We start from the raw sequence: 56,225 nt of genomic DNA on the forward strand, positions 1-56,225 counted from the left end.
CACCGGCACCTGGACGCTGGAAGTGACCGACATGGGGCAGGCCGCGAATGCTGCATCGCGCGGCAACCTCGAATTCTTCAAGATCCGCGTTCTGGGGCACTGATGATGAAAACGACCATTCTGTTGAGCACGCTCGCCTTCGCGGCGATGACCTCCCCTGCCTGGGCACAGAGCTCGGGGCAGACCCCTCCGGCACGGAGCCTGTCCACCGTGGATGCACAGGAACTGAAAGCTTCGGCCACCGGCCGTTCGTTCGACGTGGGCGGCACGCGTTTCCAGCTGTCCCCGTCGACCACGGTGCAGCAGGCTGCGGGCGGCCAGTTCCGGATCACGCCGCAGGCAGCGGCCACCACCAGTTCGCGCAGCAAGCGTTCGCTGGATGGCGCGGCAGCAGCTGGCGCTGATGCCGGCGCCGGCAAGTTCGCCGCTGCGGTGTCCAACGATGGTGCGCCAGTGGTGGCGACCTCGCGGGTGAAGGTGTTCTTTACCGATGCGGCATCTGCACAGCGCGCGGCAAAGGCCACTGGCGGCACCGTGGTGAAGGTGTCCAAGGCTGCAGGTCTGGCCATCGTGGAATACCCGTCGGTGAACGCGGCGCTGGATGCGAGCACCCGGCTGTTGTCGACTGCGGGCGTGCGCGCGGCCGAGCCGGACGTGGTGCAGTGGGAAGAGAAGAAGTGATCTAGGGCGTTGCGTGGTGCCCCCGGCCGGTTGGCTCTCCTGGCCGGTCGGGGGATTGGCGAGCGGGAGGGCGTGCCGACCAACGGTCGGCACCCACCACAATCCAATGGCATCCACCACAATCCAATGGCACCCACCAGATTCCAATGGCATCCACCAGATTCCCAACGGTCGGCATGCACCAGGTTCCCAATGTCGGCACCCGCCAGAATCAGGATGTCGGCACCCACCAGATTCATTCATCGCGTGTCGACCAAGGTCGACACCTACCAGGGCGATGCGTCGTTCAGCGTGCGGCGACGCTCGCGCTGTGCGGCAGCTTGCACGCCGCCAACGCTTCACTGCCTGCGGCCGGATGTTCCGGCTCCAGCAGCAACCGCTGCACGTCCGAGAACAGCTGCTCCACCGGCATGCCGTAGGGCGCGAACAGGCGCAGGCGGCCCTGTCGGTCGAACACGTAGCCGCCGGCGATGTGGCTCATCGTGTAGGTGTCCGGCAGCTGTCCAGGCTCCTTCTCGTAGAACGCCTTGAAGTCACTGGCCATCGCCGAGAGCTGTGCCTCGTCACCGACCAGTGCCATCGCCTTCGGGTCGAACGCGTGCACATAGGTGTGCGCGACTTCGGGGGTATCGCGCGCCGGATCCACGCTGACGAATACCACCTGCAGCTGGTCGGCATCCTTGCCCATCAGGTGCTTGACCTGGCTCAGTTCGACCATCGTGGTCGGGCACACGTCCGGGCAGCTGGTGAAGCCGAAGAACAGGTAGGTCACCTGCCCCTGCAGGTCCTTCGGGCCACGCAGGGTGCCGGCGCTGTCAGGCATGGTCCAGTGCTGGCCCAGTTCCTCGCAGGCGATGTCCTTGGAATAGAAATCCATGCGCGACTGCGCGCTGCAGCCGGCCAGCAGGCCGAGTGCGAAGCCTGCGGCAAGCAGCGGCAGGCGCAGGGAACGAACAACGGAAGCAACACGCATCACGGGTACCACCAACACGAGGTGGGCGCGGTCTCGGTCAGGCCTGCCCTGGGGGAAGAGAGGGCTGAGGTGCCAGGGCGATCGCGCACTCCTTGCCGATCGCCCCGGCCACGGTCAGTTGATCATCATGTGGTAGTGCATGCTCCAGATGATCCAGATCGACAACGCGACCACGATGAACAGGATCACCAGGGTGAACACGAAGCTGGCGAGGTTCCAGCCACCTTCGGACTTGCGGTCCATGTGCAGGAAGTACACCAGCTGCACCAGGATCTGCGCGACCGCGAAGCCGACCAGCAGGAACAGGGTGACCGGCCGCGACAGCACCGGGTTCATCACCAGCGCGAACGGCACCACCGTCAGCAGCGCGCACAGCACGAAGCCGATCAGGTAGGACTTGGTGGAACCGTGCGCATTGCCGGCGCGCGAGGTTTCGACGTGGGCCATGTCAGAAGGCTCCGATCAGGTAGACGAAGGTGAAGACGCAGATCCACACCAGGTCCAGGAAGTGCCAGAACAGGCTCAGGCAGGACACGCGGGTGATGTTGGTCGGGGTGAGGCCGCGGCGATACACCTGGTGCATCACCACCGCCATCCAGATCAGGCCGCTGGCCACGTGCAGGCCGTGGGTGGCAACCAGGGCGAAGAACGCCGACAGGTAGGCACTGGTGCTGGGACCGGCACCTTCATGGATGAGATGCGAGAACTCGTACAGCTCCATGCCGATGAACGAGGCGCCGAGCACGAAGGTCACGCCCAGCCAGCGCAGCACCGCCGCCTTGTCCAGGCGGTGCATGGCCAGCACGGCCTGGCCATAGGTGATGCTGGACACCAGCAGGATGAAGGTCTCGGCCATCACAAACGGCAGCGAGAACAGTTCCTTGCCGGTCGGGCCGCCGGCGTAGGCGGTGCTGAGCACCGCGTACGAGGCGAACAGCGAGCCGAACAGCACCAGGTCGGACATGAGGTATACCCACATGCCGAACACCTTCATGCCGCCCTGTTCGTGGGCGTGATCGTGCTCGTGATGGTCGTCGTGGACCAGCACATCGCTGTCCAGTTGCGGACGGGTCAACAGGTTCATGCGCCTGCCTCCTGCAGCTTGGCGTGGTTGGCCGCTTCGGTACGCGCCACCTCTTCGGAGCTGACGTAGTAATCCACGTCCTCGTTGTAGGAGCGCGCGATCAGGGTGACGATCATCGCGATGAAGCTGGCACCGGCCATCCACCAGATGTGCCACACCAGGGCGAAGCACAGCATCAGGATCCAGACGTTGAGGATCAGCGGCACACCGGTGTTCTTCGGCATGTGGATCGGTGCGTACTTCTTCGGCGGCGGCGGCAGGCCACGCTTCTTCGCTTCGTGGAAGGCGTCCAGCTCATCGGCCTTGGGCACCACGGCGAAGTTGTAGAACGGCGGCGGCGACGGCGTGGCCCATTCCAGCGTGCGTGCATTCCACGGGTCGCCGGTGAGGTCGAGGTTGCGCTTGCGGTCGCGCACGCTGACGTAGATCTGCACCAGCATCAGGATGATGCCCGCGAACACGAACAGCGCACCGATGAAGGCGGCGATCAGGTACGGCGTCCACGCCGGGTTGTCGTACTGGTTCATGCGCCGGGTCATGCCCATGAAGCCCAGCATGTACAGCGGCATGAAGGCCAGGTAGAAGCCGATCACCCAGCAGGCGAAGGACCACTTGCCCAGGCGCTCGTTGAGGGTGAATCCGAACACCTTCGGGAACCAGTAGACGAAGCCGGCCAGGTAGCCGAACAGCGCACCGCCGATGATGGTGTTGTGGAAGTGCGCGACCAGGAACAGGCTGTTGTGCAGCAGGAAGTCCGCGCCCGGGATGGCCAGCAGCACGCCGGTCATGCCACCGATGGTGAAGGTGACCAGGAAGGCGATGGTCCACAGCATCGGCACGCTGAACTCCACGCGGCCGCCGTACATGGTGAACAACCAGGTGAAGATCTTCACGCCGGTGGGGATGGCGATGATCATCGTCATGATGCCGAAGAAGGCATTGACGCTGGCACCGGAGCCCATGGTGAAGAAGTGGTGCAGCCAGACGATGAAGGACAGGATGCCGATCGCCAGGGTGGCGCCGACCATCGACTTGTAGCCGAACAGCTTCTTGCGCGAGAAGGTGGCGGTCACTTCAGAGAAGATGCCGAACGCCGGCAGCACCAGGATGTACACCTCCGGGTGGCCCCAGGCCCACACCAGGTTCACGTACATCATCGGGTTGCCACCCAACGTGTTGGTGTAGAAGTTGAAGTCCAGATAGCGGTCCAGGGTGAGCGCACCCAGGGCCACGGTCAGGATCGGGAAGGCGGCGATGATGATCACGCTGGTGACCAGCACGGTCCAGGTGAACACCGGCATCTTCATCAACGTCATGCCCGGCGCACGCATGCGCAGGATGGTGATGAACAGGTTGACGCCGGTCAGCAGGGTACCGATGCCGGAGGCCTGCAACGCCCAGATGTAGTAATCGACACCGACCCCTGGACTGAACTCGATGCCCGACAACGGCGGATAGGCGACCCAGCCGGTCATCGCGAATTCGCCAACACCCAGCGAGATCATCATCAGCGCAGCGCCGACGACGAAGATCCAGAAGCTGAAGGCGTTGAGGAACGGGAACGCCATGTCGCGCGCGCCGATCTGCAGCGGCACGATGATGTTCATCAGGCCGACCACGAACGGGGTGGCCACGAAGAAGATCATGATCACGCCGTGCGCGGTGAAGATCTGGTCGTAGTGTTCCGGTGGCAGGAAGCCATCGCTGCCCGGCCCGGCCGCCGCCAGCTGGGCGCGCATCATCAATGCATCGGCGAAGCCGCGCACCAGCATGACCAGCGCGACGACCACGTACATGATGCCGATCTTCTTGTGGTCCACCGTGGTGAACCAGTCGCGCCAGAGCACGCCCCACAGCTTGAAATAGCTCACCGCGCCGAGCAGCGCGAGGCCGCCCAGCACCATGGCCGCCAACGTGACCACGACGATCGGCTCGTGCAGCGGCACGGCCTCCCACGTCAATTTACCCAACATGTTCATTACTCCTGGGAAACCTGGGCACCGCCGGCAGCGCCCGCCGGGGTTGCAGCAGCGGTGTTCTCACCAACGCCGATGAACTGGTCGATGACCTTCTTGAACAGCAGCGGTTCGACGCTGGAGAAGTGCTGCACCGGCGCGTTCTTCGACGGCGCGGCCAGCGCCTTGAACTGCTCGAAGCTGAGCGCATCCGGCGCGCTGCGCACCTCGGCCACCCAGCGATCGAAGTCTTCGGTGCTGCTGGCGGTGGCGATGAACTTCATGTTCGAGAAGCCATGGCCGCTGTAGTTGCCGGACATGCCACGGAACTGGCCGGGCTCGTTGGCGATCAGGTGCAGCTGCGTGCGCATGCCGGCCATCGCGTAGATCTGTCCACCCAGCTGCGGGATGAAGAAGGTGTTCATCGTCGAGTTGGAGGTGATGTTGAACGCCAGCGCGCGGTTGGCCGGGAAGTTGAGCTGGTTGACGGTGGCGATGCCCAGGTCCGGGTACACGAACACCCACTTCCAGTCGGTGGCGATCACGTCCACGTGCAGCGGTTCGCCGGCCACGTCCAGCGGCTTGTACGGATCGAGCTCGTGGGTGGACTTCCACACGATCACCGCCAGCACCGCGATGATCAGCAACGGCACGCCCCAGACCACCACTTCCACCTTGGTGGAGTGCGACCAGTCCGGCGTGTACTTCGCCTTGGTATTGCCGGCGCGGAAGCGCCAGGCGAACACGAAGGTCAGCACGATGGCCGGCACGACGACGATCAGCATCAGGCCGATGCAGATCAGGATCAGGTCGCGCTGTGCGATCCCGACCATGCCCTTCGAATCCAGCAGCACCCAATCGCAGCCCGTCAGGGCGATGCAGGCCAGGGCGACCAGCGCCAGGCGGATGCGGTTCCAGCAGATATTCATTGGTGGTCAACCCTGTTGAAGATGCGCGCTTGACCGGCTCGCCTGCGCGCAGCGCCCGGGCGTGGAGCGGCTACACTGTGGGTACGAGGTCGCCTACAAACAGGCGAGCCACTCCAATCAAGCCCATACAAGATACAGCATTGTATGGAATTGTCCATCTGCACGTATGGAAAAATCCGACCGATGACGCCTCCTGCTGCCGGCCGCCGCCTGAAACACCCCAACCGGACCTGGGTCCGCCCGTTCCGTGAGGGTGCAGGACCGCTGTACCTGCAGATCGCCCAGCAGGTGCGCGAGGCGGTGGACGATGGCGTGCTGCGCCCGGGCGATCGCCTGCCGCCGCAGCGCGACCTGGCCCAGCAGGTGGGGGTGGACCTGACCACGGTCACCCGCGCCTTTGCCGAACTGCGCCAGGCCGGCCTGCTGGACGCGCAGGGCGCCGGCGGCACCTTCATTGCGATGTCCGCCGGCAACCGCAGCACCTCGGTCGACCTGAGCATGAACATCCCGCCGCTGCTGGGCAGCGCGCCGTTCGCACAGGGCATGGAGGCCGGTTTCCAGCACCTGGGCCAGCAGCTGGGCCAGGGCGAGCTGATGAGCTACCACGTCGGTGCCGGCAGCCGCGACGACCGCGCTGCGGCCGTGCAATGGCTGGCGCCGGTGCTCGGCCCGGTGGGCGCCGAGCGGGTGGTGATCTGCCCCGGCGCGCAGACTGCGCTGTGCGCACTGATCCTGGCCCGCACCCAGCCGGGCGAACTGATCGCCGCCGAGCAGTTGACCTACCCGGGCCTGCTGGCCGCTGCGCGCGTGCTGCAGCGGGGCGTGGTGCCGGTGGCGATGGACGCCGAGGGCATGCTGCCCGATGCCCTGGACGAAGCCTGCCAGCAGCGCCGGCCGCGCCTGCTGTACCTGGTGCCGACCATCCAGAACCCGACCACGGCGACGATGTCGGCGCAGCGCCGGCAGGCCCTGCTGGCGGTGGCACGGCGGCACGAACTGACCGTGGTCGAGGACGATCCCTACTGGCTGCTGGCCGGCGATGCCGCCCCGCCGCTGGCCGCGCTGGCCGACGGTGGCTGCCCGGTCTACTACATCTCCACCCTGTCCAAGTGCCTGGCCCCCGGCCTGCGCACGGCCTACCTGGTGGTGCCGGGCGGCGAGCCGATGGAGCCGGTGCTCGACGCCCTGCGTGCGATCGCGCTGATGCCCACCCAGTCGATGGTGGCCGTGGCCTCGCACTGGATCCGAACCGGCCAGGCGCAGGCGATGGTGCAGCGCTTCCAGCAGGAACTGCGCGAGCGCCAGGCCATTGCTGCCCGCTACCTGCCCGCCCGCCGCCAGGCCCACCCGGCCGGCCTGCATGTGTGGCTGCCGTTGCCGCCGCGGCTGGACCAGTACCGGCTGATCCAGGCGGCACAGGAACAGGGCCTGGGCATTGCCAGCTCCGACGCCTTCAGCGTGGAGGAACCGCCACCGGGCAACGCCATCCGCCTGTCGCTGGGCGGTGCGGTGGACCAGGAGGCACTGGCCGGCGCGCTGGCCAAGCTGAACGAGATCCTGTCCGAGGCGCCCGACGCGCGGCATTCGGCGATCGTCTGAGCCATCCCGTGGGCCATACCCATACAAGATGATATCTTGTATGCAATGTATGGACGGAGGGATGTGCCGCAGATGGCCGCCGACAAACTGAAGTTCCACCTGGTGATGGCCGGCTGCGGCGGGTTCGTCGTGCTGATGCTGGCCGCCCTGGCCTGGGTCTGCCTGCAACCGCAGACCGTGGATGTGCAGGCCGCCGAGCGCCACGCCATTGAACAGTGCCTGCACCGCAGCGAGGACGCGGCGCGCAGCGAGATCCAGCGCCGCGCCCAGGCCGACTCCTGCCGCGAGATGCGCAAGCAGTACGTGCACAAGTTCGGCGCGGACGGCTCCTGATGGGCGCAGCCGCGCCGCGCCCACGCCGTTCGATGCTGCCGGTGATGATCGCCCTCGCCTGCCTGTTCATGGCCGGCGTGGCGGCGGCACTGTGGCAGTACTTCGGCTATGGCGAGCAGTCCACGTTTGCCGAACAGGCCATCGTCTTCGATGACTCGCAGCTGCGGTTGCCGGCGGAACTGGCCGGCGACACCGGCCGCATCCGCGTGGTGCATTTCTGGGACCCGGCCTGCAGCGTGTGCAACCGCGAAACCGGTGCGCACCTGAGCTACCTGATCAGCATGTATCGCCGCGCCGGCATCGACTTCTATGCCATCCGCCGCCCCGGCACCCAGGGTGAACTGCCCGAGCCGCTGCGCAGCAAGGTGATCCCCCTGCCGACCATCGACGGCATCGGGAACATTCCGGCCAGCCCGGCGGTGGCGATCTGGGACCGCCAGGGCCACCTGGCCTATGCCGGCCCTTACAGCATCGGCATGGTCTGCAATTCGGCCAACAGCTTCGTCGAACCGTTGCTGGACAAACTGGTGCGCGGGGAAACCGTGCGCCCGAAAGGACTGCTTGCCGTGGGCTGCTACTGCCCCTGGCAGGCCCAGCGCTGAGGACGCGCGATGACATCACCGACGCTGGCCGGCGCAGCCGCCACACACAACAACGGCGGTCACCTGTCCGAACCGACCGATGGTTATGGACAGGCTCCCGCCGTTGGAAGCAACGATACGCCCCGACATCCTCCGTACATGCCGCGACCCGATGTCGCAGGGCCTGGCGTTGCAGGGCTGGGCTGGGTGCAGGACGTGCACGTGCACAGCGGCCCGATCTACCTGCGCATCGTCAACACGCTGGAACGCACCATCAATCGCGGTGGCCTTGCCCCCGGGCAACGGCTGCCCTCGCAGCGCGCGTTGGCGCAGCAGCTCGGCGTGGATCTGACCACGGTGACCCGCGCCTTCGATGAAGCACGCAAGCGTGGGCTGATCGAAGCACGCGGGCCACAGGGCAGCTTCATCGCGCCGCCCAAGGCGGGCTTTGACCAGGCCGTCGATCTCAGCATGAACGTGCCACCGGTACCCGACGCCGATGCACTGGCGGAAATGCTGCGTCGAGGCGCAGCGGCGGTGCTTGCGCGCAGCAATGCGCCGAACCTGATGACCTATCACCTGGGCGGTGGCAACCCGACCGACCGCCACGCGGCGGCGCGCTGGCTGCAGCCGATGCTGGGCACGGTGGACGACGCACGCCTGCTGCTGACCGAAGGCGCGCAGGTGGCACTGGCGGCGATCCTGCTCAGCCAGGGGCGCGAGGGCGATGCGATCCTCTGCGACCGGTTGGTGTATCCGGGTCTGCTGCAGGCGGCCGCCGCACTGGGACGGCGGCTGGTCACGGTGGAGGGCGACGAACACGGCATGTGCCCGGAGGCGCTGGCCCGCCGGGCGCGGGAATATGGCGCGCGATTGGTCTACCTCAACCCCACCTGCCAGAACCCGACGGCACTGACCGTGCCCACCACGCGGCGCGAAGCGCTGGCGCGGGTGCTGGAGCGCGAAGGCCTGCTGGCGATCGAGGACGATCCGTACTGGCACCTGGCCGTCACCGCGCCCATTCCGCTGGCGACGCTGGCACCGCGACACGTGTTCCATGTGGCCACGCTTTCAAAGGTGATCAGCCCTGGCCTGCGTACCGCGTTCGTGCAATGCCCGGGCGCCGCCCATGCCGAGGCGATGGCCATCGCACTGCGTGCCACGCGGTTGATGGGTCACCCGCTGGTATCCGCGCTGGCCAGCCAGCTGCTGCTGGATGGCTCGGCGCAGGCTCTGCTGGCGCAGGTACGCGAGGAAGCGCGCGAGCGCACGCGGATGGCGCGGTATCTGCTGGCGCCCTCACTGCTGGAGCGCGCCGATGGGCTGCATGCGTGGTGCCGGGTGCCAGCGCCGTGGACCGACGCCACGCTGGTGCGTACGGCGCAGCTGCAGGGCCTGGCGATCGCGCCTTCATCGGCGTTCTGTCCGCCGGGCGCAACGTTCGCGAGCGGGGTGCGGCTGTCGTTGGGATTGGCTGCGGACCGGCGGCAACTGGAAAACGCGCTGCGGCGGATCGATCGGTTGTTGTTGTCCGATGCGTTGCCGGCGATTGACCGGTAGTGGAAGGGCATCCACGCATGGCGTGGATCTACTGGGCCTGTTCCGGTAGATGCCAACCTTGGTTGGCAATGCCCGTTCACGCCATGCGTGGATGGGTGTTGCGCCTGGTCGTGCCGGCCGCTGGCCGCCAACGGCATGCACACTACGGTCATGAGGTTGCCGGCCAGCGGCCGGCACTACCCCAGCGCGGCCAACGCCTGCACCAGCGCATCCATCTGCGCGGGGCGGGTGAACACCGATGGTGTCACCCGCACGCAGGCGCCGGAGTCCAGGCCATCGCGATGGGTGGTGAATATCCGATGTTCATCCAGCAGCCGTTTCTGCAGCGCCAGGTTGTCTTCCACCGAGGCATGGCCACGCAGGCGGAAGCTGGCCAATGCACTGGCCAACGCCGGATCCGGCGACGACAGCACCTCGATATGCGCCATCTGCCGCGCCGCCACCGTCCAACGCTCACGCAGGTAGCGCAGCCGCGCCTGCTTGTTCGCTGCGCCGATGCGCTGATGCAGCGCGATGGCCTCCGGCAGCGCCAGATAGGCGGCGAAGTTGACCGTGCCGGTGTGCACGCGACTGCCCACGCGGCCGTCGTCGGTCTCACCCATGTACGGATCCAGGTCGGCCACGCGTCCTTTGCGCACGTACATCGCGCCCACGCCCACCGGTGCGCCGATCCACTTGTGCAGGTTGATGCCAACGAAATCGGCCTTCAGGTCCGGCACCGCGTAGTCGATCTGGCCAAAGCCATGTGCGGCATCGACAATCACGTCGATGCCGCGCGCCCGCGCACGCTCGGCGAGCTCGGCCACCGGCAGCACCAGCCCATGGCGGTGGCTGACCTGGGTCAGCAGCACCAGTTTCAGGCGCGGCAGGCGCGCGAATGCCTCATCGTAGGCCTGCAGGATCTGCTCATGGGTGGGCGCCACCGGCAGTGCGATGCGCTCGACCTGCACGCCACGACGCTGCTGCAGCCAACGCATCGCGTTGATCATGCTGTCGTAGTCGATGTCGGCGTACAGCACCTGGTCGCCCGCGGCCAACCGGTTGTAGCCGCCGATCAGCGCGAGCATCGCTTCGGTGGCGCCACGGGTCAGCGCGATCTCGTCGGCGCCGACGCCAAGCATGTCGGCCACCTGCCGATGCACGGCCAGGTACTGCGCCGGGAACGCGTGGCGACCGTACCAGGCATTGCCCCGGTTCACTTCGGCGGTATGCCGCTGGTAGCTGGCCAGGGTCTGCTTGCCCATCGCGCCCCAGTAGCCGTTCTCCAGGTGGTTCACTTCATCGGTAATGTCGAAGTGGCTGGCGACGGCGGACCAGTACGACTCGTCACGGGCCAGCACATCCGGCGTCGTGGAAGGTGCAGGAATGTCCATCGGCACAGCGTAGCGCGCGGCCGTCGGAGCAGCCAGCGCGGCAAGCGCTGCACTGGCCGGCAACAGCGCACCTGCGCGCAGCAGGGAGCGGCGGCTGCGGTCCATCAGAAGCTCAGCCGGTACTGCGCGTACACGTTGGCACCATCGGTGTCGTACGGCGCGTTGCGCGAATAGATCAGGCCACGGCTGGCCTGGAACGTGGCTTCGTCCGGGTAGCGGTCGAACACGTTGTCGGCGCCCACGCGCAGGCTGTGGTGCTCGTTGATGCGATAGCCCACGGCCAGGTCGAGGAAGGTCATCGCACCGAACTGCTGGTAGATGTCGCCGGTGGCATTGCCGGTGGAGTCGGTCCACTTGCCGTAATAGCGCACGCGTGCCATCAACGACCACGCGCCGACGTCCCAGCTGCCGGTGAAGCTGCCCTTGTGCTCGGGCAGGCGGTCTTCGAACAGCACGCGCTGGGTTTCGTTGGTGGCCACCGAGGTGCTGCCGTTGTCGACGCGGGTCTGGTTGTAGTTGTAAGCCAGGGTCAGCGTCATCCGCCCTGCGCCGAGGTCGCGCAGGTAGTTGCCGACCACATCCACGCCGGTGGTGGTGGTGTCGAAATCGTTGGTGAAGTAGTTCACCGAGGTATAGCCCAGCGGGTTCGGCGTGCCGGCCGGAATGGCGAAGCTGGCCGACTGGCTGAAGCGGTCGCTGAGCGTGATCCGGTAGACATCGACCGACCCGGACAGGCCCAGGTCGGTGCGCCAGGTCAGGCCCAGCGAGGCCGTGCGCGATTCTTCCGGGGTGAGCGGCTTGGCACCCAGCAGCTGCGCCAACGGATCGCTGGGCGACAGGCGGCCGCTGGTGAAGATCTGCAGCGTGCGCGTGTCCAGGCCCTGGGTGGTGCTGGTGGTGTTGAGCTGGGCCGGCGTGGGCGCGCGGAAGCCGGTGGAGAGCGTGCCGCGCAGCGCCACGTTCGGGGTGATCGCAAAACGTGCCGACAGCTTGCCATCCACCGTGCTGCCGAAGCTGGAGAAGTCTTCATAGCGACCGGCCGCGCCGATGCTCCAGCGCTCGCCCAGCGGCACTTCCATGTCCACGTAGGCGGCCTTGCTGCGCTGGCTCCACTGCCCGGCCTGGCTGGCCGAGAAGCCCGGCGCGCCATTGGAATTGGCTTCCAGGCCCGCCGCAGCGCCACGGCCCACCGCATACGAGGCCGGGTCGCCGGCGCGCACCTGGTAGGTCTCCTGGCGGAATTCGGCACCGAAGGCGACGTTGACCGGCTTCGACAGCGCAGCCACGTCCCATTCGTAGTTGAAGTCCGCATTGGCGTTCTTCTCGGTCTGGGTCAGCCGGCCGAGGTCGAAGGAGGTCGGGCTGTCCGGGCCCAGCGAGGCGTTGATGGAGTTGTCCAGGCTGTAGTCGATGGCATTGCGGCCATACGAGGCGCTCAGGTCCCAGCGCAGCTTGGGCGTGATCTCACCCCGCAGGCCCGCGACCAGCTGCAGGTCGTTCTGGGTGTTGCCGTACTGCGGGCTGAAGCCCACCGGATACAGCGAGCGCAGGTTCCAGCCCGGGAAGATGCTGGTCGTACGGTACGCGCCGGTGGTGGTATCGGGGTTGCGCCAGTTGAAATCGCTGACGCCGTCGCTGTGGCTGTACAGGCCGAAGGCATACAGCTCCAGGGTGTCGCTGGCATTGGCCTTCAGGTTGAAGCCTACGCGGCGGCTTTCCAGCTCCGGCTGGCCCCAGCGCTGCACCGGGTTGGGCACGTCCAGTTCGGGATGCGCGGCCTGGAAGGCGATGGCGTCGGGACGCTGGCGCGTGCGTGAGGTGGCGTCGGAGTTGGACGATTCGGCGAACAGGGCGAGGCTGCCGTAGTCACCCAGCGCCCAGCCGGTGCGCGCACTGAAGTCGCGCGAGCCGCCATCGCCCTGCGCGTACTGCGAATAGCCCGCAGTGATCTCGGTGCCCGGGCTGTCCTCCAGGATGATGTTGATGACACCGGCGATGGCATCCGAACCGTACTGCGCCGACGCGCCATCGCGCAGCACTTCGATGCGCTTGATGGCGCTGGTCGGAATCTGCGCCAGGTCGGCAGCCTGTGCGCCGCGGTTGCCAAGCAACGCACTGCGATGGAAGCGGCGGCCGTTGACCAGCACCAGCGTCTGGTCCGGCGACAGGCCACGCAGCGTGGCCGGGCGCACGAACACCTGGCCATCGGCCATCGGCAGGCGCTGCACCACGAACGAAGGCACCAGCTGCGCCAGCACGTCCTTCAGGTCGGTGGAGTCGACCGACTGGATGTCCTGCTTGGTGAACACGTCCACCGGCGCCAGGGTTTCAAACTGGGTGCGGTTGGAGGCACGGGTACCGGTGACCAGCATCGCATCGAGCTGGGTGGGCGCAGCGGCGTTGCCACCGCTGCTGGTGCCTGCCGTTCCGGCATCTGCAGCGATCGCGCCTCCTGCGCTGACCAGACCAAGGGCGAGGAGGATGGAACGCGACAGCTTCGAACGATGCACGGCAGGACTCCGGGAAGGCACGACAGGGCCAGGTGGGACCTGGACAAGGCGCGCAGTCTCGGGGCGGGATGTGAAGCAGCGATGACGTGGAGACGACAGTTGCGACCGCTGGAGGTGCAGCCGCCGCCCATGCCGGGCTCTGCGCTATGCGGTGTCGTCGTCGAAGCCGAAGACGGCGGGCCGCGCCGTGCGCAGCGGGATGACCAGCGCGATCGCGAAAACGAACAGGAAAGGCGCGGAGAGGATGGCAGTGTCCTCGGTTCCGAAGGCAATCAGGTTCACCTGCAGTTGGCCGATCCACTCAAGGTCCATGAGCACCAGCACAAGGCCACCGATGGTGGGGCACGGCAGGCCGCCATGGCCTGCCATCAACAACGTGGGCGCCAGCAGTGCTGCCAGCAATGAGAACATCACACGGTACAGCCAGGGGTCGCCGCGCCAGCGCGGTGCCCGCCGCCACATGAGCACCAGCAGCGCCAGTGGCAGCAGCGCCGGCAGCAGGGCAATCGCAATGATCATCAACATGCGGCGATCTGCGCGGTCTGGCTGATAGCGGTGACTTCCGGCATGTCCCTGGCCTCGATCGTGTCCATGAAGACCGCATTGTTGCCGGTGCAACGGCCAACGCAAAGCCCTGCCGGCGCAAGAACTGCTAAGCGCCCCACCCCGTCGATCCGGTACGCTGCCCGGCATTCGAACGAGGGACAGCGCGATGAGCGCAGCCGGCAAAGCGTTGTGGTACATCGAAAGCCATGCCGACAAGCCGCTGGCGCTGGCCGACATCGCGGCAGCCGCCGGACTGTCGCCCTTCCACCTGTCACGCCTGTTCCAGGCCCGCACCGGCACCTCGGTGGTGCGCTACCTGCGTGGACGTCGCCTGACCGCCGCCGCGCAACAGCTGGCCAACGGTGCCGGCGACATCCTGCAGGTGGCGTTGGCAGCCGGCTACAGCACGCATGCCGCGTTCACCCGTGCCTTCTGCGAGCAGTTCGGGCAGACCCCGGAGCGCGTGCGCGAGCGGGGCCTGCAGGAACTGGCACTGGTGCACGCGATCCGCCTCGACGACGCGCCACAGCCCTGCACCGAGGCGCCCAGGCTGATCGACTGCACGCCCTTCCAGGTGGCCGGCATCGGCATGCGCCACAGTCGCGACAGCGGCGGTGCGATTCCCGGGCAGTGGGCGCAGCTCAACCGCGAATGGCCAACACCGGCGCCGGTCAGTTTCGGTGTGTGCTGCAACAGCGACGACGAGGGTGGCTTCGACTACATCGCAGCCTTGCCGGTGAACGCACTGCCATCGGTGCCTGCACACTGGCAGCGGGTGGATGTGCCTGCGCGCCGTTACCTGGTGGCCTGGCATGGCGGCCATATCTCCAGCATCCGCTCGACCTGGTTCTGGCTGCTGGACCAGTACCTGCCGGCAAGCAGCCTCCACCTGGCCAACGCGCCGGATCTTGAACGCTACGACACCCGCTTCGACGAGCATACCGGCCATGGCGGCGTGGAGATCTGGCTGCCGGTCGATCACCGTCCTGACTGACCCGGAGAAACCGATGATGCGCGCGACACGATGGATGTTGACCCTGCTGCTGGCTGCTCTGGCGCCGATGGCGATGGCGGCCGCTCCCACCATTGCCGGTGAACGTCATGGCGTGACAACGCTGAACAGCGCGGCGATCCGCGACGGTGCTCAGCGCGAGGTGCTGCGCTTCACCGTGTGGTACCCGGCAATGCCAGGCAGCGAAGAAACGCCGCTGACAGTCGGGCCACCGGATACGCCGCTGTTCGAGGTGGGGCGCGCGGCGAAGGACGCCCCCATTGCCGGCGGGCGCCTGCCAACCCTGTTGCTGTCGCATGGCAATGGCGGCACCGCGCGCATGATGGGGTGGCTGGGCACCGCGCTGGCGCGGGCTGGCTACCTGGTGATCGCCGTGGACCACCCCGGCAACAACGGCGCCGATGAGATGACGCTGGCCGGTAGCGTGCTGACCTGGCTGCGCGCCGACGACCTGAAGGCGGCGCTGGCGGCCGTGCAGGCCGACCCGCAGCTGGGGCCACATGTTGATGCGTCGCGGCTGGGCGTGGTGGGTTATTCCGCCGGTGGCTTCACCGCACTGCTCAGCGCCGGCGCACGGCCGGACATGACGCGGCTGCTGGCGTTCTGCCAGGCGCACCCGGACGACGGCGTGTGCAGGCCGCAGCAGGAAGCGGCCGCGCATACGATGGCGGCGCGTCTTGCTGCGGCGGCGTCACCACAACTGCAACCGTACGTGCAGCATGCGCAGGATGATCGTTCGATTGCCGGCGTGCGCGCGGTGTTCGTGCTGGCGCCCGCCATCGTGCAGGCGTTTGCACCGAAGCAGCTGAAGGCGTTGCGACAGCCGGTGATGATCGTGCTGGGTTCAGCGGATGAAGTGGCGCCGCCAGCGACCAACGGTGATGTGGCGGCGGCACTGATTCCGAAAGCAACGCTGCACGCGCTGCCCGGTGTCGGCCACTACGATTTCCTGTCTGCCTGCACGCCGCTGGCAGATGAGCGGCTGCAGGCGCTGTGCATGACTGCGGTATCGAAGGAGCAGACGCATGCGGTGGCGGTGGAAGACGCGGTGCGCTTTTTCAGGGAAGCCTTGCGCTGAAGACAGTCGAGCACGGCTCGATGCCAGGGCTGGCAACAACGATTCGTTGCACAGGTGATGACGCGGCGCAAAGGTGCGCGGGACTACACTGCCCCCAGCGCTCCACGGAGGATCGATCATGCGCCTGTTGCATCTTTCTCTGCCGGTATCCGATGTTGCCAGCGTCGCCGCGTACTTCCGCGACGTGCTGCAGCTGGAGGTGGCCGGCGACCAGGTCCGCATTGGCTGGAGCACGATCCAGTTGCAACCGGCGAATGGCCGTCCGGTAGGCGGCGTGCACCTGGCCTTCAATGTGCCGGACAACCGCTTCGCCGACGCCATGAGCTGGCTGCGTGCACGCACGCCGTTGCAATGCAATCCGGAAGGGCTGGACTACTTCGCACTGGAAAGCAGCTGGCAGTCGCAGTCGGTGTATTTCACCGGACCCGATGGCCTGATCCTGGAACTGATCGGCCGCAGGCGCTTGCCGGCCAGCGACCGCACTGGCGCCTTCCATGGCAGCGAACTGACCTGCCTGAGTGAGGTCGGCCTGCCCAGCCATGATGTCGATGCGGTGCGTGAACAATCCAACCAGTGCTTCGGCCTGCGGCCGATCAGCCCGCCGTCGCCCCAGTTCGCGCCGATGGGCGATGACGAGGGCCTGCTGATCGTGGTCGCTGCCGATCGCCGTTGGTTCCCCGAGCAGAAGGACCTGCCCAACGCGCAGGGCCTGCAGCTGCAGGTGGCCGATGTGAGCGGCAGCGGCGAGCTGCACGATGCCGCGCTGGGCTGGCGGGTGCAGGCGGCCTGAGTTACCAGCTGCCCGAGGCGCCACCGCCTCCGCTGCGGCCGCCACCACCGGACCAGTCGCTGGAACTGCTCGAGGACGCACTGGACGACGAGGTGCTGGACGAGGAGCGGTAGCCTCTGGACGCCCCCCGGCCGCCGCGGGCTTTTTCGCCGGGCAGCAGAGTGAACACCCAGATGAAGTACAGGAACAGCGTGCCCATGCTGGACACGATCGTCGCCAGCACGCGGGCGTTCTCGTCGCCGGCACGGTCGATGGCCAGCAGCGCGCCCAGCGCATAGCCACCGGTCAGCAGCACCAGCACCACTAGGCGGATGGCGAAGCTGTTGCGGTTCTTCCGCCAACGCGCACGACCGGCCTGCACCAGGAAGAACACCAGCATGGCGGCGATGCCGACTGCCAGGTTCAGCAGCGTGTGCAGCGCAAGGCTGGGCGGCAACTGGCCGCGCACCAGCATCACCGCGAAGAAGCCGGTGCTGACGGCCAGCATGCCGTACAGCACGATGCGTACGCCGCCGCTGCGACGCCAGCACCAGCCCAGCAGGGTTGCCACCGGTACGGCGGGCAGCAGCACGAAGACCAACGCCGGCAGCACGTGGCGCGGCAGCAGCAGCGACGCAGAAAGCCCCCCCGCGGCGATCACCGCCGTCACCAGCAGCGGTCTGCCCCATGCAGGCAATGTCGGCCACGTTGACCTGGGCATCGTCGCATTGGCTGCCAGTGCCTTGCGCCGCCGCTCGCGGCGGTTACCGATGAAATCGGCTTCGGTCCTGGTCGCCAGCAGACGCGGTGGCGATCGCCACAGACCGGCCAGGAAGCCCGCCAACAACGTCAGCGCGACGACCGAATCCCCCGTGCGCCAGTCCGCGGGCAACACGTTGCGTGCTGGCGTATCTTCCCAGGGCGGCAATTGCTCGCCGTCGACCAGCGCAACCAGCACGTGGGTGCCGTCCAGCACGCCCTGGTCCAGGTCTCCCTCGCGCAGCCGCGGCACGATCGCCTTGTCGATGATGCGCGCGGCGTAGGCATCGGGAATGGTGCCTTCCAGGCCATAGCCGGTCTGGATGCGTACACGCCGATCCTGCACCGCCACCAGCAGCAGCACGCCATCATCGACACCGGCGCGGCCCAGCTGCCATTGGTCGAAGACCCGCTGCGCATAGGCTTCGATGCCTTCCTCGCCAACGCTGGGCACCACCAGCACCTGCAGCTGCGCGCCCTTGCGTGCCTGCAGCTGCAATGCCTGCTCGCGCAGCGCGGCGCGGGTGCTGGCGGACAGCGCATTGGCGGTGTCCACCACCGGGTCATTCAACGCTGGGACCGGGGCTGCCGCCAGCGCCAGCAGCGGCAGCGGCAGCAGGCAGAGCAGCAGTGCAAGCCATGCCCACGGCCTGGCAACGCGCGCCTGCGGCACCGGGCTCATGGGGCTGCCGCGCTCTGCACGTGCAGAGCACGACGTGGGGCCGACCCGTTGCTCGGCAATGACGGTGGTACACATGCTTCGGAACGGCATCCGTGTATTTCCTCACCCCGGAAAGGGAAAGCCGGCCGGGTCGCCCCGGCCGGCCTCCTTTGCCACACACCTCTTGTCAGGCGGCGGTCAACGGCCCATGGCCACTCGCTGCTGCTCGTCCTGTACGTGCTGCTGCGAGGGCTCATGCTTGGCCAGCAGTGCAGCACTGGTCTCCTGCACGCTTGGCGCCGTCTGGGTCATGTCCACCGCAGTGCGGAAGCCGGGAACGGTGCCCATCACGAATGCCTTGCCATCCTGCAAGGTCACGCCCTGCAGCTTCTCCGGCGAATCGATGCCGGCGGCCTTGGCCTGGGCAGTCACATGGGCGGCCATCTCGTTGCAGATCATGCCCGGCATGTGGCCGCGGATCGCGTTGTGCAGCGGCGTATCCGGATGCGCCTTGTCGCCCAGTTGCGGCCCTTTCGGCGCCGCCTCGGCATGGCTGCGGCCTTCGGCCAGCTTGCCCAGCGTGGCCGGACCGGCCACGCCGTCGGCGGAGAGCCCATGCTGCTTCTGGTAGGCAGTCAGCGCATCGCGGGTATTGGCACCAAAGTTGCCATCCTCGCTCAGCCGGTTGCCGTGGCTGTCGCGCACGCCCAAGCGGTTGAGCTCCTTCTGCATGGCAGTCACTTCCTCGCCCTTGGCGCCCTGGCGCAGTACACCGCCGTGGTCGCCATCGTGCGCATGGCCACCCTTGCCGGTTTCCTTCAGCTTGCCCTGGTCCCAGAAATCCTGCGGGCTGACCAGCTTGCCGTGCGGATCCTTCAACTGGTAATGCACGTGCTGGGCATACTGCCCTGCACCACCGGGGCCACGCCCACCCATGGTGCCGATCGGTTCGCCGGCCTTGATCGGCTGGCCCTCCTTCACCTGGGTCGACTGCAGGTGCAGGATCTCGTGCGAGTTGCCCTGCGCATCTCTGATCTTCACCGTGCCGTAGTCGCCACCGACAAAGGTCACCGTGCCGGAAATCGGCGCATTGACGGTCGGATGCTGCAGGTTGCGGCCGTGCTGGCCACCGACGTAGTTGAAGTCGGTGCCGCCGTGCGGCTTGTGCGCACGGTGTTCGCCGAACTCACCGGTAACGTGCGGCTTGACCCCGTTCTGCGGGGGCAGCATCACCTGCATCGTCTGCTCGAAGTTGCGGGTCTGGCCTTCAGCATGTGCCGCTGCCGGCTTGGCCTGCGCCTGTGCAGCGGCGCCCACGGCGGCTGCGGTCTGGCCACCATGGGACTGGCCGTGGGTCTGCGCCAGGCGCTGCTCCACGAACTGCTCGTACCTGTCCACGTATGGCATCACCTTCTTTTCGGAAAGGTTGAGGCCGCCGTAGTCGCGGGTCGGACCATCGTGATGGTACTTGTAGATGTACTCCTCGCCCTGGCCGCGCTTGTGTGCCAGGTTGCGGTTGTCAATGTAGTGGTCAACCAATGCATCGGACTGGGCGCCGACGTCGAAGCGGTTACGGTTGTTGAGGTGGTAGTGATTGCCGGTCTTGTCGATGAACTGGCCCAGGCCCGAGGCCGAGGTGGTGCCTGCGGCAGCATCGGGGTTGAATCCCGATTCCACGCGGGCGATGGCCAGTACGTGTGCGGTTTCGCGCGGGGTCAGTCCCTTCTCGCGCGCCGACTCGATGAGCGTGTCGATCACCCGTGACTGCACCTCCGGGGTTGCATCGCCCCAGCGGCGGGAGTTCCCGTGCAGGCGCCCGTCGCTCTGGTCGATCGGCTCGCGGTAGTGGCTCCACGATTTGATGCGGTCACTGCTGTAGGCCGCCCCGCGGGGCTGGACCATGTCCTGGTAGATGTCTGCCATGTCTGTGCTATCCATTCTATGAAAAAGGGAATTTCCTTAAGGGGTACTGCTCCTGGTACTTCCGGTGTTGCGGTACTGCGCTCGCAGCGCACATGCGACGTCCTGCCGCTGCGCTCAGTCTTCGATGTAGTTCACCTCCGGGTGCTTGATGCCGAGCGTGTCGATCAGCTTCTCGTACTCGTCGTTGTTGGGCTCCTGCTCATCGCCTTCCGTGCCACGCAGCGGCGGCGTGCTGTGGGTCAGCTGGCGGCCACTGGCGTCGTACAGGTAGTACCACTCGCAGAAGCTGCAGCCGAACGGCAGTTCACCGTACTGCACGACGAAATACGGCGTGCCGCTCCGGTCCTGCACGCAGGCCAGGCCGACGGCGGTGTAGCCGTCCATTTCCTTGGGTACGGCAATGGCCTGGCGTGTGCCGTCCTTTTCGATTTCCAGCGTGGTCAGCCGGGAAGCGTCCGTGTCTTGGGTGGGCAGGGCCGCCAGGTGCAGGCGGGTGCCTTGGCAATCGATATGCATGCCGGTCTCATCGCGCGTAGGGGAGGTGGGAAGGGATGCGGCCGCGGCGGCAGGTGCGGCCGGTGTCGTTGCCGGGTTCGAAGAAGCAGGGGTCGCCGCCGGCGCGGATGCCTCCGGGCCGCTGCAGGCAGCGAGCATCAGGGCCAGCACGGGGGCAACGGGAAACAGGCGCATGCGATGCTCCTTGGGGTGAACCACGCGACCCCCGCAGGCGGTCGCGCGGAGGATCAGATCGATTCGTCCTCACGCTTGACCAGCTGCCAGCACGGCTTCTGGGCAAAGGTGTAGGTCTGCTGGTCGCTGGTATCGGGAGTGCGCATCTGCACCTGCACCTGTCCGTCAGGCAGACGGGTGACCTGCATCTGGCGACCCTGCCGCTGCAGCGTGGCCGGATCCGGCATCACCGGCCATTCGACCTTGGCCAGTGGCACTTTCTCCTCCACCTTGCGCGGCTCCGGCTCGGCTTCGGCATCGATGTGGCTGTCCAGCAGCGGATCGGCCGTGGACGTTTCCTGCAACGCGATCTCGTTGCCGAAGTGCTTGAGGAACTCGTCGAAGACCGGATGGGGGCAGTTGCCAGCGGCCTCTGCCGCGGTCGTGGCGCCCGGTGCGACGGGCGTCGTGGCTGCAGCCGTGCTGGTCGGAGCGGGTGCGGCGGCATCGGCGGGGGCAGCCTGCGGGGCGGGCTTGCAGCCCGACAGCGCAAGCCCCAACGCAAGGGCAAGCAGGGCAACGGGGCGAAGCTGGTTCACGGGATCCTCCTGATTCCGGGCGGTCGCGCGCGGTTCCGGCGCGAAAGGGAGGCAAGGATAGCCATGCCTTTGTCAATTCAGTTTCAACACACGCTGTCAGGAATATCCCGACACTCAGAAATGAGATGGATATCACATTACTATTGAAGCCATCGTCGTCGCGGCTGCCGCTAGACTACCCCGCCCCCCCGCTTTGACCCTGGCCCGATGCGCGTATTCCTGCTTGTCTTATCCCTGCTGGTACCTGCGCTGTGGCCCTGCTCGGTGGCCGCGTTGGAGGTCCAGGAAGGCGTCGTGCTGTTCGTCACCGCCGGCCATGGCGGCCTGAGTGCGGCCATCGACGATGCGACCGGAAAACAAGGCGCGCCGAGTTTCGACCATGTCGCGCTGGTGGCTTCCGCACCGCAGGGCTGGGAGGTGCTGCACGCCGATGAAAAGGGCTCGCGCCGGCAGACGCTGGAACAGTTCCGCGAGGACGCGAAAGGCAAGCAGCGGCAGATCGTGGTCTATCGCCTGCGTGCGCCGCCGGACAATGCCATCGCCGATGCCGTGGCCACCGCGCGCACGATGCTGGGCAAACCGTACAACACTGCCTACGTGTTGAACGACGACAGTTACTACTGCTCGGATTTCATCGAGCGCGCGTTCCGTGCGCACCATGTGTTCGCGCTGCAGCCGATGAACTTCCGCAATCCGCAGACCGGTGAGATCTCCCGGCACTGGGTTGATCTGTATCGCGGCATGGGCATGGAGGTGCCGCAGGGCCTGCCCGGTACCAACCCCAACGACATGGCTGCAGCACCGGTGCTGCAGCGGATCGGCGTGCTGGAATAAGCGAAGCCCCGCGCGGGGCGGGGCTTCGTCGGTGATGGATGGCGGCTGCCAGGATCACTCTTCCTCGTCCTGCCCGCCCTGCTGCTGGTTCTGGTTGCGCTTCTGCTGTTCCTGCTGCTGTTGCTGTTGCTGCTGCTGGTCGCGGCCGCGCCCCTGCTGCTGATCCTGCTGGTTCTGCTGGCCCTGCTGCTTCTGGTTCGGGTTCTGGTTCTGCTGTGCCATGTCCGATCTCCAAATGCCACGCGCGGAATGCGGTGGACGGGGCCATCGTCGGCAGCGATGGGTTAACCATGCGTTGTGAGCGGGCTACACCCATGTGTACGTGCGTGAATGAACCGGCGCCAGCCCTTGCGGCACAAGCGACTGAAGGATTCATGCGGGTTTGGCATGTCGTCATGCTGCAGCCGGAAACGAACGCATTCAGCGTGCCTGCCCGCCGCGGCGCGCGCAGCGGCGGCCTACGCCCATGGTCCCATTTGCAGCATGCAGGGCCGCCGCCTATCGTCGGAATGACGTCACCCCGGAGATGCGCATGGCCCGCGACACTGCAGCACGCCCCACCTACGAACAGGCACTGGCCGATTTCAGCATCGAGCGCGGACAGCGACGGTTGCACGGTGACCTGCAGACCGGCATCAACGCCTGCGTGGAGTGCTGCGACCGCCACTGCGGCCGCAATGCGCTGGCGCTGCGCTGGGTGGACGCCCACGGTGCCCTGCATCGGTACACCTTCGAGGACCTGCGCGATGCCTCTGCGCGTGTTGCCCAGGTGCTGGCCGCGCAGGGCATCGGCAAGGGCGATGTGGTGGCCGGCCTGCTGCCGCGTACACCGGACCTGCTGGCGACGATCCTCGGCACCTGGCGGGTGGGTGCGATCTACCAGCCGCTGTTCACTGCGTTCGGCCCCAAGGCCATCGAAACACGGTTGAAAACCGGGCGCACCGCATTGGTGGTGACCGACAGCGCAAACCGCAGCAAGCTGGACGAGGTCAATGGCTGCCCGCCGGTCGCCACCCTCCTGGCACCGGAGCAGACACTACGTGCCGGCGACATCGACTGGACCGCACGCACGGCCGATGCCACACCTGATTTCGCGCCGGTGATGCTGCGCGGCGATGCGCTGATGGCACTGCTGTCCACCTCCGGCACCACTGGCAGCCCCAAGGGCGTGCCGGTGCCGCTGCGCGCATTGCTGGCCTTTGCCAGTTACATGCAGTTGGCCGTGGACCTGCGCCCAGAGGACGTGTTCTGGAACATCGCCGATCCCGGCTGGGCCTATGGCCTGTATTACGCCGTGATCGGCCCGCTGCTGCAGGGCCAGGCCACCACCTTCAGCGAAGCCGGTTTCAGCGTGCAGGGGCTGAACGACATCGTCGCGCGGCTGGGTGTCACCAATCTTGCCGGCTCGCCCACAGCGTACCGGCAGATCATCGCCGCCGGGCCCGAGGCCAGTGCGGCCATCAACGGCAAGCTGCGGGTGGTGAGCAGCGCCGGCGAACCGCTGAACCCGGAGATCGCCCGTTGGTTCGCCGCCCATCTGGGCACCACGGTGCTCGACCACTACGGCCAGACCGAGACCGGCATGGTGGTCAACAACCACCACGCACTGGACCACGCCGTGCGGCCGGGATCATCGGGCTTTGCGATGCCCGGTTACCGCGTGGCGGTACTGGACGATGCCGGCAACGAACTGCCGCCGCGCACGCCCGGCATCCTCGCCGTGGACCTGCAGCAGTCGCCGATCATGTGGTTCACCGGCTACTACGGTGCCGACACACCGGCGCTGGGCGATCGCTACTACCTCACCGGTGATTCGGTGGAATGCGAGGACGACGGCTCGATCAGTTTCATCGGCCGCTCGGACGACCTGATCACCTCGTCGGGCTATCGCATCGGTCCATTCGATGTGGAGAGCGTGCTGATGGAACACCCTGCGGTGGCGGAAACGGCGGTGATCGGCGTACCCGATCCAGAGCGCACCGAAATCGTCAAAGCGTTCGTGATCCTGCGCGCTGGGTTCAGCGGCAGCGACACGCTGGCCCAGGAACTGCAGCAGCATGTGCGACGCCGGCTGTCCGCCCATGCGTACCCTCGCCAGGTGGCGTTCGTGGCGGAACTACCGAAGACGCCCAGCGGCAAGCTGCAGCGCTTCCTGCTGCGCAAGGCCGAGATCGAAAAACTGGCGCCGGCTGGCTGAGGGTCTCCGGGGTCAGAGCCCGTCCTTCGAAAGGGATCTGACCCCGGGGTCGGATCCTCTCCAGCGGAGAGGCTCTGGCCCCACATGACCCCGTGCTTGCGCTACGGCATCACCGGCGGCACGTAGGCCAGGGTCATGCCCAGCAGCCACAGCAACCCCAGCACCAGCGGGATGTGCACCAGCAGCTGGATGAACGTGAAGCCGACGATGTCGCGGGCCTTCAGGCCGAGCACGCCCAGCAGTGGCAGCATCCAGAACGGATTGATCAGGTTCGGCAGCGCTTCGGCCGCGTTGTAGACCTGCACCGCCCAGCCCAGGTGCGCCTTCAGCTCGTTCGCGGCCTGCATCACGTACGGCGCTTCGATGATCCACTTGCCGCCACCGGACGGTACGAAGAAGCCCAGCACCGCCGAGTACACGCCCATCACCAACGCAAACGTATCGGTGCTGGCCACGTGCACGAACAGGCTCGACAGCCGGTGCGCCAGCGTCTGACCGTCGCCACCGGCAGCGTGGGTGAGGATCATCGCGATGCCGCCGTACAGCGGGAACTGGATCAGCACACCGGTGGTGCTCGGTACCGCCTTGGCCACCGCGTTGAGGAAGCTGCGCGGGCGCCAGTGCAGCAGCAGGCCCAGCGAGATGAACATGAAGTTGTAGGTGTTGAGGTTGGCGATCGCGCTGACCAATGGCTTGTTGGCGAACTCGTTGAACAGCCAGCCGAAGGCCAGCAGCGAAAGCAGCACGGTCAACAACGGGCTGTACTCCAGCCATTCGCCCGGGCGGGTGCGGCGCTGCAGCGGCTCCGGTTCGGCCTGCGCCGCGCCGGGGAAATCTTCGGCGGTACGCGCACTGCCGGCGGCCGGCGCGGTCAGCCAGGCGATCAGCAGCGAAACCACGATCAACACCGAGGTCAACGCGATCGACTGCCACAGGAAGATGGTTTCGGTGAACGGCAGCACGCCGGTGATCTCCACCAACCCCGGCGGCATGCTGGCCGGGTTGGCCTGCAGCTGTGCCGCCGACGAACTCAGGCCCATCGCCCACACCGCGCCCAGGCCCAGGTAGGCCGAGGCACCGGCAGCCCGATAGTCCATGCGCAGCGCGGTGCGGCGGGCCAGCGCGCGCACCAGCAGGCCGCCGAACACCAGCGAGAAGCCCCAGCTGAGCAGCGAGGCCAGCATGCTGACCAGGCCGACGTACACCACGGCACCACGACCGGTGCGTGGCACCCGGGCCAGGTAGTCGATGAAGCGCGCGACCACCGGTGCGGTGGCTACCGCATAACCACCGATGACCACGAAGGCCATCTGCATGGTGAAGGGAATCAGGCTCCAGAAGCCGTCGCCGAAGGCGCTGGCGGTAGCCTGCGGGGTGGCGCCGAAGCCCATCGCCGCCAGCGCGACGATGACCACCCCGAGCACCGCGAATACATACGCATCGGGGAACCACTTTTCCGCCCAGGCGGCCGAGCGCAGCGCGGCGCGCGCCATCCAGCCGTCCTGTACTGCTGCCGTCGAGGCCATTGCCTACCCTCCCAGGTTCGATGGCCTGATTCTGGGCGGTGGGGTGCGGGCTGTCAGCCACCTATTGGTCGTAGGTGGCCGCCCGCCGGGCATGGCCCGGCGCTACCAGTTCGGCCGAGGATTCTGATCCGTGCACATGGGCGCCGGGTAGCGCCGGGCCATGCCCGGCGGTCTTCTCAACGCAGCGCCAGATCCACGGCGATACCGGCAAACAGCGCGGCACCCACCCAGTTGTTGTGCAGGAAGGCCTTGAAGCACGGCCCACGCTCGCGGTTGCGGCAGATCCAGAACTCGTACACCACCAGCAGCGTGGCCACCGCTACGCCGGCCAGGTAGTACCCACCCAGCCCGCCGCGCACGCCCACCAGCGCCATCGTGGCCAGGAACAGCGCGTACAGCACGCCCTGGATGACCAGGTCCAGATCGCCGAACAGGATCGCAGTGGAGTGCGAACCCATCTTCAGGTCGTCTTCGCGGTCGACCATGGCGTACCAGGTGTCGTAGGCGGTGGACCACAGGATGTTGCCGGCATACAGCAGCCAACCCAGCATCGGCACCTCGCCCTGCACGGCGGCGAAGGCCATCGGGATGCCCCAGCCGAACGACATGCCCAGGTAGACCTGCGGCAGATGGGTGTAGCGCTTCAGGTAGGGATAGCTGGCCGCGAGGAACACGCCGATGAAGCTGAGGGCGATGGTCAGGCCGTTCAGGGTCAGCACCAAGCCGAAAGCCACCAGCATCAGCACCGCGAACAGCGCCAGCGCCGCCCGGCCGCTGATCGCACCGGTGGCCAGCGGCCGCGCTTTGGTGCGTTCCACATGCGGGTCGAGCCAGCGGTCGGCGTAGTCGTTGATGACGCAACCGGCCGAACGGGTCAGCCAGACGCCGGCGGTGAACACGAACAGGGTCCACAGCGGCGGCAGGCCGCCCGCAGCCAGCCACAATGCCCACCAGGTGGGCCACAGCAGCAGCAGCGTGCCGATCGGGCGATCGGCGCGCATCAGACTCCAGTAATGACGCCAGCGCGGCGTCGGCGCCGGATGCGGCGCGGAAAGGGGGGTATCAGCCATGACACTAGGATACTCCTGTGCCTTCGGACCGACTTTGCCGGCGGGGGGAGATTTGTGCGGCGAAACTGGATAGAATGCCCATCCCGCACCGCCTCATTGCGTTGCGATGCCCGCCCCGGCCCTGGCCGACGGCGCGGCGGTTCCACCACGCGCTCGTAGCTCAGCCGGATAGAGTAGTGGCTTCCGAAGCCATTGGTCGGGGGTTCGAATCCCTCCGGGCGCGCCATCTTTCTCTGCTCGTACCCGTCACTCCAGGCCTCTCGCTTGCGCTTCCACGTCAACGCGGCTCAGGAGCGAACGGCATCGAGCGATGTGCGCAACCTTGAAGATCGCGCACGAGGATGGAAAGCTCCTGCCCTTTCTGCACGGCACCGGGCAGGAAGGCGCCCTTGCCGTCGTACAGGAAGGTTTCAATCTCACCACGTGCAACCACCAGGTCCGCCGCCGGCGGCTTGAGCTCTTCCAGAACAACACTGAAGGGACGCCAGGCCAGACCGTGTTCGTCGCGGATATCGGTCGATACCGCGTGTGCATGCGCCTGCCGATCCACGCTGGCCAGTGGCAGCCGTAGTGCCTGCGATCCCTCCGTAGTGATCTGGAACCTGCCAAGGACCACGGCATCCACGGTTTCACTGCCGACGTAGGTGATCGTGGCCTCGGGACACTGCACGGCATCGGCCGGGTGCGATGCACACGCGGCCAGGCTTGCGGTCAGGAGGAGAATGATCGGTCGGATCATGGGCTGGCACCTGGCACATCGCTACCCTGCCCAGAGTTTGCAGCGGCGCGCGTAGTGGTGGCGCCCGGCCTGCGCGCATAGCTGTAATCGGGATCGCGCCAGGCGCGCACGATCGGACTTCGTGCGTGCCTGATCACGCCGGGGAACCAAGACAACACCAACACCACGGCCCAGATCGCAGCCAGCCAGAACCATCGGCCCGAGGCATACGCCGAGATCATGGGCAATGCAGCCAGCAGTACGACGATCCGCGTATAAAGCAGGTAGAGCGTATGCAGTCCCAAACGGGGATCCGAGCGCAGCACCACGCCACATCCCCTGCATGCCGTCTTCGCCTGCCGTCTCGATGCGGAAAGCAGCGGGAATCGCTGCCCGGCAGCGCCGCAAAGTGGACAGGTGAAGGTCAGCAGGCGCATCAGGCAGCTCCTCTCTGTCGATTGACATCAACTGTCCGGCACGAAGCCGAGCCTAACATGGGCTTGGCAGGGGGGCGCCACATACAGCAACGCCGGGCAATACCCGGCGTCTCCGTCACAGCGTGGAAGGGTGTAGACCTCAGTACTTTCCGTCAAACGCAAAAATCGGCTTGCGCTTCTGCCACAGGCCCGCAGTGAAATCCGGGAACTCCAGCGTCTGGAAACTGTTGGCGATCGACTGCTCGCTCAACGGGGTAATCGCACTCCACGTCACTGCGTCGTAGATGTCGATCGGCATCGGCGCCTTGGCCTTCAGCGCTTCCACGAACGCATGGATCACGAACCAGTCCATGCCGCCATGGCCGGCGCTGGCAGCGGTATCGGCATTCTGCTTCCACAGCGGATGTTCGTACTGGTCCTGGTACTTCTTGAACTCTTCCCACTGGTGCGGCGGGCTGCGGCCTTCGATGTGGATCGAATGGTTCACGTCCATCCACAGGCCCTTGGTGCCCTGCACGCGGAAGCCCATCGAATACGGTCGCGGCAGCGAGGTGTCGTGCTGCAGCAGGATGGTCTCGCCGTTCTCGCAGGCCAGCGTGGTGGTGACGATGTCGCCGAGCTTGAACTTCACCTTGGTGCTCGGATGGGTGGTACCACCACTCTTGGCTACGGTGTATTCGTGCAGGCCACGCGCCTTGGTGGCGAATGCGTTGATGTGGGTGAAACGGTTGCCGCGGTTGATGCCGGTATACATCGCGCACGGGCCGATGCCGTGGCTGGGGTAGAGCTCACCATTGCGCTCCACCGAGTGTTCGGTGCGCCAGCGTGCTTCGCTCCAGCCCTTGGGGCCGAATTCCACGCCACTGTCGTAGGGCTGGTTCGGGTCGCCGGAGTTGAACTTCACCCCGCGCAGGTCGTGCTGGTAACCGGCCTGCAGGTGCACCAGTTCGCCGAACAGACCCTGCCGCACCATCTGCAGGGCCGCCATCACGTCACGGCGGTAACAGACGTTTTCCAGCAGCATGTACGGGGTGCCGGTGCTCAGCTGGGTCTTCAGCACATCCCAGTGATCCTGCAGGGTGATGCCGGCCACCACTTCGCAGCCCACGGCCACGCCGGCCTGCATCGCGGCAATCGCCATCGGTGCGTGGTACTCCCACGGCGTGGCGATGATCACGCCATCGATGCCCTTCTGCTCCAGCAGGCGCTTCCAGGCGTTGATGTCGCGGTCCTGGCCGTAGGTCTTCGGCGCGGGCTTGCCCGCCTTGCTGACCATGTCCACGGCGCGGCCGAGCATGATCGGCTCGATATCGCACAGGGCAACGACCTCCACGTCGTCGCGGCGCACCAGTTCCTTCAGCAGCACCAGGCCACGCATGCCGGTACCGATCACGGCCAGGCGTACCTTGCGGCCACGTGCCCATGCCGGGGTCTGCGGCAGCAGGCTGCTGGCGGCGACAGCGGCGCTGGCCGCGATGAATTCCCTACGCTTCATGGCAAACACTCTCCTCTTGAAGGCGCGCCAGCCTGGGCCGGCGCGCCGGGTCACGCAAACGGAATTACTTGAACCGGTAGCCGATGGTCACACTGTAACCACGACCGAAGATGGTGGCGTAGTCACTGGAGTCACCCAGGAAGCTGTTGGGATCGTAGAACGGCAGGCGGTTGAACAGGTTCTTGACGGTGAAGCTCAGGTTCCACGCGTCATCCGGGCGCCAGGTGACGCTCATGTTGGCGGTCCACCACGACGGTGCACCATCGCACTTGCTCTTTTCCAGGGCCAGGTAACCGCCGGTGCAGGTTTCCTTGTTGTTGCTTTCTTCGTCGATCTGGTCGGTGGCCCACTTGGTGCCGCCCACGTAGTTGACGAACATGCTGGTGGTGACCTGCTTGTAGGTCCAGTCGGCATTGAGCGTCGCACGCAGGCGCGGGTTGTTGTAATAGCCCACCACGTCGCCGTAGTACCAGCCGTTCTGTTCATCCATGTAGAAGCGGTTGCGGTTGGCGATGGTGGCGGCCAGGCCGATGTTCAGCCCGCCCCACTCACCCAGCGAGAAGCGGCTGCGCGCATCGATGTCGAAGCCATCGATCAGGGTCTTGCCGCGGTTCTTGTACTGGCCCACCACGCTGGCCACGTTGCCGGCCGAGTAGCCCGGCAGCGTTCCCGGGCAGCTCACACCGCTTGCCGGGTCGGCGCACATCGCCGCCAGCTGCGCCAGGTTGGCGCGGTCGCTGTCGGTGATCGGCGAGCGCGACGAGGAGATGATGTCTTCAGCGCGGCGGTAGTCCGGAGCAACGATTTCGTTGTCGCGGTAGATGAACCAATAGTCGGCCGACACCGACAGCCAGCTGGCCGGCTCGTAGACGAAGCCCAGCGTGGCGATCTTCGCCTTCTCCGGCTTCAGGTCCTGGTTCGGTTGTGTCATGCGCGCCACGGTGCGGCTGCAGTCTACGTTGAGCAGGCTCTTGCCCAGGTCGACATCACCGCCGCGCTGCGATTTCAGCAGCAGGTTGGCGATGGCGTTGGTCTCGGCGCAGCGCAGTTCATCACGGTAGCCGCCCAGCTGCGCGTACACGCCGCCGTTGCCGGACTCGGCCAGGCTGGGTGCGCGGAAGCCGGTGGAATAGGTACCGCGCAGCATCAGCTGGTCGAACGCCTGGTACTTGAAGCCGATCTTCGGCGCGACGTTGGCGCTGAAGTTCGGGTACTTGTCCACGCGCACGGCCGCGTCCAGCTCCAGCTTCTCGGTAATCGGCGCCACCGTTTCAGCAAACAGCGCATAGGTGTTGCGCGCGCCGTCGAACCACGAGCCACCCTGCTGGGTGATCAGGCCGGCGGCCGCGTCGGCGTTGCCGGGGGTGTAGAAGGTTTCACGGCTGGCGTTGAAACCGAACGCGGCGCGCATGTCACCGGCCGGCAGCTGGAACAGCGGGCCTTCGATCTTGCCGTCCAGGGTATGCAGGCGCGTCCACGACTGGATGTCGAAGGTCGGGAAGGCGCCGCGGATCAGTGCGGCGTTGGCCTCGCTGATCTCACCGAACTTGTACGCCGGATGATCGGAGATGATCACACGGCCCGTGCCCGGGTCGATGCTGTAAGGACCGAAGGCCTTCTCGAAGCCCTTCACGTTGACGTTGATCGTCTGGTAGGTGGTCGAGTGCGTGCCGGCGGTGGCGAACGCGGTTTCCCAGTTCCAGTCACCGACGTTGCCACGCGCGCCGGTCAGCACGCGGTAGCTCTTGTCGGTGTTGCGCTGGCCGAAGTAGTTGGCGCCGGCATCCTGCAGCAGGTACTGCAGGCCGACCACGCCACCCATCATGGCCTTCAGCTCGGGGCTGGCGTGGTTGTACTCGTTGTTCGGGCCCAGGAACGGATACAGGAACTGGTTGACGTTGTTTCCGGTATCGCGCGAGAACCAGCTGGTCGGGTTGCCGGTGGTGGTGCCGTAGCTGCGCGGGGTACCGCCGTTGGCACGCAGGTCGATATCGGTATAGGTGGCCTCGGCGAAGATCTCGGTGCTGTCGCCCACCAGGAAGGTGCCGTTGAGGTAGGCGGTGTTGCGCTCGGATTTGGCGCCCGCGTCGATCTCGTTGTTCATCCAGGTTTCCCAGACGCAACGCGGGCCGGCCGCTTCACTGGTCAGCACGTTCTTGCAGCCCGGCGCGGCTTCCTGCACGCGGCGGCCGGTCACCGGATCGAACGCGAAATAGCTGCCCGGGTTGAACTCGCCCGGCTTGCTGCCCACGCCCAGGCGCAGGTTGTTCAGGTAGTTGGGGTTGTTGACGTAGTACTGGTCCGGGCGCTTGTCATAGAAGTCGGCCAGCGGAATCGCGTCGCGGCGGTACATGTTCACCGCGCCGTAGATGTTGAAGCGGTTCTCGGTGAGGTCACCGAAGCCGGCGGTGATGCTGGCCTGGCGCTCGCCGTAGGAATCGATGCGCGAGGAGGTGTCGTTGGTGAAGCTGATCTCCGCGCCCTGGAAGTTGCGCTTGGTGATCACGTTGATCACGCCGGCCACCGCGTCGGTGCCGTACACGGCCGAGGCGCCGTCGGTCAGCACTTCCATGCGTTCGATGGCGGCGGCGGGAATCGCATCGATGTTGACGAACTGGGTCTGGAAGCCCGCCGGCGCACCGTAGTACGACAGGCGACGGCCATTCAACAGCACCAGCGTGCCCTGTGCGCCGAGGCCGCGCAGGTTGGCCTGCGAAGCGCCGTCGGAGCCGGTGAACAGCGAGCGCGAATCCTGCTGCGCTGGCCGGGCGGCCGGCAGGTTGTCGAGCACCTGCAGCAGCGTGCGCGCACCCATGTTCTGGATGTCCTGCTTGCTGATCACCTGCACCGGCGAGGCGGTTTCAACGTCGGTGCGGCGGATGTTGGAACCGGTGACCTCGATGCGGGCCAGGTCGGTGGCCTTGTCCTTGCTCTCCTGGGCGAAGGCAGGAACGGCGACCGACAGCAGCACGCCGGCGATGGCCAGCGACAGCGGTGCGATCGAACGACAGGGGGGGCGGTGGCGGGCGGGCAACATCGGGGTTCTCTCCTGGCAGGGGTGCGGCGCGAATGGTGGATCGGCGGGCAAAACGCTCCCGGGCCACGGCTCCCACCGTCGTGGTGAAGCCGTAGTCGGAATGGGCGGGGGAGGAGCGGTGTTACGTGGCGGTCATGGGGCGACGATGCTGGCGGAGTCGCCCTCCTGGCCGATCAGCACGGCGTTGGCCCAGTTGGCACAGACCTGGGCGGGTTGGCTGCCCTGCGCACCCAGCGTGCGCAGGCTCAGGGTGGAAAGGCCACGGATGTCCAGCTCCGGCTTGACCACGCCGGGTGCCTTCACCAGGCCGCTGTCATACAGCAGGCGGTTGTCGCCCCAGACCTGGAACTGCAGGCCACCGGCCGTGCGGCAGGCGTCGTCAATGCCGAGGTCGGCACGCAGCAGGCGCCATCCCCCCTGCAGGCGCAGGTCGATGCGGCTGTTGGCGGACACGCCCAGGCCGCGGCGGAACTGCAGGCCGTTCATGCGCATGCCGGCGTCGCCGGTGAACGCCTTGTCGGCGTGCACCTGGCTGGCCAGCGCGGCCGGCACCGGCAGCTCGGAGAGATAGCGCTGCCGGGCCGGTCGCTCCGGTTCCTGGTGTTCGAGGATGTGGAAGGTGGACAGCGCAATCGGGCCGACGTCGCGCGGTTGCAGCGCGTCGAAGGCACGCGCACTGCCCTGTGCAGCGGTCACCATCGGATCGGTGCTGGAGGCACCGTCACCTTCGGGGTTCTGCACGCTCAACACGCGGAAGCGCAGCAGGCGGCCGGCGTGGGCCGGGAAGTCGATGCGCTGCGTGCCTTCCTTCAGCTGCAGGTGGCCGCGGGCAATCGGTTCACCCCACTCGCCGTTGCTGTCGCCCAGGTACACCTCGTAGTCGCGCACCTGGCCGTGCTTCCAGTTCTTGTCGTTGCGCGGCGCGATGTCGATGCCATCGATCATCTTCCGTTCGCCGAAACCGATCACCCACTCATGGGCACCGGTGCGCACGGCCTGGTTGCGCACGCTGCGGAACCAGGTGGCCGGATCATCATCGAAGGCATTTTCCAGCGCATGGCCGGGTTCTTCGGCCGGGCGGTTGGCCACCAGCAGGCTGTCGGCCGGCAGTTCGCGGCCCAGCACCGGTGCAGCCGGATAGGCATCGTCGGCGGCCGCTGCGGCGACGGCGAAGTCCAGCTGCAGCTGCAGCGGCTGGCGGATGTCCTGCGCCGCGGTGCGTACATGCAGGGTGCCGCGACGCTCCTTGGCATCGAAGTACCAACCCTCGCTGGCGCTGTTGAATGCGGTCGCGTCGGCCAGCGCCGGCAGCGCGCGGCCAGCGGCCTGCACCGCACGCGGCGCCTGCCGGCTGAGCACGCGCAGGCCATAGCGGCGCTGTGCCAGCTGGCCGTTGTACTGGCCCTGTACCGCATCGATCTGCACCTGTACCGGGCCACTGCCCTGTGCCGGCGCCTGCACACTGATCCGCTGCGTGCTCGATTCGCCCTGCTGGTAGCGGCGGGTGTTGCCGTCATCTTCGTACAGCGTGTACTGCGAATCACCCTGCGGGTACAGGTCGAAGGTCACTTCATCGAGCGGTTTCTCGCCGTCGAACAGCATCGACGGGTACATCGGCAGGATCGCACCGGCACGCACGAACACCGGCAGCGTGGCCAGGTCCACCTGGCGGTCCAGCTGGCGGCCATCGGCGGCGGCCTGCACGCGGCGGCCATCCCAGTAGTCGATCCAGCCGCCGGCGGGCAGGTGGATGTCGCGGCGCCAACCACGGCTGGCGGCCTGGCTGCGGTACACCGGTGCAACCAGCAGGTCGCGGCCGAGCAGGAACTGGTACTTGTAGGTTTCATCCTGCGCGTGCGGATCGCGCGGGTTGTCCCACATCAGGCCACGCACCGGCGGTGCACCGGTCTGCGCAGCCTCATGCACCAGCCCATACATGTACGGGGTCAGGCGCATCTTCAACTTCAGGTAATCGCGGTTGATGCTGCGGTAGGGCTCGTCGTACCACCACGGGTGCTTGCGCGCATTCGACGACCAGCCGCTCATGCCCATCAGCACCGGGGTGAACGCCTTCCACTGCAGGTCGCGGGTGAAGGTCTCGGCGCTGCCGCCGAAGATCGCGTCCACATCGCCGCTGGCGTAGGCCATGCCGGACAGGCCCGAACCCACCAGGGTCGGCACATGCCAGCGGATGTAGTCCCAGCTGCTGCTCTGGTCGCCGGTCCAGGCCACGGCATAGCGCTGGATGCCGGCCCAGCCCATCACCGTCCACAGGAACGGGCGCGAATCGGAATTGTCGAGGATGCCGTTGAACGCCTGGCGGTTGGCATCCATCGCGAACTGGTAGCCCTTGCCGGTCCAGGCCACGTCCAGCTTCTGCACGCGGCTGCCGGCCTTGCCCACTTCCCAGGCGATCTTGTCGACGCCGTTTTCGGTCCACAGGCCGGTGCGGAAACCGTACCCGGCCAAGCCCTTCACCGTCTCCGGCAACTGCTTGTAGCCGCAGCCATAGCCATCGTTGGGCAGGATCCAGCCGCCGGGCATGTCATTGGCGCGGTACTGCTTGGCCACGCTGTCGATCACATCGGGGGTGGTGCCGGTCGGGCCGTCGCTCCAGCCCTCGGGCACGGTGCCGGGCTTCTTGCTGTTGTCGCCGTCGTTGTAGCAATCGGCATCGCCGTAGGACAGCGCCCAGCGCGCGACCATGTTCGGGCGGCCGGTCAGCTGGGTGTAGCGCTCGATCAGCTTCGGCAGGTCGGCGCCAACGAAGTAGTACGCATCGAAGCGGTCTTCGCGATGCAGCAGGGTGGCCTGGTCGCTCTGCCGCAGGTCGTAGCTGCCATCGCTCCACGTATTGCGCAGCATGCCCCAGCCACGGCTGCTCAGCAGCATCGGTGCCGGGCTCGGGCGATCCCCCTCTTCCCAGCCGCCGGAGTACGAGACGTCCAGTTCGCGGCCCTTGAACTGGTAGCGGCCGTTCTGCTGGCCACCGCCGTAATAGCCTTCATCGGCCTGCGAGGACAGCACCTGCACGCTCTGCGCGGCATCCAGGTCCAGCGGCTGCAGTTCCTGCCACAGCGCGGTGGGCTGGCCGTTGTCCAGGCGCTCCAGGCGCAGGCGCAACGGCTGCCGCTGCACATGCAGCACGAGTGCAGCGGTACGCACGCGGATCTCCTGCGCGTCTTCTTCCAGCTGTGCCTGCACGTTGGCCTTGGGCTGTGGCAGCACGATCGGCGCGGCCTTGTCGCCGGCACCGGTCAGCTTGCCGTTGCGGCCGGCCTGTACGCGGATGATGTCGGTGGCCGGCAGTTCAATACGGATGCGCGTGCCGTTGTCGGTCTGCAGGTCCCAGCCATTTACACCGTCGGTGCTGGCACTGGCGCTGACCGAGCGCAGGTTGCCGACCGGTGCGGCCTGGGCCGACAGGGACGCCGACAGCAGTGCCGGCAACAGGGCCAGCAGCAGTGGCGAACGACGAACGCAGATTTCCACACGGACTCCCAACCCGTTCACCGGGCGTTTCGAAAGCGGTTGGGCCGACTCTAGGGCAGCGATTCGAAAGATGTCAACAAATTGAAAGGAAAAAGGAAGATATATTTACATGAAACGAAAGTTGTTGCGGCGCAATACTTTGTGTAATCGCTTGCAGGTGCCTGTTAAGCATTGTGCGATACGGCATCCGGCGGTTTCTTTCGTTTCCAGAGTGATGCCACGCGAGGAAAGTCATTACCGCGATATCTTTCTTTTTACTTTCGGTATTTGACATTTCGAAAGAAAACGCAGATGGTGCGCTGGCCCAACTGGAACCTCCGAATGGACGTCACCCTGCTTTCCGATGTGTCCGCCTGGCAGCGCCGCGGCGGAGCCGATACCGCTACCGAAATCGCCCAGCAGCCGGCGCTGTGGGAAGCCCTTGCACAGGATCTGTCGCGTGCCCGCGACCGCCTGCAGGCCTTCCTCGGCGACAGCCTCAACGACCCGAACCAGCGCGTGCTGTTCACCGGCGCCGGCAGTTCCGGCTTCATCGCTGAAATGGTGGCCGATGCCATCAACGCGCAGTGGCCGGCCGAGGTGCGCGTGGTGCATACCACCAGCCTGCTCACCCATCCTGCGCTGTACCTGCAGCGCGATCGTCCGACCCTGCTGGTGTCGTTCGGCCGCAGCGGCTCCAGCCCCGAAAGCGTTGCCGCCGTCGACCGCGTGCGCAGTGACGTGGACGATGCGCGCTTCCTGGACATCACCTGCAATGCCGAGGGCGAACTGGCCCGCCGTGGCGCCGGCCGTGCCGACACCTGCACCCTGCTGATGCCGTCGGCCAGCTGCGACCGTGCATTCGCCATGACCAGCAGCCTGACCTGCATGCTGCTGGCGGCATTGACCGTGTTCGACCGTTCGCCGTGGGATGCGCGCATCGCACGCCTGCAGCAGATTGCCGGTCTGGCCCGCGAAGGCCAGGCGCAATGGGATGCAGCTGTGGCCGCGCTGGCGCAGCGCCCGTTCAACCGGGTCATCTACCTTGGCAGCGGCCCGCTGGAAGCCCTGGCGCGCGAGGCTGCGCTGAAGGTGCTGGAGCTCACCGCCGGCCGCGTGCTGGCGCTGGCCAACACCCCGCTCGGCTTCCGCCATGGACCGAAGTCCACGCTGGACGGCAGCACCCTGGTGGTCGTGCTGCGCAGCGTGCAGCCGCTGGCGCGCCGCTATGAGCAGGACCTGCTGGAAGAGCTGCGACGCGATGGCGTGGCCGGCCAGGTACTGTCGATCGGCCCGCATTCGGATATCGGCGCCGACGATGACTACACCCTCACCGTGCCTGCCCTGGATGACCCGTGGCTGGCCCCAGTGTGGCTGGGCTTTGCGCAGCTGTACGCGCTGCAGCGTTCGGCCGCACTTGGCCTGACCCCCGACAATCCGTTCCCGGACGGCACCGTCAACCGCGTGGTCAAGGGTGTCACCATCCACCATGGCTGAGCTGATCGCCAACGCCTGCTACGGCATCGACATCGGCGGCACCAAGATCGAGCTGGTGGTGTGCGATGCGGCGATGCAGGTCACCTGGCGCCGCCGCGTGGCTACCCCGCAGGGCGACTACGACGGCTTCCTGCAGGCGGTGGTGACATTGGTTGCTGAAGCCGATGCTGCGCTGGGTCGCAGCGATGCGGCCATCGGCATCGCCCTGCCCGGCGTGCGTGATCGTCGCAACGGCCGCCAGCTCAGCGCCAATGTGCCTGCGCTGACCGGTCAATGCGTGGCGGCTGATCTGCAGGCACGCCTGCAGCGCCCGCTGCATTTCGGCAACGACCTGCAGTGTTTTGCGCTCTCTGAAGCGCACGGTGGCGCCGCCGATGGCTACCCCAGCATGTTCGGCGCCATCCTCGGCACCGGTGCCGGTGGCGGCTTCTGCCTGCAGGGGCGCCTGCTGTCCGGCTTCAACGGCCTGGCCGGCGAATGGGGCCACTGGAGCGTGCCGGGTCACCTGCTGCAGCGCCATGGCCTGCCGCTCATCGATTGCGCCTGTGGCCTGCAAGGCTGCGTGGAGCGCTACGTATCCGGGAGTGGCCTGGCGATGATCGAGCGCCACCTCGGTGGCAGCGCTGCCGATGCCAGCGTGGTGGTCGCCCTGGCCGAGGCCGGCGATGCGCGTGCACGGCAGGCACTGGACATCCATCGCGACCTGCTCGGCCACAGCCTGGCCGCCCTGGTGCTGGCGCTGGACCCGCACGTGATCGTGCTCGGTGGCGGCCTGTCCCAGTACGCACCGCTGTACCAGCAGTTGCCGGCAGCCATCGCCGCGCATCTGTTCAACGGCGTGCAGGTGCCGCCCATCGTGCCGCCGCGCTTCGGCGATGCCGGTGGTGCACGCGGTGCCGCCCTGCTGGCCTGCCAACCCTCGTTTTCCTGATGTCCGGAGCTTGACCATGTCCCCGTTGCAGACCCTGCTTGCCTCCCACCGCGCCGGCCACAACGTCGGCCTGTACAGCGTCTGCTGCAGCAACGAACAGGTGCTGCGCGCGGCCATGCACGTGGCGTTGGCGCACGATACCGTGCTGCTGATCGAAGCCACCTCCAACCAGGTCGATCAGTTCGGCGGCTACACCGGCATGACCCCGCCGCAGTACCGCGACTACGTCGGCACCCTGGCCGATGAGGAAGGCTTCCCGCGCGAGCGCTTGATCCTCGGCGGTGACCACCTTGGCCCGAACGCGTGGCAGAAGCGCCCGGCCGCCGAAGCGATGACCCATGCGCGCGTGCTGATCGAGGCCTACGTCGCCGCGGGTTTCCACAAGATCCACCTGGACTGCAGCATGTCCTGCGCCGATGACCCGGTGCCGCTGCCCGATGCCATCGTTGCTGCACGTTCGGCCGAGTTGGCCGAGATCGCCGAGCGCACCGCCGCCGAGCACGGCCTGCCGCCGCCGGTCTATGTCATCGGTACCGAAGTGCCGATTCCCGGTGGCGAAGCCTCGCTGGCCGGTGGCCTGCAGGTGACCACCCCGGCCGCCGCTGCGCAGACCCTGGCCATCCACCGGCAGGCCTTCGATACCCCGCTGCTGCGCGATGCATGGCAGCGTGTGCTGGCCATGGTGGTGCAGCCGGGCGTGGACTTCGACCACAGCAGCGTGCACGAGTACGATGCGGCCGCCGCCAGCGAGCTGGCCGACTTCCTCGAACAGCAGCCGCGCATCGTGTTCGAAGCGCATTCGACCGACTACCAGCGCGAAAGCGGCCTGCATGCCCTGGTGCGCGACCATTTCGCCATCCTCAAGGTCGGCCCCGCGGCCACCTTCGCCTACCGCGAAGCGTTGTTCGCACTCGCTGCCATCGAAGCCGAGCTGCTGCCGGCCGCGCAGTGCTCGCGCCTGCCGCAGGTGCTGGACGAGGTGATGGTGGCGCAGCCGAAGTCCTGGCAGTCCTATTACCAGGGCGACGAAGCGACCCTGCGCCTGCTGCGCAGCTATTCCTTCAGTGACCGCTGCCGCTACTACTGGGGCGAGCCGGCGCTGGTGCAGGCCGTGCAGACCCTGTTCGCCAACCTGGAACAGCACGCGCCGCCGCTGGTGCTGCTCAGCCAGTACCTGCCGGAGCAGTACCGCGCCGTGCGCGAGGGCACCCTGGCCAATACGCCTACCGCCCTGGTGCAGCATCGCATCGGCCTGTGCCTGGGCGAATACGCCCGCGCCTGCAGCGCCAACCAGGCTGGAACCCGCAAGCACAACGCAAGTCCGGCTGCCGCCGATCTTGCGAACGGCTAATCTCTACCTTTCCCTGCGAAACTGAGAATGGCCATGCGCAACACCCGCTCCCGTCGGCAACAGATCCTGCAGCTGCTGATCGAGCACGGCTCGGTGCAGGTGGCCGATCTGGTCGAGCGCTTCGGCGTGTCGGCGGTGACCATCCGTGCCGACCTGACCCACTTCGAATCGCAGGGGCTGGCCACGCGTACCCACGGCGGTGCCACCCTGGTGCGTACACCGCCGCAGGAACAGGACATCCACGAAAAGGATGCGCTGAACCTGCCGCTGAAGGATTCCATCGGTACGGCGGCCGCGCGCCTGGTGCAGGCCGGTGACAACATCATCATCGACTCCGGCTCCACCACGATGACCCTGGCCCGCCACCTGCGCGAACACCGCGATGTGACGGTGATGACCAACGGCCTGAACATCGCCTGGGAACTGGCCAACGCCGCCGGCATCACCGTGCTGCTGACCGGCGGACTGCTGCGCCAGCAATCGCTGTCGCTGCAGGGCAGCCAGGCTGAAGCCAGCCTCAACTCCTACAGCTTCGACACGCTGTTCCTGGGCGTGGATGGCCTGGACCTGCAGTTCGGCCTGACCACCCACGACGAAGCCGAAGCCCGCCTCAACCACCGCATGGTCGAACGCGCGCGGCGCATCGTGGTGCTCACTGACGCCTCCAAATTCGGACGCGTCAGCCTGCACCGCATCGCCCGCCTCGATCAGATCCACGCCATCATCACCGACGCCGGCATCGACGACGCGACCCGCGAGGGGCTGCAGCGGCTGGGCATCGAAGTGATCATCGCCGAGCCCCCCGCATGACCGACACCCGCTCCCTGCACGGCCGCATCCTCACCCCGTTGGGCTGGCGTCGCGGCCAGGTCCAGTTCGATTCACACGTGCGCCAGCTGCAGGTAGAGGACCACAGCGGCGGCGATGACCCGCAGCTGCCGGTGATCCTGCCCGGCTTCATCGACCTGCACGTGCATGGCGCAGCCGGCGTCGACCTGATGCAGGGCGGCGATGTGGCCCGCACCATCGCCCGCACCCATGCGCGCTTTGGTACCACCACGCTGCTGGCGACCACCATGACCGCTGGCCTGGACGAGATCGAATACGCGCTGCAGGGCGTTGCGGCAACGATGGCAGCGCCCGATGCCGATGCCGCCTGCATCGCCGGTGTGCACCTGGAAGGCCCCTTCATCAGCCCGCAGCGGCTGGGCGCACAACCCAATCGTACGATCGAGGCGACGATGGCGCTGGTGCGGCAGCTGCACGCGCTGGCACCGATCCGGGTGATGACGCTGGCGCCGGAGATCGGCGAGCACACCGCACTGATCCCCGCGCTGTCCGCACTCGGCATCCGCGTGCAGCTCGGCCACAGTGCCGGCACCTACGAGGAAGGCGTGGCCGCATTGCAGGCCGGCGCTTCCGGTTTCACCCATCTGTTCAACGGCATGACCGGCGTCGACCACTACCGGCCGGGCATCGCCGCCGCTGCCCTGGCGCATGCGCAGTACGCCGAGATCATTCCCGACCTGCAGCACATCCATCCCGGCGTGATCCGTCTGGCCGCACGCGCGATTCCGCGCCTGTATGCGGTAACCGACGCGACGGCCGCCACCGGCATGCCCGATGGCGAGTACGCACTGGGCGAGCAGCGCGTGCACAAGTGCGGCGGCTGCGTGCGCCTGGCCACCGGCTCGCTGGCCGGCAGCGCGCTGACCATGGACCAGGCGCTGCGCAACCTGGTGCAGGTGGGTCTGGATCTGGCTGACGCATCGCAGCGCGTGTCCACCTTCCCGGCCGATTACCTGGGCTTGAGCGATCGCGGCCGCATTGCGCCCGACGCCCGCGCCGACCTGGTGGTGCTGGATGCGGAACTGCGCCTGCAGCAGGTCGTGGTGGGCGGTCGATTGATCGATCTGGACTGACACACGCCATGCGGCCCGGATGCCGCACTCAAGGCGCGCAAGCGCATTGCATCAGCCACGCACCATCCCGTCAGTCCAGGAACGAGCCGATGACCGCAGCCACTGCACCTGCCGTACCCGCTTCCACCGCCCCGCGCTGGCCCGTACGTTACCTGCTCTTCATCGGCGGCCTCGGTGGCCTGCTGTACGGCATCGACATCGGCATCATCGCTGGCGCCCTGCCCTATCTTGAAGCCACCGCCAGCCACGCCTGGCAGCTCAGCAGCCAGCAGCTCGGTTTCGTCGTCGCCGCGGTGCTGCTGGGCAGCGTGCTGTCCTCGCTGTTCGCCGGCATGATCGCCGACCTCATCGGCCGCCGTGGCGCGATGCTGCTGGCCGGCGTGCTGTTCACTGCCAGCATCCCGATCATGGCGCTGGCGTCGGGTTACACCCCGCTGCTGCTGGGGCGCCTGCTGCAGGGTGTCAGCGGCGGCCTGATCGGCGTGGTCATTCCCCTGTACCTGGCCGAAGTGCTCAGCCCGGAACGACGCGGCCGCGGCGCGGCGATGTTCCAGCTGCTGCTGACCGTCGGCCTGGTGCTGGCCGCGTTGATCGGCCTGTACCACGCCCATGCCGTGGACGCCGCCGCAGAGTCGGTGCGCTCGCTGCCGGTCGCGCAGCAGGCGCAGGAGCTGTTCACGGTGAAGGACCACGCCTGGCGCACCATCTTCTGGACCTGCCTGGCACCGGGCCTGCTGTTCTGCGCCGGCATCTTCTGGCTGTCCGAATCACCGCGCTGGCTGGTGCGTCGTGGCCGCATCGATGATGCGCGCCGCAGCCTGCAGCGCGTGCTGCCCGCTGCCGACGTCGAGCCCACCCTGGCGCAGATCCAGGCTCCGGAATCGAGCAGCAGCAGCGGCAAGCGTGACCCGCTGCTCAGCCGCCGCTACGTGGTGCCGTTCGTGTTGGCCTGCGTGGTGCTGGCCTGCACCCAGGCCACCGGCATCAACTCGGTGCTGGCCTATGCGGTCAACATCCTCAACCAGGCAGGCCTGTCCGGCTCGGTGGCCAACGGCGCCGACGTGGCGATCAAACTGCTCAACGCAGTGATGACCGTCGCCGCGCTGCTGCTGGTCGACCGCAAGGGTCGCAAGTTCCTGCTGATGCTGGGCAGCGGTGGCATCTGCGTGGCCCTGCTGGCCGCAGCAACGCTGTTCTTCCAAGCCGAACGGGGCCGCGCCGACGTGCAGCCGCACCTGCAGGCCGCAGTGAGTGGCGATGGCCTGCAACTGGTACTGGATGACGCGCAGTGGCAGCGGTTTGCCGGTGGCATCGACCGCGAAGGCCGGCCGCTGCAGCTGACCGTGTCCTACGCCTATGGCGACTTCACCAACGTGCGCGCGCTGCGCAGCGACAACCTGACCGACCGCGAGCTGCGCATCGAGCGCGCCGGCACCGTGCAGTCGGACAGCGTCATCGGCGCGTTCTTCCGCACGTTGCACCTCAATCCGTTCGCCGACCCGGCCAGTGCCGCGCAGGCACCGCTGCGCATCGAGCAAGCCCGTATCGGCCCGATTCCGCCGCCCGCGCATGGCTGGGCCGTCGCTGCCTGCATCCTGGTATTCGTGGCGTTCTTCGCAGTTGGCCCAGGCGTGTGCGTGTGGCTGGCGCTGTCCGAGCTGATGCCCAACCGCATCCGCTCCAACGGCATGAGCATCGCGCTGCTGATCAACCAGTTCGTGTCCACCACCATTGCCGCCATCTTCCTGCCGACGGTGGGGCACTACGGCTACGCCAGCATGTTCCTGTTCTGGGCGGGCTGCACGTTCGTGTTCTTCCTGGTGGCCGCATTCTGGCTGCCGGAAACCAAGGGGCGCTCGCTGGAAGAGATCGAAGCCGGGTTTGCAGGAAAGCAGCGCTGATTCAGCGCTGCTGTGGCGGCGCAGGGCCGCCGTGCACGATGTAGCGCGCCATGTCGTGCACTTCGGCCACGCTCATGTTGGTACCGGCCACCTGCATGGACTCGCCAAAAGGGCCCGCTATGGTGGCCACGGACAGCACGTGGTCATCGACGGTAAGCGCCACCTGCTTGCCCACCAGGGCCTCGGTCGCGTGCAGCAACCGGCCGGCGGACTCCTTGCGGAACGTCAGTTCCAGTACGGGCTGGTGCGCGGCGTCCAACGCCGCTCGCACGTCGACGATATCGGCACTGGTGAGCATCGGCGGCGCTTTCACGGCGATGCTGCGCCCTTGCCACTGCAGGGTAGCGCGGCCATCGGGATCGACCTCACGCATCTGCACCTGCACCCCCTCCCGCGGCGGATGCCGGGTCTCCGCCGGAAGCACCCGGTTGCAGCCCGCCAGCAGCAACACCGCGAGGCCGCCGCCGAGCAGCGCCCATCTGTTCCAGGCCCGCATCAGCGCAGCTTCCTCAGCTTGAACGCCACCAGCACCTGCAGCACGCCGTACAGCAGGCTGCCGATGCCGATCCACAACGTGGTTACCGCTACGCCGGCATACGGATTGGCCGCGAACAGCAGGCCCAGCACGATGGCCAGCACACCGCTGAGAATCAGCAACCACTCACCCTGGATCTGCCTGCGCACGCGGATGGCGAAGACGATGCGATAGATGCCTGCCACCAGCAGCCATGCCGCCAGGAACAGCACCAGCACGCTGGCGGTGGCCAGTGGATTGATCACCGCCAGGATGCCGAAGCCCAGCGAGGCGACCACGTACAGCAGCAGCCAGCCACGCGAGGCGCCACTACCACCGGTAATCAACGCCAACAGGCTGATGACGCCTTCCACGATCGCCATCACACCCAGCGTCCACGCCAGCGCGATGGCCGCTGACATCGGCCAGCCGATCGCGATGATGCCGAAGCCCAGCGCGACCAGACCGTACAGCAGCAGGATCCACCAGCTGCGTCCAACGGCCGACAACAAGGGAGACAGAGGGGAATTCATGACCACTCCTTCGATCCGGGTTCGTGGACATCCTAGACCTACGGAATGAAAGGTGCGATCACGGCACCCGCGCACAGACCCATGCCCGCACATCTTCAGCCCCCACCAGCCGCAGCGTCTCGGCGACTTCCAGCACGGTGCTGCCGGTGGTCATCACGTCATCGACGATGGTCAGCCGCGCGGGGACGGCACCGCGCACATCGAAAGCGTCGAACAGGTTGTCGCGGCGCTGCTCGGCGCTGCGTTCGGACTGCGGCGCGGTATGACGGCGACGGTACAGCCCGCGCCACCTCGGCGTCCGCAGCAGCCGACACAGCTCGGCTGCCTGATCATAGCCGCGCTGGCGCAGGCGTTTGGGATGCAGCGGCACCGGTACCAGCGGTGGGCACGACCATGGCGGCGGGTTGCGCAGCATCAACTGCGCAAGCAGGCGTCCGGCAGCCAGGTCCTGGTGGAATTTGTAGCGGACCAGCAGTTGATCGATCGGCGGCACGTACAACAGGCTGGCGTGGGTAGCGGTCTGCGGCGGTGGCTCGTCACGGCAGGTGCCGCAGATGGGCAGGGCTTCGTCCGGTAGCGGCAGCGCGCAGCGAAGGCAGGCGCGACCCGCCCACGGTAGATCGGCGAGACAGGCGACGCAGAGGTCGAGGGTGTCATGGCCGCGCTCGCTGCAGACCAGGCAGCGCAGGGGCAGCAACAGGCGAAAGGCCGCCTGTAATGGTTCACCAAGGGCAGAAGGCAGTGGGAAGCGCATGCCGCAGCATCGCCCTGCAAGCGCAGGCTGCCCATCGGTGAAGGGGCTGCCTGCATGTCAGTACAGGGAGCGTTGGCCGATGGGGGCTGCACCTTGCCAGGCCGTAGACCTGCATCGCACCTGCTACCGCGCGCTTCCATCCACGTACGGCCGGAACTGCAGAACCACTACTGGCCGATCCTGCGCCAGCTATCATCGGGATGGGCGCGGTTGCCCTGGATGGACCTCTACTGCATGGACGGACTGACGCTGGTCAAAGCAACTGCGCAGGACGCAGATGTGGTCTTCAGATTGATGCAGCTGTACTACTTCGAAGCCTCTGCCTGGAGTGGTGAGGAGATCCTTGCCGATGGTCTCTACGACTGCACACTTGCCGATGTCCGGGCCCGCCTGCAGGAAGAGCCGGAGTGGACCCGTCTGCTCTGGCTCGATGTCCAGCTGTGTGGATTCGTCCAGGTGGATGAAGTCGACTTCCAGGGGCGGCGCCTGCCAGAGTTGGCCGATCTGTTCATCCTTCCAAGGCATCGGGGCAAAGGCATCGCGTCCGCAGTGGTCGCAGAGCTTGTGCGGCCAACGGCGGGAGAATGGCTGCTGGCCACATTCCGCAAGGATCATGTGGCGCACGCATTCTGGGAACGGAATCTTGCAAGGATGGGCATGGCGTGCAGCATCCCAGCCGAGTCAGAAGGAACAGACTTCCGCTTGTTCCTGATCAGGGCGATATGACGATGGGGAGCCCCCCAGCTCCCCGGTCAGCACTCGCCCGCGCCAGGATGGCCAATAGGACGGTGCAACCACGCAAGGGCTTGCCCTGCTCCTGGCGGCGGCAGCCCAAGGCTGGACGTGGCTGGCTTGGGCTCACCGGGGGTCAGCCGCACGCAGCGGATCGACCACCGTGAATTCCCCTCAAAACTCGATCCCGTTGGCTGCACGCTGGCAGGCAGGCAGTCCCAGCGCGATACGCGTTCGCCCGACCGTGGCCGCGATATCCTGTTCAAAGCCAGCCCCTGACTCCAGGCAATGCAGCAGCCCGACAACCCTCTGCTTCAGCTCAACGGCCCATGGCACGTCATTTGGATCGGCGATCACTTCTGCAAACAGCAACCCACTGCGTTCGACCTCACCCGCCAACCCCGCCAACACCGCCGAGTGGTACGTGTTCCATAGCGTGGGCGATGCATTGGCAGTAGTCCACGCCAGCGCGTGGGCGATCGAGGGGAAGCGATCGCGCAGCGCAACGACTTCCTGCGCTGCACGCCTGGCCAGCAGCGTGGCCTCCGCCGAGAACTGCTCCTCGTCGATGAATTCGTGGAAGGTTCCCACTCTGTGTCCGGCGTCGAATGAAAGGAAGTCCTTCTCATGCCAGAGCCAGCACGCTCCAACATTCAGATAGCTTCCCTTCCGTCCCGAAGAGGGCTGGAATTCAACCACGCCGATCCACCATACCTGGTCGTCAATCCAGATTCTGGAGCGTCCCTTCTGCACGCAGCCCAGAGGGCGCAGCACCGTTCTGGCTGCAGCATTGATCATTCGAGAGTGCTGAGCGGTCGACATCGAAGGCATCCTTGCGCTTGCGAACGTTCGCGGAATCGTACTGGAAGGAACGTCGGCCAGCACCATTGAATCGGCGAAGAACCCGCCCACTCGTCCCTTCAACATTGCTGGTCGTCCGCTTCATACGAAAGCGCAGAGACGTCGGTGAAACCAGAAAGGGGGCCGGCTGCGGGCACCGCGCACAGGAGTGCGGTGGTGTGCGCAGCGTGACACTTCCGCAAACGACACTGGAAGCGGGTGAATCAATGATCCTGCCGATTCACTCCATCATGCGCTCTCGCCAACGGCGCTTCTCCACGGTCCGGATGTTGGGCTGCGCGCGCAGTACATCCAGATGTCGAGAAAGATGAAGCAATTCATCGTCGCAACCATCACCAGTGAACTCCCGCACCTGTATCAGATTTCCGTAGTTCTTGGCGTACTTGCTGGGAGTGTCGTCAATGCCGATCATCTGCTCCAGCGCAAAGCCTAGACGTTTCAGTTTGGCCAGGCGCTTCTGGCTGGTGTAGCCACCGGTCTCCCAATCACGCGCAGTACTGCAACGCTGGGACGACCACAGGAACTCCAGCGTGCGCCCTGGCATCAACCATGCCACCAGTGGCTCGGCATACAGACTGCCGGAAGATGTCCACACCCCTACGCTGAAGTGCGCGAATGCGAAATCCAGGAAGTCGTCAACGTAGGGCCGCTTGTAGACGTGATAGCCCACCACTTGAGTGTCAGCAGGACGGTGCAACTGACGCGCACTGGCATGAACCAGCGTTTCATCGAGATCGAGCACCAGGAGCTTTCGGTCAGTTGTGGGCATGCTTCCGGTCTGGTCTCGTTCCACGCTCAGCGGCATCGATAAAGTAAAAGTACTCGACAAGGTAGCGGCTGGGTCCGCCGCCTTTCAACAACATACCCCACAGCGTCAGCAGCATGCTGGACGCCCTGGGCCTACCCACACTGGTGGCGAGATGCCTGGTGGCAGCCCGGCTGGGGGACTGGTTGCCTAGGCTGAGATACCCGTCCGCTGCTTGACAGGCTGCCGGGATGTCCGGACCCTTCGCGGCATGACAATCGACGTCGAACACCTGAGCCTGCGCGAACTGAACGCCCTTGTGACTGCTGCCGAGCAGCGAAGGGCGCTGGTTGCCAGCCGCCGCCCCGTGGCCGTTGTCCGTCGCAAGCTGATCGCCTTCGCCGCGCAGTGCGGCTACACGATTGAAGAGCTGATCGGGGCCGCGCCCGCCGAGGCCGCTGCACCGGTCCGCAAACCTGCCACACGGCGCAAGGCGGGCAAGGTGGCGGCCAAGTACCGCGACCCGGACAACAAGCGCAATACGTGGTCGGGCCGCGGCCGGATGCCGCGCTGGCTTGCCGAGAAGACCAAGCATGGCCGCAGCCCTGCCGATTTCCTGATTCCCGGGCTGGGCCGGTCCGACGTTCGAAAGTCCAGCGCGATCGGGCAGAGAACCGTCTTCAAGCAGAGCTGATCCGGCGCACTTCGCTGTAGCGCATGCGCGACAGGTCGCCGGCAGCCTGCAGCGCGCCACGCTCGACCAGCTTGCGCACACGCCCTGCGTAGAACACATCTGGAATTCCCGGCGGACGTTCGGGATCCAACGACATCGCCGTGCCCACGATATAGGCGACTTTGCGGAACTGACCGTCACAGTGGGAAAGCAGCTGCTGATCGATCCGCGCGACGTCCTCCTCGGTCAGCGCTGCGATGCGGTGCCGCTGTTCGTTGGTGAGGTGCGCATCGCAGTCCGGCGCGTCGTCAGTGTCAGCCAGCCGGCCATTTACAGCCAGCAGGCGGACCAGCACGAAGAAGCCAAAGTCTGCCAACTCCGCTTCGGACAGGCCTACCGGGTCGGCAAGCATGCCTGGTGGATAGTCCTTGAACGTAACGAACGTGCGGTGCTGCCACATACCGGCGGTGTCCGATTTCCGCAGGTCATCCATTACCACGCGCAAGCCTCCATCGGGCAGATCAGCCAGGCTGCACAGCACAGCGTTGCGAAGGGTTGCGGCGTTCTTGTGCGTGTCCATGCCGATTCTCACGTTCCATGCGTAGCGGCGAACTTAGCACCGCTGCAACTGACCCGGGCGACGACTTCCTGTAAACCACTATTTTATATTAATAGTTGACAGCGTTCCCAACCCCACCCAGACTGCGCCCTCGCTCCAGCCCTTCCAAGGTCCCGCCATGGCAACCGCCATCCGCCACGACTGGCACCACGACGAACTGCAGGCGCTGTTCAACCTGCCTTTCCCGGAACTGCTGTTCCGCGCCGCCGCCGTCCACCGCGAGCACTTCGATCCGGCCCAGGTGCAGGTCTCCACGCTGTTGTCGGTGAAGACCGGTGGCTGCCCGGAAGACTGCGCGTACTGCCCGCAGGCGCAGCGCTACAGCACCGGGGTCAACGCACAGAAGCTGATGGACACCGATGCGGTGCTGGCCAAGGCCCGCCAAGCCAAAGCGGCCGGTGCCTCGCGTTTCTGCATGGGTGCAGCGTGGCGTTCGCCGAAGGACCGCGACATCCCCAAGGTGGCGGCAATGATCGCCGGGGTGAAAGCGCTGGGCCTGGAAACCTGCGCCACGCTGGGCATGCTCAGTGGCGAGCAGGCGCGCGCGTTGAAGGACGCCGGCCTGGACTACTACAACCACAACCTCGATACCGCGCCGGACTACTACGAGTCGATCATCCACACCCGGCAGTACCAGGATCGCCTGGATACGCTGGGCCATGTGCGCGATGCGGGGTTGAAGACCTGCTGCGGCGGCATCGTTGGCATGGGTGAAACACGCGCGCAGCGGGTCGGCCTGCTGCTGGCGCTGGCCACCTTGCCGGCGCATCCCGATTCGGTGCCGATCAACAAGCTGGTGCAGGTGGCCGGCACGCCGCTGCATGGCAGTGCCGAGCTGGACCCGTTCGAGTTCGTGCGCATGATCGCCGTGGCCCGCATCGCCATGCCGCATTCGATGGTGCGGCTGTCGGCCGGCCGCGAGGCGATGAGTGATGAGCTGCAGGCGCTGTGCTTCCTGGCCGGCGCCAACTCCATCTTCCATGGCGACAAGCTGCTGACCACCGGCAACCCGGAGAGCGAGCGCGACATGGCCCTGTTCGCACGCTTGGGCCTGCAGCCGATGGCGGTGCAGGTGGACGCCGACGGTCATGACCATGGCGGCACCGTGCATGCCGATATCAGCGCCGATGGCCCCGGCTGCGGCTGCGCCCACGCGGCCTGAGCCGGCGGCCAAGCAGGCGTCGCGGCAACGCGCTACCCTAGCCGCCCCGTCGCCGCATCCAGCCGCCATGGCACGCCCCGACCTGACCGCCCGCCTCCAAGCCCAGCGCGCGTTGCGCGATGCACAAGGCCGTCGCCGCCCGCGGCGCACGGTCACCCGTCGCGATGGTGTGCGCCTGGAAGTCGATGGGCGCTGGCTGACCGGCTTCTGCAGCAACGATTACCTGGGCCTGGCCCAGCAGTTCAGCGTGGTCAACGCACTGCAGGATGCCGCTGCGCGCGAAGGCGCCGGTGCCGGTGCCTCGCATCTGGTCTGCGGCCACCACGCGCTGCACGACGCATTGGAACGCGAAGTGGCCGAGTGGCTCGGTTATCCGCGTGCCTTGCTGTTCGGCAGTGGCTTCACCGCCAACCTGGCCGTGCAGCAGGCGCTGCTGGGCGAAGAGAACGATGTCTGCGTGCAGGACAAGCTCAACCACGCCAGTCTGCTCGATGCCACCCGGCTGGCCGGCGCGCGCCTGCGCCGCTACCCGCACCTGGACGCGGAAGGTGCGATGCGCCAACTCAAGCATGCGCCCGATGGCGCAGCGATGCTGGCTACCGACGGTGTCTTCAGCATGGATGGCGATGTCGCGCCGCTGCGTGCGCTGTCGCTGGTCGCGCGCCTGCAGCAGGCGCTGTTCTACGTGGACGATGCGCATGGCGTGGGCGTGCTCGGCGATGGTCGTGGCGCGGTCGCCACCGCCGGCCTGGGCGTGGACGATGTGCCGCTGCAGCTGGTCACCCTGGGCAAGGCGCTCGGCGGTTCCGGCGCGCTGGTGCTCGGCCGCGAAGACCTGATCGAGCACCTGGCCGAAACCGCACGCCCCTACATCTACACCACCGCCATGGCGCCGGCGCTGGCGGCATCCGCATTGGAAGCGGTGCGCCTGGCCCGCCGCGATCATTGGCGGCGGGCGAAGCTGGCCGATCTGATTGCCCTGTTCCGCAGCGAAGCGCGACGTCATGGGCTGGATCTGATGGCATCGGAAACGCCGATCCAGCCGCTGTTGTGTGGCGACGACCACACTGCCATGGCGATGTCGCAGGCGCTGGAGCAGGCCGGCTGGCTGGTCGGCGCGATCCGCCCACCGACCGTGCCGGAAGGCAAGGCGCGCCTGCGCGTCACCTTGTCCGCGCTGCACACCACTGAGCAGGTACGCGGCCTGGTCGAAGCCATCGCCGTTGCACGCGACCGCGTGGCCTTTGCCGCGCGTGAAGTGCTGCCGCCGTCGTTGCCGGCGCTGGCCTGAGTGATCGTGTAGTTCCCCATGCATATTGAAGTGACCGGCCATGGGCCGGACCTGGTACTGATCCACGGCTGGGCCCTGCAGGGCGGCGTGTTTGCGCCGCTGGTGCAGCGCTTGGCCGATCGATTCACGCTGCATCTGGTCGACCTGCCCGGCCATGGCCACAGCCGCGACGACAGCACCCCGCTGCGCCTGCCGTTCGTGGTCAATGCCATTGCCGCGGCCACGCCGCCAGCGGTGTGGTGCGGTTGGTCACTGGGCGGTCTGTTCGCGCTGCACGCGGCGGCCACGCTGCCGAAGGTGCGCGGTCTGGCGATGATCGCCGCCACGCCGCGCTTCGTGCGCGGTGATGACTGGCCGCATGCGGTGGAGCCATCGGTATTCGAGCAGTTCGGTCGTGACCTTGCGCAGGACTTCAGTGGCACCCTGGAACGTTTCCTGGCACTGGATGTGATGGGTTCGGCGCATGCCCGCGAGGAACTGCGCACCCTGCGGCAGCGCCTGGTCGAACGCGGAGCGCCCACCGAACGCGCACTGCACGAGGGCCTGCAGCTGCTGGAGAACACCGATCTGCGCGGTGCCCTGCCCGCACTGGGCAAGCCCAGCCTGTGGATTGCCGGCCAGCGTGACCGTCTGGTCTCGCCGGCGGCGATGCAGGCCGCTGCCGCGCTGGCGCCCGGGGGGCAGTCGTTGACCGTGGGTCATGGCGGCCACGCCCCCTTCCTCGGCCACGCCGATGACGTTGCAGCCGCCCTGCAACACTTCGTTGCCGGCCTGTCACCGGCCGATGGCGGACAATGAGCCTTCCTAAGCTTGTGCAGGACTGACGCATGGATCTGGGCATTTCCGGCCGCTGGGCACTGGTCTGCGGCGCCAGCAAGGGGCTTGGCCTTGGCTGCGCGCGCGCATTGGTGCGCGAAGGCGTGAACGTGGTCATCGTCGCCCGCGGTGACGCTGCGCTGCAGGCCACGGCTGAAGAACTGCGTACGCTGCCCGGTGCCGCTGAAGTGCGGGCGATCGCCGCCGACGTCACCACAGAGGCGGGCCGCGCCCAAGCGCTGGCCGCCTGCCCGCAGGTCGACATCCTGGTGACCAACGCCGGCGGTCCGCCGCCGGGCGACTTCCGCACGTTCGAGCGCGACGACTGGATCGCCGCGCTGGACGCCAACATGCTGGCGCCGATCGCGCTGATCCGCGCCACCGTGGACGCGATGATCGAGCGCGGCTTCGGCCGCATCGTCAACATCACCTCGTCATCGGTGAAGGCACCCATCGACGCGCTGGCGCTGTCCAACGGCGCGCGCAGCGGCCTGACCGGCTTCGTCGCCGGGCTGGCGCGGCGCACCGTCGTCCACAACGTCACGATCAACAATCTGCTGCCCGGCCAGTTCGATACCGACCGCCTGCGCGCCAACTTCGCCCACGCCGCCGGCCAGGACGGGGACGTGCAGGCGGTGGCCGAACGCCGCCGCCAGCAGATCCCCGCCGGCCGTTTCGGCACGCCGGACGAATTCGGCGCCGCCTGCGCCTTCCTGTGCAGTGCACAGGCCGGTTACCTCACCGGGCAGAACCTGCTGATCGACGGCGGCGCCTACCCCGGTACGTTCTAAGAGACTTCTGCAATGCCGTCCCACTTCGATGCCCGCCATGTCCGCCGCGCCTTCGCCCGCGCCGCCACCAGCTACGACGCTGCCGCCGCCCTGCAGCGCGAGGTGCAGTCGCGGCTGCTGGAATCGCTGGACTACCTGGAGGCACGCAAGCCGGAGGTGGTGCTGGATATCGGTGCCGGCACCGGCCATGCCAGTGCGCTGATGAAGAAGCGCTGGCCGAAGGCGCAGGTGATCGCGCTGGACGTGGCGCTGCCGATGCTCAACCAGGCCAAGCGCCAGGCCGGCTGGTGGAAGCCGTTCCAGCGCCTGGCCGCCGATGCCACGGCGCTGCCGTTGGCCGACAACAGCGTCGATGTGATCTTCAGCAACCTGTGCCTGCAGTGGGTGGACGACCTGCCGGCGGTGTTCGCCGGTTTCCGCCGCGTGCTCAAGCCCGGTGGGTTGCTGGTGTGTTCGACGTTCGGGCCGGAAACGCTGGTCGAGCTCAACGAGGCCTTCGCCGCCGCCGACGACCGCCCGCACGTGAGCCGCTTCGCGCAGATCGCCCAGTTCGGCGATGCGCTGATGATGGCCGGCTTCCGTGATCCGGTTCTGGACCGCGACCTGTTCACCCTGACCTACGACGACCTGCCCTCGTTGATGCGCGAGCTGCGCGCGATGGGCGCGACCAACGCACGGGTCGATCGCCGCCATACGTTGACCGGCCGGGGGCGGTTCGCGGCGGCAGCGGCGGCGTACGAACCGATGCGCCGTGCCGATGGCAAGCTGCCCAGCAGCTGGGAAGTGATCTACGCCCATGCCTGGGCGCCGGATCCGGGCGCGCCGATCCGCGAAGGTGGGCATGACATTGCTTCCGTGCCGGTGTCGGCGATCCCGATCCGGCGCAAGCAGACCTGATTCGAAGGCGCCGCCGGGCATGGCCCGGCGCTACCAGCCGACCTTGATCGGCGCTGTGCTTCCCGTGCCGACCAAGGTCGGCAACTACCAAAAGCAGGTCCCGGCCAGGCGCGCGTTATGGGTAGCGCCGGGCCATGCCCGGCGAGCGCAGCGGCAGCCGCTCAGGTATTGGCCGGTGAACTCAACGGCGGCCGTACCAGGTCGCGGTGGAAGAAGTAGATCTCCTGCACCAGGAAGCGCCAGCTGGTATGGAAGCTGCGGAAGCGCGTGCTGGGCGTGGACGAGGCCAACGCCTGGATGCCCAGCGCCTTGCTCAGGCGCAGCGCGCGCGCCATGTGCAGCGGGTCGCTGACGATGATCACCGAATGCAGCTTGCGCTGGTCCATCAGCCGCTTGGCCTCGACCAGGTTCTGCACGGTATTGCGCGAGGCGGTCTCGATGAGGATCGCCTCATCGGGAATGCCGTGCTTGAGCGCATAGCGCCGGGCCACCTGCGATTCCGAGAAGCGCGCACCGGTGCCGCCGTAGCCTCCGGTAAAGATCAGCAGTGGCGCGTAGCCGGCGTCGTACAGATCCAGGCCGTGGCGGATGCGCTCTTCAAACACCGGCGAGGGCTTGGCATCGTAGGCCGCCGCACCCAGCACGATGATCGCGTCCGCCTTGGCCGCCTGGTCGCGTTCGCCGACCCAGACGATCCAGGCGGTCACGCCCAGCAGCCAGATCACCAGCAGTACGAACAACCGCCACACCCAACCGAGCAGGCCGGTACGTTCGCGATGGCGGCCGCGGCTCATGGCGCTCCCCAACGCAGGGCAGGCAGATCGACATTGCCGCCGGACAGGACCAGTCCAACGCGCAGGCCGGCGAAGCGCGCAGGCTGCGCAAGCACCGCTGCCAGCACGATCGCCGAGGACGGCTCGACCACCTGCTTGAGCACGTCCCACAGCAGGCGCATCGCCGCCACGGTGGCGGCATCGTCAACCACGATGACTTCGGCGCCCGCGGCCTGCAGCAGCGCGAAGTTGGGTGCGCCGATCAGTGTGCGCAGTCCGTCGCAGATCGTGTCCGGGGTAAATGCCTCCTGGCGCTTGCCGGTCGCCAGCGAACGGGCGGTGTCGTCGGCACCGGCCGGCTCGGCCAGCACCAGCCGCGTGCCCGGGCTGGCGTGCCGCAGGGCCAACGCAGTGCCACTGGCCAGGCCACCACCGCCCACCGGCACCACCAGCACGTCGAACGGCCCCTCGCTGTGCAGCAGCTCCAGCGCGGCCGTGCCCTGCCCGGCGATCACCGCGGGGTTGGTGTACGGATGGACCAGAGTGGCGCCGGTATCGGCCTGCACCTTGGCGCAGGTGGCCTCGCGGTCGGCAATGGTGGCCGGGCAGCGCCAGAGGGTGGCGCCATGCCGGGCGATATTGGCCAGCTTGGCGGCCACGGCCCCTTCCGGCACCACCACATGGCAGGGAATGCCCCGTGTGCGGGCAGCCAGCGCCAAAGCGGCACCGTGATTGCCGGAGGAATGGGTCACCACACCGGCACCGGCGTGTTCGGCGTCGAGCGACCACACCGCATTGCACGCACCGCGGAACTTGAACGCGCCGCCGCGCTGCAGGTGCTCGGCCTTGAACGCCAGTTGCGCACCGGCCAACGCATCCAGCGTGCGCGAGCGCAGCACCGGGGTCACGCTGGCATGGGGCGCGATCCGCGCGGCGGCGGCGAGGACGTCATCAGCGCGGGGCAACAGTGAATCGCTCATGACGCAAGATTAACGTATGGCCCCGCGCTGGCGAGGGCGCCATCGGTCATGCCAGCGTGCATGCCTACACCGCCATTCATCCTGGCCGGCGGAATTAAGGGCT

At 66.8% G+C, this 56,225-nt stretch carries 52 protein-coding genes and 1 tRNA gene (1 of these 53 only partly in view); 25 read left to right on the top strand and 28 right to left on the bottom strand.

What is annotated here, in order from left to right; genetic code table 11:
- On the top strand, positions 1 to 103 hold the end of the coding sequence (locus tag J2X70_RS00280) for a S8 family serine peptidase (protein WP_025877415.1). The gene continues 1,664 nt to the left of window position 1, outside the view; 103 of the gene's 1,767 nt are visible here — the last part of the coding sequence; its start codon lies beyond the left edge, outside the window; its stop codon occupies positions 101 to 103.
- Positions 103 to 681 carry a hypothetical protein gene (locus J2X70_RS00285; protein WP_025877417.1) on the top strand — a complete coding sequence of 193 codons (579 nt, stop codon included), beginning with the start codon at positions 103 to 105 and terminating at the stop codon, positions 679 to 681. The genes J2X70_RS00280 and J2X70_RS00285 overlap by 1 nt, the downstream gene beginning before the upstream one ends.
- 286 nt (positions 682 to 967) lie before the next feature.
- Here the strand turns inward: J2X70_RS00285 and J2X70_RS00290 are convergent, their stop codons facing one another.
- The 5 genes from J2X70_RS00290 to cyoA form a co-directional block, all read right to left on the bottom strand.
- Positions 968 to 1,654: an SCO family protein gene (locus J2X70_RS00290; protein WP_309908322.1), complete on the bottom strand. Its 687-nt coding sequence runs from the start codon at positions 1,652 to 1,654 to the stop codon at positions 968 to 970.
- Positions 1,655 to 1,768: 114 nt separating this feature from the next.
- Entirely contained in the window at positions 1,769 to 2,101 is a 333-nt protein-coding gene (gene cyoD, locus J2X70_RS00295; protein ID WP_025877422.1) for a cytochrome o ubiquinol oxidase subunit IV, read from the bottom strand.
- Between the two features lies 1 nt (position 2,102).
- Entirely contained in the window at positions 2,103 to 2,738 is a 636-nt protein-coding gene (cyoC, locus tag J2X70_RS00300) for a cytochrome o ubiquinol oxidase subunit III (RefSeq protein ID WP_080278337.1), read from the bottom strand.
- On the bottom strand, positions 2,735 to 4,711 hold the full coding sequence (gene cyoB / locus J2X70_RS00305) for a cytochrome o ubiquinol oxidase subunit I (protein ID WP_309908323.1): 1,977 nt from the start codon (positions 4,709 to 4,711) through the stop codon (positions 2,735 to 2,737). The genes cyoC and cyoB overlap by 4 nt, the downstream gene beginning before the upstream one ends.
- Before the next feature lie 5 nt (positions 4,712 to 4,716).
- A complete protein-coding gene (gene cyoA / locus J2X70_RS00310) occupies positions 4,717 to 5,622 on the bottom strand; it encodes a ubiquinol oxidase subunit II (RefSeq protein ID WP_105164805.1) in 906 nt (301 codons plus the stop codon).
- Positions 5,623 to 5,805: 183 nt separating this feature from the next.
- Here cyoA and J2X70_RS00315 point away from each other — a divergent pair, with 183 nt between their 5' ends.
- The 4 genes from J2X70_RS00315 (at position 5,806) to J2X70_RS00330 (ending at position 9,695) form a co-directional block, all read left to right on the top strand.
- The gene (locus tag J2X70_RS00315) at positions 5,806 to 7,221 is read left to right on the top strand and encodes a PLP-dependent aminotransferase family protein (protein ID WP_025877430.1); all 1,416 of its coding nucleotides are present in this window, start codon (positions 5,806 to 5,808) and stop codon (positions 7,219 to 7,221) included.
- A 72-nt stretch (positions 7,222 to 7,293) separates the two neighbouring features.
- The gene (locus J2X70_RS00320) at positions 7,294 to 7,554 is read left to right on the top strand and encodes a hypothetical protein (protein WP_032976966.1); all 261 of its coding nucleotides are present in this window, start codon (positions 7,294 to 7,296) and stop codon (positions 7,552 to 7,554) included.
- Complete coding sequence (locus J2X70_RS00325) at positions 7,554 to 8,156, top strand: DUF6436 domain-containing protein (protein ID WP_033832450.1); 603 nt, start codon at positions 7,554 to 7,556, stop codon at positions 8,154 to 8,156. Before J2X70_RS00320 ends, J2X70_RS00325 begins: the two co-directional genes overlap by 1 nt.
- 9 nt (positions 8,157 to 8,165) lie before the next feature.
- A complete protein-coding gene (locus J2X70_RS00330) occupies positions 8,166 to 9,695 on the top strand; it encodes a PLP-dependent aminotransferase family protein (protein ID WP_309908324.1) in 1,530 nt (509 codons plus the stop codon).
- 176 nt (positions 9,696 to 9,871) lie between these two features.
- Here the strand turns inward: J2X70_RS00330 and J2X70_RS00335 are convergent, their stop codons facing one another.
- The 3 genes from J2X70_RS00335 to J2X70_RS00345 form a co-directional block, all read right to left on the bottom strand.
- Positions 9,872 to 11,173, bottom strand: coding sequence for an aminotransferase class V-fold PLP-dependent enzyme (locus J2X70_RS00335; protein WP_309908325.1), 1,302 nt, complete (start codon positions 11,171 to 11,173; stop codon positions 9,872 to 9,874).
- On the bottom strand, positions 11,173 to 13,578 hold the full coding sequence (locus J2X70_RS00340) for a TonB-dependent receptor (protein ID WP_309908326.1): 2,406 nt from the start codon (positions 13,576 to 13,578) through the stop codon (positions 11,173 to 11,175). The genes J2X70_RS00335 and J2X70_RS00340 overlap by 1 nt, the downstream gene beginning before the upstream one ends.
- Before the next feature lie 144 nt (positions 13,579 to 13,722).
- Complete coding sequence (locus J2X70_RS00345) at positions 13,723 to 14,097, bottom strand: hypothetical protein (RefSeq protein ID WP_309908327.1); 375 nt, start codon at positions 14,095 to 14,097, stop codon at positions 13,723 to 13,725.
- A 193-nt stretch (positions 14,098 to 14,290) separates the two neighbouring features.
- On the opposite strand from J2X70_RS00345, the gene J2X70_RS00350 reads away from it, so the two are divergent.
- From J2X70_RS00350 to J2X70_RS00360, 3 genes are all read left to right on the top strand, one after another.
- Entirely contained in the window at positions 14,291 to 15,118 is an 828-nt protein-coding gene (locus tag J2X70_RS00350; protein WP_309908328.1) for an AraC family transcriptional regulator, read from the top strand.
- Between the two features lie 16 nt (positions 15,119 to 15,134).
- Entirely contained in the window at positions 15,135 to 16,214 is a 1,080-nt protein-coding gene (locus tag J2X70_RS00355) for an alpha/beta fold hydrolase (RefSeq protein ID WP_309908329.1), read from the top strand.
- A 118-nt stretch (positions 16,215 to 16,332) separates the two neighbouring features.
- Positions 16,333 to 17,004, top strand: a complete 672-nt coding sequence (locus J2X70_RS00360; protein WP_309908330.1) for a VOC family protein — start codon at positions 16,333 to 16,335, stop codon at positions 17,002 to 17,004.
- 1 nt (position 17,005) lies between these two features.
- Here J2X70_RS00360 and J2X70_RS00365 read toward each other — a convergent pair whose 3' ends face one another.
- The 4 genes from J2X70_RS00365 to J2X70_RS00380 all read right to left on the bottom strand — a co-directional run bounded on the left by J2X70_RS00365 (position 17,006) and on the right by J2X70_RS00380 (position 21,594).
- Positions 17,006 to 18,424, bottom strand: coding sequence for a TPM domain-containing protein (locus J2X70_RS00365; RefSeq protein WP_309909044.1), 1,419 nt, complete (start codon positions 18,422 to 18,424; stop codon positions 17,006 to 17,008).
- A 177-nt stretch (positions 18,425 to 18,601) separates the two neighbouring features.
- Entirely contained in the window at positions 18,602 to 20,326 is a 1,725-nt protein-coding gene (locus tag J2X70_RS00370; protein ID WP_059065464.1) for a peptidoglycan-binding protein, read from the bottom strand.
- A gap of 114 nt (positions 20,327 to 20,440) precedes the next feature.
- Positions 20,441 to 21,016: a hypothetical protein gene (locus tag J2X70_RS00375; RefSeq protein ID WP_223483019.1), complete on the bottom strand. Its 576-nt coding sequence runs from the start codon at positions 21,014 to 21,016 to the stop codon at positions 20,441 to 20,443.
- 53 nt (positions 21,017 to 21,069) lie between these two features.
- Positions 21,070 to 21,594 carry a hypothetical protein gene (locus J2X70_RS00380; protein ID WP_059065466.1) on the bottom strand — a complete coding sequence of 175 codons (525 nt, stop codon included), beginning with the start codon at positions 21,592 to 21,594 and terminating at the stop codon, positions 21,070 to 21,072.
- A gap of 207 nt (positions 21,595 to 21,801) precedes the next feature.
- Between J2X70_RS00380 and J2X70_RS00385 the strand changes: the two genes are divergently transcribed.
- The gene (locus J2X70_RS00385) at positions 21,802 to 22,428 is read left to right on the top strand and encodes a YiiX/YebB-like N1pC/P60 family cysteine hydrolase (RefSeq protein ID WP_309908331.1); all 627 of its coding nucleotides are present in this window, start codon (positions 21,802 to 21,804) and stop codon (positions 22,426 to 22,428) included.
- Positions 22,429 to 22,482: 54 nt separating this feature from the next.
- Here the strand turns inward: J2X70_RS00385 and J2X70_RS00390 are convergent, their stop codons facing one another.
- Positions 22,483 to 22,650 carry a hypothetical protein gene (locus J2X70_RS00390; protein ID WP_309908332.1) on the bottom strand — a complete coding sequence of 56 codons (168 nt, stop codon included), beginning with the start codon at positions 22,648 to 22,650 and terminating at the stop codon, positions 22,483 to 22,485.
- Positions 22,651 to 22,960: 310 nt separating this feature from the next.
- Here J2X70_RS00390 and J2X70_RS00395 point away from each other — a divergent pair, with 310 nt between their 5' ends.
- Positions 22,961 to 24,625, top strand: coding sequence for an AMP-binding protein (locus tag J2X70_RS00395; protein WP_309908333.1), 1,665 nt, complete (start codon positions 22,961 to 22,963; stop codon positions 24,623 to 24,625).
- A 101-nt stretch (positions 24,626 to 24,726) separates the two neighbouring features.
- Here the strand turns inward: J2X70_RS00395 and J2X70_RS00400 are convergent, their stop codons facing one another.
- Both J2X70_RS00400 and ubiA read right to left on the bottom strand, forming a co-directional pair.
- Positions 24,727 to 26,151, bottom strand: a complete 1,425-nt coding sequence (locus J2X70_RS00400) for a TIGR00366 family protein (protein ID WP_309908334.1) — start codon at positions 26,149 to 26,151, stop codon at positions 24,727 to 24,729.
- Positions 26,152 to 26,327: 176 nt separating this feature from the next.
- Complete coding sequence (gene ubiA / locus J2X70_RS00405) at positions 26,328 to 27,221, bottom strand: 4-hydroxybenzoate octaprenyltransferase (protein WP_080149621.1); 894 nt, start codon at positions 27,219 to 27,221, stop codon at positions 26,328 to 26,330.
- 149 nt (positions 27,222 to 27,370) lie between these two features.
- Here ubiA and J2X70_RS00410 point away from each other — a divergent pair.
- Positions 27,371 to 27,447, top strand: a tRNA-Arg gene (locus tag J2X70_RS00410).
- A gap of 51 nt (positions 27,448 to 27,498) precedes the next feature.
- Here the strand turns inward: J2X70_RS00410 and J2X70_RS00415 are convergent.
- The 5 genes from J2X70_RS00415 to J2X70_RS00435 all read right to left on the bottom strand — a co-directional run bounded on the left by J2X70_RS00415 (position 27,499) and on the right by J2X70_RS00435 (position 36,400).
- Positions 27,499 to 27,960, bottom strand: coding sequence for an AfaD non-fimbrial adhesin (locus tag J2X70_RS00415; RefSeq protein ID WP_025877459.1), 462 nt, complete (start codon positions 27,958 to 27,960; stop codon positions 27,499 to 27,501).
- The gene (locus J2X70_RS00420; RefSeq protein WP_309908335.1) at positions 27,957 to 28,376 is read right to left on the bottom strand and encodes a hypothetical protein; all 420 of its coding nucleotides are present in this window, start codon (positions 28,374 to 28,376) and stop codon (positions 27,957 to 27,959) included. The genes J2X70_RS00415 and J2X70_RS00420 overlap by 4 nt, the downstream gene beginning before the upstream one ends.
- A gap of 139 nt (positions 28,377 to 28,515) precedes the next feature.
- Positions 28,516 to 29,871, bottom strand: a complete 1,356-nt coding sequence (locus J2X70_RS00425; protein ID WP_301865753.1) for a Gfo/Idh/MocA family oxidoreductase — start codon at positions 29,869 to 29,871, stop codon at positions 28,516 to 28,518.
- A 64-nt stretch (positions 29,872 to 29,935) separates the two neighbouring features.
- On the bottom strand, positions 29,936 to 32,908 hold the full coding sequence (locus tag J2X70_RS00430; protein WP_309908336.1) for a TonB-dependent receptor: 2,973 nt from the start codon (positions 32,906 to 32,908) through the stop codon (positions 29,936 to 29,938).
- Between the two features lie 132 nt (positions 32,909 to 33,040).
- Positions 33,041 to 36,400: a TIM-barrel domain-containing protein gene (locus tag J2X70_RS00435; RefSeq protein WP_059065491.1), complete on the bottom strand. Its 3,360-nt coding sequence runs from the start codon at positions 36,398 to 36,400 to the stop codon at positions 33,041 to 33,043.
- Between the two features lie 321 nt (positions 36,401 to 36,721).
- Between J2X70_RS00435 and J2X70_RS00440 the strand changes: the two genes are divergently transcribed.
- The 6 genes from J2X70_RS00440 to J2X70_RS00465 all read left to right on the top strand — a co-directional run bounded on the left by J2X70_RS00440 (position 36,722) and on the right by J2X70_RS00465 (position 43,981).
- Positions 36,722 to 37,876 (top strand): SIS domain-containing protein, encoded by a 1,155-nt coding sequence (locus tag J2X70_RS00440; RefSeq protein ID WP_025877469.1) that lies wholly within the window; start codon positions 36,722 to 36,724, stop codon positions 37,874 to 37,876.
- A complete protein-coding gene (locus tag J2X70_RS00445) occupies positions 37,869 to 38,807 on the top strand; it encodes an ROK family protein (protein WP_309908337.1) in 939 nt (312 codons plus the stop codon). Before J2X70_RS00440 ends, J2X70_RS00445 begins: the two co-directional genes overlap by 8 nt.
- Before the next feature lie 16 nt (positions 38,808 to 38,823).
- Complete coding sequence (locus J2X70_RS00450) at positions 38,824 to 40,158, top strand: D-tagatose-bisphosphate aldolase, class II, non-catalytic subunit (protein ID WP_301909438.1); 1,335 nt, start codon at positions 38,824 to 38,826, stop codon at positions 40,156 to 40,158.
- A gap of 33 nt (positions 40,159 to 40,191) precedes the next feature.
- Positions 40,192 to 40,968 (top strand): DeoR family transcriptional regulator, encoded by a 777-nt coding sequence (locus tag J2X70_RS00455; RefSeq protein WP_032976943.1) that lies wholly within the window; start codon positions 40,192 to 40,194, stop codon positions 40,966 to 40,968.
- Complete coding sequence (locus tag J2X70_RS00460; protein ID WP_309908338.1) at positions 40,965 to 42,080, top strand: amidohydrolase family protein; 1,116 nt, start codon at positions 40,965 to 40,967, stop codon at positions 42,078 to 42,080. The genes J2X70_RS00455 and J2X70_RS00460 overlap by 4 nt, the downstream gene beginning before the upstream one ends.
- Before the next feature lie 89 nt (positions 42,081 to 42,169).
- Positions 42,170 to 43,981: an MFS transporter gene (locus J2X70_RS00465; protein WP_301865759.1), complete on the top strand. Its 1,812-nt coding sequence runs from the start codon at positions 42,170 to 42,172 to the stop codon at positions 43,979 to 43,981.
- A 1-nt stretch (position 43,982) separates the two neighbouring features.
- On the opposite strand, the gene J2X70_RS00470 is transcribed toward J2X70_RS00465, so the two are convergent.
- Genes J2X70_RS00470 through J2X70_RS00480 form a run of 3 tightly spaced genes read right to left on the bottom strand, consistent with a single transcriptional unit; the run spans position 43,983 to position 45,782 of the window.
- Complete coding sequence (locus tag J2X70_RS00470) at positions 43,983 to 44,477, bottom strand: hypothetical protein (protein ID WP_025877482.1); 495 nt, start codon at positions 44,475 to 44,477, stop codon at positions 43,983 to 43,985.
- Positions 44,477 to 45,028, bottom strand: a complete 552-nt coding sequence (locus J2X70_RS00475; protein WP_025877483.1) for an HdeD family acid-resistance protein — start codon at positions 45,026 to 45,028, stop codon at positions 44,477 to 44,479. The genes J2X70_RS00470 and J2X70_RS00475 overlap by 1 nt, the downstream gene beginning before the upstream one ends.
- Positions 45,029 to 45,086: 58 nt before the next feature.
- A complete protein-coding gene (locus J2X70_RS00480; protein ID WP_309908339.1) occupies positions 45,087 to 45,782 on the bottom strand; it encodes a ComF family protein in 696 nt (231 codons plus the stop codon).
- A 234-nt stretch (positions 45,783 to 46,016) separates the two neighbouring features.
- On the opposite strand from J2X70_RS00480, the gene J2X70_RS00485 reads away from it, so the two are divergent.
- Positions 46,017 to 46,508, top strand: coding sequence for a GNAT family N-acetyltransferase (locus J2X70_RS00485; protein WP_309908341.1), 492 nt, complete (start codon positions 46,017 to 46,019; stop codon positions 46,506 to 46,508).
- Between the two features lie 180 nt (positions 46,509 to 46,688).
- Here J2X70_RS00485 and J2X70_RS00490 read toward each other — a convergent pair whose 3' ends face one another.
- Both J2X70_RS00490 and J2X70_RS00495 read right to left on the bottom strand, forming a co-directional pair.
- Entirely contained in the window at positions 46,689 to 47,336 is a 648-nt protein-coding gene (locus J2X70_RS00490) for a hypothetical protein (RefSeq protein ID WP_309908343.1), read from the bottom strand.
- A gap of 259 nt (positions 47,337 to 47,595) precedes the next feature.
- A complete protein-coding gene (locus J2X70_RS00495; RefSeq protein WP_309908345.1) occupies positions 47,596 to 48,117 on the bottom strand; it encodes an HAD family hydrolase in 522 nt (173 codons plus the stop codon).
- A 274-nt stretch (positions 48,118 to 48,391) separates the two neighbouring features.
- Here J2X70_RS00495 and J2X70_RS00500 point away from each other — a divergent pair, with 274 nt between their 5' ends.
- Positions 48,392 to 48,814 (top strand): H-NS histone family protein, encoded by a 423-nt coding sequence (locus J2X70_RS00500; protein WP_032976866.1) that lies wholly within the window; start codon positions 48,392 to 48,394, stop codon positions 48,812 to 48,814.
- Here J2X70_RS00500 and J2X70_RS00505 read toward each other — a convergent pair.
- Positions 48,801 to 49,373, bottom strand: coding sequence for a DUF3658 domain-containing protein (locus J2X70_RS00505; RefSeq protein ID WP_279208217.1), 573 nt, complete (start codon positions 49,371 to 49,373; stop codon positions 48,801 to 48,803). The genes J2X70_RS00500 and J2X70_RS00505 overlap by 14 nt on opposite strands.
- 157 nt (positions 49,374 to 49,530) lie before the next feature.
- Here J2X70_RS00505 and bioB point away from each other — a divergent pair, with 157 nt between their 5' ends.
- The 5 genes from bioB to bioC all read left to right on the top strand — a co-directional run bounded on the left by bioB (position 49,531) and on the right by bioC (position 54,369).
- A complete protein-coding gene (gene bioB, locus J2X70_RS00510; RefSeq protein ID WP_309908348.1) occupies positions 49,531 to 50,574 on the top strand; it encodes a biotin synthase BioB in 1,044 nt (347 codons plus the stop codon).
- Positions 50,575 to 50,641: 67 nt separating this feature from the next.
- On the top strand, positions 50,642 to 51,865 hold the full coding sequence (bioF, locus tag J2X70_RS00515) for an 8-amino-7-oxononanoate synthase (protein WP_059065509.1): 1,224 nt from the start codon (positions 50,642 to 50,644) through the stop codon (positions 51,863 to 51,865).
- 18 nt (positions 51,866 to 51,883) lie between these two features.
- Positions 51,884 to 52,663, top strand: coding sequence for a pimeloyl-ACP methyl ester esterase BioH (bioH, locus tag J2X70_RS00520; protein ID WP_059065511.1), 780 nt, complete (start codon positions 51,884 to 51,886; stop codon positions 52,661 to 52,663).
- Between the two features lie 29 nt (positions 52,664 to 52,692).
- Positions 52,693 to 53,472: an SDR family oxidoreductase gene (locus tag J2X70_RS00525; RefSeq protein WP_059065512.1), complete on the top strand. Its 780-nt coding sequence runs from the start codon at positions 52,693 to 52,695 to the stop codon at positions 53,470 to 53,472.
- 12 nt (positions 53,473 to 53,484) lie between these two features.
- Complete coding sequence (gene bioC / locus J2X70_RS00530; protein ID WP_059065515.1) at positions 53,485 to 54,369, top strand: malonyl-ACP O-methyltransferase BioC; 885 nt, start codon at positions 53,485 to 53,487, stop codon at positions 54,367 to 54,369.
- A 161-nt stretch (positions 54,370 to 54,530) separates the two neighbouring features.
- On the opposite strand, the gene J2X70_RS00535 is transcribed toward bioC, so the two are convergent.
- Both J2X70_RS00535 and J2X70_RS00540 read right to left on the bottom strand, forming a co-directional pair.
- Positions 54,531 to 55,163 (bottom strand): YdcF family protein, encoded by a 633-nt coding sequence (locus J2X70_RS00535; protein ID WP_025877503.1) that lies wholly within the window; start codon positions 55,161 to 55,163, stop codon positions 54,531 to 54,533.
- A complete protein-coding gene (locus tag J2X70_RS00540) occupies positions 55,160 to 56,122 on the bottom strand; it encodes a pyridoxal-phosphate dependent enzyme (RefSeq protein WP_059065517.1) in 963 nt (320 codons plus the stop codon). Before J2X70_RS00540 ends, J2X70_RS00535 begins: the two co-directional genes overlap by 4 nt.
- Positions 56,123 to 56,225 lie beyond the last annotated feature (103 nt).

Source organism: Stenotrophomonas sp. 1337 (genome assembly GCF_031455455.1).
GTDB lineage: Bacteria > Pseudomonadota > Gammaproteobacteria > Xanthomonadales > Xanthomonadaceae > Stenotrophomonas > Stenotrophomonas indicatrix.

Coding starts and splice junctions, on each gene's coding strand:
- J2X70_RS00385 (WP_309908331.1), top strand. CDS start 21,802: ATGCGCGTATTCCTGCTTGTCTTATCCCTGCTGGTACCTGCGCTGTGG.
- J2X70_RS00460 (WP_309908338.1), top strand. CDS start 40,965: ATGACCGACACCCGCTCCCTGCACGGCCGCATCCTCACCCCGTTGGGC.
- bioB (WP_309908348.1), top strand. CDS start 49,531: ATGGCAACCGCCATCCGCCACGACTGGCACCACGACGAACTGCAGGCG.
- J2X70_RS00465 (WP_301865759.1), top strand. CDS start 42,170: ATGACCGCAGCCACTGCACCTGCCGTACCCGCTTCCACCGCCCCGCGC.
- J2X70_RS00350 (WP_309908328.1), top strand. CDS start 14,291: ATGAGCGCAGCCGGCAAAGCGTTGTGGTACATCGAAAGCCATGCCGAC.
- J2X70_RS00420 (WP_309908335.1), bottom strand. CDS start 28,376: ATGCGCCTGCTGACCTTCACCTGTCCACTTTGCGGCGCTGCCGGGCAG.
- J2X70_RS00415 (WP_025877459.1), bottom strand. CDS start 27,960: ATGATCCGACCGATCATTCTCCTCCTGACCGCAAGCCTGGCCGCGTGT.
- J2X70_RS00395 (WP_309908333.1), top strand. CDS start 22,961: ATGGCCCGCGACACTGCAGCACGCCCCACCTACGAACAGGCACTGGCC.
- J2X70_RS00430 (WP_309908336.1), bottom strand. CDS start 32,908: ATGTTGCCCGCCCGCCACCGCCCCCCCTGTCGTTCGATCGCACCGCTG.
- J2X70_RS00490 (WP_309908343.1), bottom strand. CDS start 47,336: ATGTCGACCGCTCAGCACTCTCGAATGATCAATGCTGCAGCCAGAACG.
- J2X70_RS00475 (WP_025877483.1), bottom strand. CDS start 45,028: ATGAATTCCCCTCTGTCTCCCTTGTTGTCGGCCGTTGGACGCAGCTGG.
- J2X70_RS00470 (WP_025877482.1), bottom strand. CDS start 44,477: ATGCGGGCCTGGAACAGATGGGCGCTGCTCGGCGGCGGCCTCGCGGTG.
- J2X70_RS00500 (WP_032976866.1), top strand. CDS start 48,392: ATGACAATCGACGTCGAACACCTGAGCCTGCGCGAACTGAACGCCCTT.
- bioH (WP_059065511.1), top strand. CDS start 51,884: ATGCATATTGAAGTGACCGGCCATGGGCCGGACCTGGTACTGATCCAC.
- J2X70_RS00440 (WP_025877469.1), top strand. CDS start 36,722: ATGGACGTCACCCTGCTTTCCGATGTGTCCGCCTGGCAGCGCCGCGGC.
- J2X70_RS00535 (WP_025877503.1), bottom strand. CDS start 55,163: ATGAGCCGCGGCCGCCATCGCGAACGTACCGGCCTGCTCGGTTGGGTG.
- J2X70_RS00365 (WP_309909044.1), bottom strand. CDS start 18,424: ATGAGCCCGGTGCCGCAGGCGCGCGTTGCCAGGCCGTGGGCATGGCTT.
- J2X70_RS00540 (WP_059065517.1), bottom strand. CDS start 56,122: ATGAGCGATTCACTGTTGCCCCGCGCTGATGACGTCCTCGCCGCCGCC.
- J2X70_RS00325 (WP_033832450.1), top strand. CDS start 7,554: ATGGGCGCAGCCGCGCCGCGCCCACGCCGTTCGATGCTGCCGGTGATG.
- J2X70_RS00330 (WP_309908324.1), top strand. CDS start 8,166: ATGACATCACCGACGCTGGCCGGCGCAGCCGCCACACACAACAACGGC.
- cyoD (WP_025877422.1), bottom strand. CDS start 2,101: ATGGCCCACGTCGAAACCTCGCGCGCCGGCAATGCGCACGGTTCCACC.
- J2X70_RS00445 (WP_309908337.1), top strand. CDS start 37,869: ATGGCTGAGCTGATCGCCAACGCCTGCTACGGCATCGACATCGGCGGC.
- J2X70_RS00485 (WP_309908341.1), top strand. CDS start 46,017: ATGGACGGACTGACGCTGGTCAAAGCAACTGCGCAGGACGCAGATGTG.
- J2X70_RS00525 (WP_059065512.1), top strand. CDS start 52,693: ATGGATCTGGGCATTTCCGGCCGCTGGGCACTGGTCTGCGGCGCCAGC.
- bioF (WP_059065509.1), top strand. CDS start 50,642: ATGGCACGCCCCGACCTGACCGCCCGCCTCCAAGCCCAGCGCGCGTTG.
- cyoA (WP_105164805.1), bottom strand. CDS start 5,622: ATGAATATCTGCTGGAACCGCATCCGCCTGGCGCTGGTCGCCCTGGCC.
- ubiA (WP_080149621.1), bottom strand. CDS start 27,221: ATGGCTGATACCCCCCTTTCCGCGCCGCATCCGGCGCCGACGCCGCGC.
- J2X70_RS00450 (WP_301909438.1), top strand. CDS start 38,824: ATGTCCCCGTTGCAGACCCTGCTTGCCTCCCACCGCGCCGGCCACAAC.
- J2X70_RS00425 (WP_301865753.1), bottom strand. CDS start 29,871: ATGAAGCGTAGGGAATTCATCGCGGCCAGCGCCGCTGTCGCCGCCAGC.
- J2X70_RS00360 (WP_309908330.1), top strand. CDS start 16,333: ATGCGCCTGTTGCATCTTTCTCTGCCGGTATCCGATGTTGCCAGCGTC.
- J2X70_RS00480 (WP_309908339.1), bottom strand. CDS start 45,782: ATGCGCTTCCCACTGCCTTCTGCCCTTGGTGAACCATTACAGGCGGCC.
- J2X70_RS00320 (WP_032976966.1), top strand. CDS start 7,294: ATGGCCGCCGACAAACTGAAGTTCCACCTGGTGATGGCCGGCTGCGGC.
- J2X70_RS00285 (WP_025877417.1), top strand. CDS start 103: ATGATGAAAACGACCATTCTGTTGAGCACGCTCGCCTTCGCGGCGATG.
- J2X70_RS00335 (WP_309908325.1), bottom strand. CDS start 11,173: ATGGACCGCAGCCGCCGCTCCCTGCTGCGCGCAGGTGCGCTGTTGCCG.
- J2X70_RS00315 (WP_025877430.1), top strand. CDS start 5,806: ATGACGCCTCCTGCTGCCGGCCGCCGCCTGAAACACCCCAACCGGACC.
- J2X70_RS00505 (WP_279208217.1), bottom strand. CDS start 49,373: ATGGACACGCACAAGAACGCCGCAACCCTTCGCAACGCTGTGCTGTGC.
- J2X70_RS00370 (WP_059065464.1), bottom strand. CDS start 20,326: ATGGCAGACATCTACCAGGACATGGTCCAGCCCCGCGGGGCGGCCTAC.
- J2X70_RS00455 (WP_032976943.1), top strand. CDS start 40,192: ATGCGCAACACCCGCTCCCGTCGGCAACAGATCCTGCAGCTGCTGATC.
- J2X70_RS00375 (WP_223483019.1), bottom strand. CDS start 21,016: ATGCGCCTGTTTCCCGTTGCCCCCGTGCTGGCCCTGATGCTCGCTGCC.
- J2X70_RS00400 (WP_309908334.1), bottom strand. CDS start 26,151: ATGGCCTCGACGGCAGCAGTACAGGACGGCTGGATGGCGCGCGCCGCG.
- J2X70_RS00390 (WP_309908332.1), bottom strand. CDS start 22,650: ATGGCACAGCAGAACCAGAACCCGAACCAGAAGCAGCAGGGCCAGCAG.
- J2X70_RS00345 (WP_309908327.1), bottom strand. CDS start 14,097: ATGATCATTGCGATTGCCCTGCTGCCGGCGCTGCTGCCACTGGCGCTG.
- bioC (WP_059065515.1), top strand. CDS start 53,485: ATGCCGTCCCACTTCGATGCCCGCCATGTCCGCCGCGCCTTCGCCCGC.
- cyoC (WP_080278337.1), bottom strand. CDS start 2,738: ATGAACCTGTTGACCCGTCCGCAACTGGACAGCGATGTGCTGGTCCAC.
- J2X70_RS00355 (WP_309908329.1), top strand. CDS start 15,135: ATGCGCGCGACACGATGGATGTTGACCCTGCTGCTGGCTGCTCTGGCG.
- cyoB (WP_309908323.1), bottom strand. CDS start 4,711: ATGTTGGGTAAATTGACGTGGGAGGCCGTGCCGCTGCACGAGCCGATC.
- J2X70_RS00290 (WP_309908322.1), bottom strand. CDS start 1,654: ATGCGTGTTGCTTCCGTTGTTCGTTCCCTGCGCCTGCCGCTGCTTGCC.